This is a genomic window from Microvirga makkahensis, assembly GCF_009830105.1.
GTDB classification, from domain to species: domain Bacteria; phylum Pseudomonadota; class Alphaproteobacteria; order Rhizobiales; family Beijerinckiaceae; genus Microvirga; species Microvirga makkahensis.
In genome coordinates, this window is record NZ_WURB01000017.1 from 1 (window position 1) to 57,671 (window position 57,671).

At 60.9% G+C, this 57,671-nt stretch carries 48 protein-coding genes and 5 pseudogenes (1 of these 53 running past the window's edge); 23 read left to right on the top strand and 30 right to left on the bottom strand.

Features of this window, described 5'->3' with window-relative positions; all coding sequences use genetic code 11:
- Positions 1-2,190, bottom strand: a 2,190-nt coding sequence (locus GR328_RS18860) for an autotransporter-associated beta strand repeat-containing protein (protein WP_205790128.1), incomplete at its 3' end; no start/stop codon positions are given.
- Between the two features lie 135 nt (positions 2,191-2,325).
- Entirely contained in the window at positions 2,326-3,276 is a 951-nt protein-coding gene (locus GR328_RS18865) for a hypothetical protein (RefSeq protein ID WP_160886545.1), read from the bottom strand.
- A 1,230-nt stretch (positions 3,277-4,506) separates the two neighbouring features.
- On the opposite strand from GR328_RS18865, the gene GR328_RS18870 reads away from it, so the two are divergent.
- Together GR328_RS18870 and GR328_RS18875 are read left to right on the top strand one after the other, a co-directional pair.
- Positions 4,507-5,067, top strand: coding sequence for a transglutaminase-like cysteine peptidase (locus tag GR328_RS18870; RefSeq protein WP_160886547.1), 561 nt, complete (start codon positions 4,507-4,509; stop codon positions 5,065-5,067).
- 458 nt (positions 5,068-5,525) lie between these two features.
- A pseudogene (locus tag GR328_RS18875) lies at positions 5,526-6,659 on the top strand (IS3 family transposase).
- 292 nt (positions 6,660-6,951) lie between these two features.
- Here the strand turns inward: GR328_RS18875 and GR328_RS18880 are convergent.
- On the bottom strand, positions 6,952-7,575 hold the full coding sequence (locus tag GR328_RS18880; protein ID WP_160886549.1) for a hypothetical protein: 624 nt from the start codon (positions 7,573-7,575) through the stop codon (positions 6,952-6,954).
- Between the two features lie 214 nt (positions 7,576-7,789).
- Here GR328_RS18880 and GR328_RS18885 point away from each other — a divergent pair, with 214 nt between their 5' ends.
- Both GR328_RS18885 and GR328_RS18890 read left to right on the top strand, forming a co-directional pair.
- Positions 7,790-8,491: a Crp/Fnr family transcriptional regulator gene (locus GR328_RS18885; protein ID WP_160886551.1), complete on the top strand. Its 702-nt coding sequence runs from the start codon at positions 7,790-7,792 to the stop codon at positions 8,489-8,491.
- A 70-nt stretch (positions 8,492-8,561) separates the two neighbouring features.
- A complete protein-coding gene (locus GR328_RS18890; protein ID WP_160886553.1) occupies positions 8,562-9,125 on the top strand; it encodes a Spy/CpxP family protein refolding chaperone in 564 nt (187 codons plus the stop codon).
- A gap of 120 nt (positions 9,126-9,245) precedes the next feature.
- Here the strand turns inward: GR328_RS18890 and GR328_RS18895 are convergent, their stop codons facing one another.
- Positions 9,246-9,761 (bottom strand): tetratricopeptide repeat protein, encoded by a 516-nt coding sequence (locus GR328_RS18895; RefSeq protein ID WP_160886555.1) that lies wholly within the window; start codon positions 9,759-9,761, stop codon positions 9,246-9,248.
- Between the two features lie 180 nt (positions 9,762-9,941).
- Between GR328_RS18895 and GR328_RS18900 the strand changes: the two genes are divergently transcribed.
- A complete protein-coding gene (locus GR328_RS18900) occupies positions 9,942-11,588 on the top strand; it encodes a tetratricopeptide repeat protein (protein WP_205790130.1) in 1,647 nt (548 codons plus the stop codon).
- A 228-nt stretch (positions 11,589-11,816) separates the two neighbouring features.
- Here GR328_RS18900 and GR328_RS26910 read toward each other — a convergent pair whose 3' ends face one another.
- Positions 11,817-12,209, bottom strand: a complete 393-nt coding sequence (locus tag GR328_RS26910) for a DUF5681 domain-containing protein (RefSeq protein ID WP_205790132.1) — start codon at positions 12,207-12,209, stop codon at positions 11,817-11,819.
- Between the two features lie 366 nt (positions 12,210-12,575).
- Between GR328_RS26910 and GR328_RS18910 the strand changes: the two genes are divergently transcribed.
- The gene (locus GR328_RS18910; RefSeq protein WP_160886557.1) at positions 12,576-13,178 is read left to right on the top strand and encodes a DUF2231 domain-containing protein; all 603 of its coding nucleotides are present in this window, start codon (positions 12,576-12,578) and stop codon (positions 13,176-13,178) included.
- Between the two features lie 422 nt (positions 13,179-13,600).
- Here the strand turns inward: GR328_RS18910 and ispH are convergent, their stop codons facing one another.
- The gene (gene ispH / locus GR328_RS18915) at positions 13,601-14,353 is read right to left on the bottom strand and encodes a 4-hydroxy-3-methylbut-2-enyl diphosphate reductase (RefSeq protein WP_343039429.1); all 753 of its coding nucleotides are present in this window, start codon (positions 14,351-14,353) and stop codon (positions 13,601-13,603) included.
- Here ispH and GR328_RS28320 point away from each other — a divergent pair.
- The gene (locus GR328_RS28320; RefSeq protein WP_343039430.1) at positions 14,285-14,431 is read left to right on the top strand and encodes a hypothetical protein; all 147 of its coding nucleotides are present in this window, start codon (positions 14,285-14,287) and stop codon (positions 14,429-14,431) included. The two genes, ispH and GR328_RS28320, sit on opposite strands and share 69 nt — an antisense overlap.
- Positions 14,432-14,932: 501 nt before the next feature.
- A complete protein-coding gene (locus GR328_RS18920; RefSeq protein ID WP_160886559.1) occupies positions 14,933-16,216 on the top strand; it encodes an SDR family oxidoreductase in 1,284 nt (427 codons plus the stop codon).
- 455 nt (positions 16,217-16,671) lie between these two features.
- On the opposite strand, the gene GR328_RS18925 is transcribed toward GR328_RS18920, so the two are convergent.
- The 3 genes from GR328_RS18925 to GR328_RS18940 all read right to left on the bottom strand — a co-directional run bounded on the left by GR328_RS18925 (position 16,672) and on the right by GR328_RS18940 (position 20,172).
- Positions 16,672-17,319, bottom strand: coding sequence for a DUF4142 domain-containing protein (locus GR328_RS18925; protein ID WP_160886561.1), 648 nt, complete (start codon positions 17,317-17,319; stop codon positions 16,672-16,674).
- Between the two features lie 1,171 nt (positions 17,320-18,490).
- On the bottom strand, positions 18,491-19,000 hold the full coding sequence (locus tag GR328_RS18935; RefSeq protein WP_160886565.1) for a DUF892 family protein: 510 nt from the start codon (positions 18,998-19,000) through the stop codon (positions 18,491-18,493).
- A gap of 68 nt (positions 19,001-19,068) precedes the next feature.
- Entirely contained in the window at positions 19,069-20,172 is a 1,104-nt protein-coding gene (locus GR328_RS18940; RefSeq protein ID WP_160886567.1) for a spore photoproduct lyase family protein, read from the bottom strand.
- Positions 20,173-20,431: 259 nt separating this feature from the next.
- Here GR328_RS18940 and GR328_RS28060 point away from each other — a divergent pair, with 259 nt between their 5' ends.
- From GR328_RS28060 to GR328_RS27535, 3 genes are read left to right on the top strand one after another with little or no spacing between them, the layout of a single operon-like run.
- Positions 20,432-20,794, top strand: a complete 363-nt coding sequence (locus tag GR328_RS28060; RefSeq protein ID WP_281352011.1) for an SDR family NAD(P)-dependent oxidoreductase — start codon at positions 20,432-20,434, stop codon at positions 20,792-20,794.
- 7 nt (positions 20,795-20,801) lie between these two features.
- Positions 20,802-21,140, top strand: a complete 339-nt coding sequence (locus GR328_RS27530) for an SDR family NAD(P)-dependent oxidoreductase (RefSeq protein WP_343039427.1) — start codon at positions 20,802-20,804, stop codon at positions 21,138-21,140.
- A 25-nt stretch (positions 21,141-21,165) separates the two neighbouring features.
- Positions 21,166-21,444: an SDR family oxidoreductase gene (locus GR328_RS27535; protein ID WP_246215969.1), complete on the top strand. Its 279-nt coding sequence runs from the start codon at positions 21,166-21,168 to the stop codon at positions 21,442-21,444.
- A gap of 22 nt (positions 21,445-21,466) precedes the next feature.
- Here GR328_RS27535 and GR328_RS27540 read toward each other — a convergent pair.
- A pseudogene (locus GR328_RS27540) lies at positions 21,467-22,123 on the bottom strand (deoxynucleoside kinase).
- A gap of 288 nt (positions 22,124-22,411) precedes the next feature.
- Between GR328_RS27540 and GR328_RS18960 the strand changes: the two are divergent.
- The 3 genes from GR328_RS18960 (at position 22,412) to GR328_RS18970 (ending at position 25,716) form a co-directional block, all read left to right on the top strand.
- Positions 22,412-23,425, top strand: coding sequence for a DHH family phosphoesterase (locus GR328_RS18960; protein ID WP_160886573.1), 1,014 nt, complete (start codon positions 22,412-22,414; stop codon positions 23,423-23,425).
- Positions 23,422-24,468: a UV DNA damage repair endonuclease UvsE gene (gene uvsE, locus GR328_RS18965; protein ID WP_160886575.1), complete on the top strand. Its 1,047-nt coding sequence runs from the start codon at positions 23,422-23,424 to the stop codon at positions 24,466-24,468. The genes GR328_RS18960 and uvsE overlap by 4 nt, the downstream gene beginning before the upstream one ends.
- Positions 24,469-24,648: 180 nt before the next feature.
- On the top strand, positions 24,649-25,716 hold the full coding sequence (locus tag GR328_RS18970) for a spore photoproduct lyase family protein (protein ID WP_160886577.1): 1,068 nt from the start codon (positions 24,649-24,651) through the stop codon (positions 25,714-25,716).
- Positions 25,717-25,995: 279 nt separating this feature from the next.
- On the opposite strand, the gene tnpC is transcribed toward GR328_RS18970, so the two are convergent.
- On the bottom strand, positions 25,996-27,477 hold the full coding sequence (tnpC, locus tag GR328_RS18975) for an IS66 family transposase (RefSeq protein ID WP_160886659.1): 1,482 nt from the start codon (positions 27,475-27,477) through the stop codon (positions 25,996-25,998).
- A 64-nt stretch (positions 27,478-27,541) separates the two neighbouring features.
- Positions 27,542-27,943, bottom strand: coding sequence for an IS66 family insertion sequence element accessory protein TnpB (gene tnpB, locus GR328_RS18980; protein WP_160886579.1), 402 nt, complete (start codon positions 27,941-27,943; stop codon positions 27,542-27,544).
- 1,940 nt (positions 27,944-29,883) lie between these two features.
- Between tnpB and GR328_RS18985 the strand changes: the two genes are divergently transcribed.
- Entirely contained in the window at positions 29,884-30,396 is a 513-nt protein-coding gene (locus GR328_RS18985; RefSeq protein WP_160886581.1) for a hypothetical protein, read from the top strand.
- A 400-nt stretch (positions 30,397-30,796) separates the two neighbouring features.
- Here GR328_RS18985 and GR328_RS18990 read toward each other — a convergent pair whose 3' ends face one another.
- The 11 genes from GR328_RS18990 to GR328_RS19040 all read right to left on the bottom strand — a co-directional run bounded on the left by GR328_RS18990 (position 30,797) and on the right by GR328_RS19040 (position 41,452).
- Complete coding sequence (locus GR328_RS18990) at positions 30,797-31,969, bottom strand: MFS transporter (protein ID WP_160886583.1); 1,173 nt, start codon at positions 31,967-31,969, stop codon at positions 30,797-30,799.
- Positions 31,970-31,997: 28 nt separating this feature from the next.
- Positions 31,998-32,942, bottom strand: a complete 945-nt coding sequence (gene lhpI, locus GR328_RS18995; protein WP_160886585.1) for a bifunctional Delta(1)-pyrroline-2-carboxylate/Delta(1)-piperideine-2-carboxylate reductase — start codon at positions 32,940-32,942, stop codon at positions 31,998-32,000.
- 30 nt (positions 32,943-32,972) lie between these two features.
- A complete protein-coding gene (locus GR328_RS19000; protein WP_160886587.1) occupies positions 32,973-33,386 on the bottom strand; it encodes a Zn-ribbon domain-containing OB-fold protein in 414 nt (137 codons plus the stop codon).
- Entirely contained in the window at positions 33,383-34,534 is a 1,152-nt protein-coding gene (locus GR328_RS19005) for a thiolase family protein (protein ID WP_160886589.1), read from the bottom strand. Before GR328_RS19005 ends, GR328_RS19000 begins: the two co-directional genes overlap by 4 nt.
- A gap of 7 nt (positions 34,535-34,541) precedes the next feature.
- Positions 34,542-35,762: a CaiB/BaiF CoA transferase family protein gene (locus GR328_RS19010; RefSeq protein ID WP_160886591.1), complete on the bottom strand. Its 1,221-nt coding sequence runs from the start codon at positions 35,760-35,762 to the stop codon at positions 34,542-34,544.
- A gap of 62 nt (positions 35,763-35,824) precedes the next feature.
- Positions 35,825-36,634 (bottom strand): ABC transporter permease, encoded by an 810-nt coding sequence (locus GR328_RS19015; protein ID WP_160886592.1) that lies wholly within the window; start codon positions 36,632-36,634, stop codon positions 35,825-35,827.
- Positions 36,631-37,485, bottom strand: a complete 855-nt coding sequence (locus GR328_RS19020) for an ABC transporter permease (RefSeq protein ID WP_160886594.1) — start codon at positions 37,483-37,485, stop codon at positions 36,631-36,633. The genes GR328_RS19015 and GR328_RS19020 overlap by 4 nt, the downstream gene beginning before the upstream one ends.
- Positions 37,486-37,576: 91 nt before the next feature.
- Positions 37,577-38,650 carry an ABC transporter ATP-binding protein gene (locus GR328_RS19025; RefSeq protein ID WP_160886596.1) on the bottom strand — a complete coding sequence of 358 codons (1,074 nt, stop codon included), beginning with the start codon at positions 38,648-38,650 and terminating at the stop codon, positions 37,577-37,579.
- Between the two features lie 32 nt (positions 38,651-38,682).
- Positions 38,683-39,006 carry a DUF4387 domain-containing protein gene (locus tag GR328_RS19030; RefSeq protein ID WP_160886598.1) on the bottom strand — a complete coding sequence of 108 codons (324 nt, stop codon included), beginning with the start codon at positions 39,004-39,006 and terminating at the stop codon, positions 38,683-38,685.
- 1 nt (position 39,007) lies between these two features.
- Positions 39,008-40,351 carry an acyclic terpene utilization AtuA family protein gene (locus GR328_RS19035; protein WP_160886600.1) on the bottom strand — a complete coding sequence of 448 codons (1,344 nt, stop codon included), beginning with the start codon at positions 40,349-40,351 and terminating at the stop codon, positions 39,008-39,010.
- Between the two features lie 135 nt (positions 40,352-40,486).
- A complete protein-coding gene (locus GR328_RS19040; RefSeq protein ID WP_160886602.1) occupies positions 40,487-41,452 on the bottom strand; it encodes a LysR substrate-binding domain-containing protein in 966 nt (321 codons plus the stop codon).
- 107 nt (positions 41,453-41,559) lie between these two features.
- Between GR328_RS19040 and GR328_RS19045 the strand changes: the two genes are divergently transcribed.
- The 5 genes from GR328_RS19045 (at position 41,560) to GR328_RS19065 (ending at position 46,852) form a co-directional block, all read left to right on the top strand.
- Complete coding sequence (locus GR328_RS19045) at positions 41,560-42,609, top strand: ABC transporter substrate-binding protein (RefSeq protein ID WP_160886604.1); 1,050 nt, start codon at positions 41,560-41,562, stop codon at positions 42,607-42,609.
- A gap of 159 nt (positions 42,610-42,768) precedes the next feature.
- On the top strand, positions 42,769-43,086 hold the full coding sequence (locus GR328_RS19050) for a tyrosine-type recombinase/integrase (RefSeq protein ID WP_160886606.1): 318 nt from the start codon (positions 42,769-42,771) through the stop codon (positions 43,084-43,086).
- A 515-nt stretch (positions 43,087-43,601) separates the two neighbouring features.
- On the top strand, positions 43,602-44,939 hold the full coding sequence (locus GR328_RS19055) for an ArgE/DapE family deacylase (RefSeq protein WP_343039428.1): 1,338 nt from the start codon (positions 43,602-43,604) through the stop codon (positions 44,937-44,939).
- A gap of 441 nt (positions 44,940-45,380) precedes the next feature.
- Positions 45,381-46,025, top strand: coding sequence for a DUF1326 domain-containing protein (locus tag GR328_RS19060; protein WP_160886610.1), 645 nt, complete (start codon positions 45,381-45,383; stop codon positions 46,023-46,025).
- The gene (locus GR328_RS19065; protein WP_160886612.1) at positions 46,022-46,852 is read left to right on the top strand and encodes a DUF2182 domain-containing protein; all 831 of its coding nucleotides are present in this window, start codon (positions 46,022-46,024) and stop codon (positions 46,850-46,852) included. The genes GR328_RS19060 and GR328_RS19065 overlap by 4 nt, the downstream gene beginning before the upstream one ends.
- A 132-nt stretch (positions 46,853-46,984) precedes the next feature.
- On the opposite strand, the gene GR328_RS19070 is transcribed toward GR328_RS19065, so the two are convergent.
- The 4 genes and pseudogenes from GR328_RS19070 to GR328_RS19085 form a co-directional block, all read right to left on the bottom strand.
- Complete coding sequence (locus tag GR328_RS19070) at positions 46,985-47,959, bottom strand: quinone oxidoreductase family protein (protein WP_160886614.1); 975 nt, start codon at positions 47,957-47,959, stop codon at positions 46,985-46,987.
- Between the two features lie 184 nt (positions 47,960-48,143).
- Positions 48,144-49,052, bottom strand: coding sequence for a dihydrodipicolinate synthase family protein (locus GR328_RS19075; protein WP_160886660.1), 909 nt, complete (start codon positions 49,050-49,052; stop codon positions 48,144-48,146).
- 17 nt (positions 49,053-49,069) lie between these two features.
- Positions 49,070-49,702, bottom strand: coding sequence for a LysE family transporter (locus GR328_RS19080; protein ID WP_160886616.1), 633 nt, complete (start codon positions 49,700-49,702; stop codon positions 49,070-49,072).
- Positions 49,703-49,739: 37 nt separating this feature from the next.
- Positions 49,740-50,389: pseudogene (locus GR328_RS19085) on the bottom strand (LysE family translocator).
- A gap of 155 nt (positions 50,390-50,544) precedes the next feature.
- Between GR328_RS19085 and GR328_RS19090 the strand changes: the two are divergent.
- Positions 50,545-51,465 (top strand): annotated as a pseudogene (locus GR328_RS19090) (LysR family transcriptional regulator ArgP).
- A gap of 178 nt (positions 51,466-51,643) precedes the next feature.
- On the opposite strand, the gene GR328_RS19100 reads toward GR328_RS19090, so the two are convergent.
- Positions 51,644-51,988 carry a hypothetical protein gene (locus GR328_RS19100; RefSeq protein WP_160886622.1) on the bottom strand — a complete coding sequence of 115 codons (345 nt, stop codon included), beginning with the start codon at positions 51,986-51,988 and terminating at the stop codon, positions 51,644-51,646.
- 47 nt (positions 51,989-52,035) lie between these two features.
- Positions 52,036-53,703 carry an IS630 family transposase gene (locus GR328_RS27545; protein WP_246215970.1) on the bottom strand — a complete coding sequence of 556 codons (1,668 nt, stop codon included), beginning with the start codon at positions 53,701-53,703 and terminating at the stop codon, positions 52,036-52,038.
- Between the two features lie 358 nt (positions 53,704-54,061).
- On the opposite strand from GR328_RS27545, the gene GR328_RS19110 reads away from it, so the two are divergent.
- Entirely contained in the window at positions 54,062-55,078 is a 1,017-nt protein-coding gene (locus GR328_RS19110; RefSeq protein WP_160886624.1) for an LLM class flavin-dependent oxidoreductase, read from the top strand.
- A gap of 355 nt (positions 55,079-55,433) precedes the next feature.
- Positions 55,434-55,930 (top strand): annotated as a pseudogene (locus GR328_RS19115) (tyrosine-type recombinase/integrase).
- A gap of 168 nt (positions 55,931-56,098) precedes the next feature.
- Here GR328_RS19115 and GR328_RS19120 read toward each other — a convergent pair.
- On the bottom strand, positions 56,099-57,671 hold the 3' portion of the coding sequence (locus GR328_RS19120) for a bifunctional diguanylate cyclase/phosphodiesterase (protein WP_160886626.1). The gene runs 1,052 nt beyond the window's last position; 1,573 of the gene's 2,625 nt are visible here — the last part of the coding sequence; the start codon falls outside the window, past its right edge — the gene reads right to left on this strand; it ends in the stop codon at positions 56,099-56,101.

The window sequence follows — 57,671 nt, forward strand, 5'->3', positions numbered from 1 at the left end:
GGCGGCGCTGGCGTGAACCTCGCCGGAGAGCGCGTCGAAGGCCTGGCGCGCCCCGTCGACGCTCTGGCCGATCACGGCGTCGAACACGCGGTGGCCGTTGCCAAGGGCTTCAACGGCATCGGCCGTGTTGAACTGGTTCCTGGTCTGAGCGGCGGACGAGAGCCGCACCGGCTTGGGCTTATCTCCACCTTCGTCATCACCATCCTCCTCGACCTTGCGGGTCAGGCTGAGAACCACCGCGTTGGGATCGTAATCGAGCGATGGTGTCAGGAAGGCAAGGTTGGAGGTCACGTGTGAGAACTTGCCCGAAACGCCACCGCCGGCCGTCACGATCTTATAGCTCGTCGTGGGCTTATAGCTGCCCTTCTCGGCCAGCACCTGCACGGTGCCGCCAGCAATCGTAGCCCGCCCTGTAGTCTCGATCCGGTCAGAGTTGCCTGCGGCATCAACCTCGACTTCATAGACCGAGCCCGCCCCGAAGCTGACCGGACCGTTGACGTGCAGCGTGCCGATCGAGTTGCCCGGCGCGATCATGCTACCAAACTGAGCCTCCAGCCCGCCGATCTGACCTGAGCCGCCGAGGATACCTCCAGATGCGACCGTGACAGACGAGACCAGCGAGCCGTTGGCTTTCAGGCGACCTGCCTGCACGAGCGTACCGCCCATATAGGTGCTGGTCCCCGTGAGGTTCAGGACCCCTATCCCAGTCTTGTGGAGCCTGCCACGCCCGGAGATGCTGGCCTCGAGGGTTGCGTCAGTACCCTGCCGAACTTCCAGGGTTCCGTCATTTTCGATATCACCAGGGCCGAGGCTCGACACGGAGCCGACGAGCGTCCCGGCCTCGATCCGGGTCCCGCCGGAATAGGAGTTGCTGCCGGAAAGAACCAGCGTGCCCGCACCGCTCTTGGCGAGCTTGCCGGATCCCGTGACGGCAAGGTCGAGTGTGGCCGTGGCGCCATCGCTCACGTTGATGCCGCCCTCGGCTCCAGCCATGGCGAGTTCCCCATTCGAACCGGACTGGAGCACGTAGCCGTTGCTCTCGAAGCGCAGGTTCGAGAACGTCTGCGTTCCCTGCACGTCGATAGGGCCGGATGATCCACCGAAGATCGCCGTGTTGCCGCTCCAGCCGACCACGAGGCTGCTGTTCGGGTTCAGCCAGGCCGCTCCTGCGGACCACGTACCGGCCCCGCCCTTCCAGTGCTGATCGCCCGCGACAGGGCCGACGACGAGATTGATCTTGCCGGCTTCCGTTTTGAGGGAGAAGCTCCCCGGCTGGTATCCGGCGGGAGTGTTGGCAAGGACCATTCTGTTGTTGGTGAGCGTTCCGCTGGTGTCGAAGAGGGTGAAGGTGCCGTAGGAGAGTGTCGAGGCTGGGTTGATCCTCAGCTCACCGCCGGCGGTCAGGTTTCCAGCTACGGAAAAGACCGGAACCCCTGCACTCCTGAACGTTGCGTCCACAACAGAGGCAGCATCGAGAGTGAGGGAATTCATCCTCAGGCTTGTGCTGCCCAAGCCCGCGAGAGTGGCTCCTGCGTCAACAGCGACGTGTCCATTGATGGTGCTGGCGCCGCTCAGGGTTGCTCCGGGCCGAACCTGGAGGTTGCCGGTCGTGGGTCCCAGAAGGGAGAGCGTGCCGGCCTCTACGACGGCTCCGCCCCGGATGATACTGGTACCCGAAAGGGTGAGAACTCCGTCTCCGGCCTTTATGAGACGACTGTCACTGTTGTAGTTGCCCCCGAAGCTACCTTCGCCAATGGTGAGGTCGTTCTGGCCGGTCAGGACCGTGCCCGTTCCCCAGAGGCTCTTGATGGAGCGAGCACCGTCAGCAAAATCGGTCGTAAAATTCCCCAGACCCCAAACATGGATGCCGGAAGAGCTGATGGAGCCAGACCCCATCAGTTCAATTGACCCCTCCTGGATGATTGTGTCCCCGGTATAGGTGTTAACCCCATACACGCCGAGCCCCGTGGTGCCTCGTTTGACGAGCGTGCCTGTGCCCTGGATGCTCGCAACCCGTAGACTATCATTGAAGACCTGCTCGAACGTCAGTGTGCCATTGTTGATGACAGGTCCCGTGCCAAGTCCAACGGAGTATGTCGTGATCCCTCCACCCTCGCCGATGAACGTGCCGCCAGAATAGGTGTTGTTGCCTCTAAGCGTGATAGTTCCGGCCCCCTCTTTGCGCACCATCCCTGTCCCAGAGATGTCTGGAAAGTAGACAAAATTCGCATCGCGGAATGTCAGCGTTCCGTTGTTGGCGACAGGTCCGGATCCCAGGCCTCCCATGGTGACCAGGGTGCCACCCCTGATCGTGGTCGTTCCGGATTAAGTGGTGGGCCCGGTCAGTTGCAGAATACCAGCACCGTCCTTGATGAGGTTTCCAGAGCCTGAGATCGCGCCACTCTGCGTGGCGCTTCCGGACGCGACCTCGAAGGTGGTCGAACCGGACGTGAGAGCAACGGAGTTGGCCAGATTTACACCGGCCGAATAGGCGAGCGTTCCGCCCATGCCGGACACGGAGGCAGAGCCGATTGCGGCGCTGGAAGCGAGGCTCAACTTGCCGCCTCTCAGCTCGACGGAACCGGAGAGCCCGGAGTTGTCACCGGTCAGCGTTGTCGTGCCGTTTCGGACCACGATCGTGCCCAAGCCTGAGATCGTCGGGGCAAACGTGTAGAAGCCGCTGGTGTGGGAAAAGAGTATCCGTCCGGAACCCTGGCCAAACACAATGCCGGCTGCATCGAGGGTGCCAGGCGCCATATGCTCCTGTTCATCGGAGAGGTAGGAACTACCGCCGATCCCGATGGCGAGGGTACCGGTTGAACCCGGCTGGTTCGCAATGGTTACGGTCCCGAGGCCGTCATCCTGGCGGACAATACCCTCGCCGCTGATCGCTAGGACACCGTTGCCAGTCTCGCCGACAACCAAAGGACCAGTGTTCAGCCAGGTGCCCAGAATACGGACATAGGCGTTGACATCCGAAGACGACGGATCGTGCGCGATGGAGGCTCCGCCGGTCGAGATAAACTCATTGTGGTAGCTAAGGAAGCGGGCCCAGGAATAGGGGCGGGACCCTGTTCCAACAAGAAGTCTACCAGTGATAGTTACCGGAACATTATAGCTCGTAGGGCTACTCGTAGAGTCGGAAGGGTATCTTATAGAGACATCGCCTTCGATAACCCATTGCGCGTGAGCAGCGGGCACGCCGACCAGGGCCGTGCTGGTCAGGAGGGCGAACCGCAGGAGGGCGTTCAGGCGGGCATGGGGGGAGGAATTCAAGCGGGCCTCCTGGAGGATGCGGTGAGGTGCCGGTGGCCCGTCGCTGGACAGCAGGGTGGCAGAATGGTGAGACAAGATGCCTACTACAGGCTGGAGACAATATGAGCAATTGCCATCTGCCCACCTCAGAAAGGGGCTGGCGCACTGTTGTATATTGCATTCAGAGGAGCCTTCATCTCAGCAGAGGGGCAGCTGTAGAATTTTGGGCCAACGTTCCGTCACGATAAGAGTAGGTGCCTTAGCCGCAGAAATCTGTATGACGCTCCTTATCGGATCGGATGTTATCACCGTACCGGTCTGCTATTTGAGCGGATGTGGACTGAATGGCCGGCGGCAGCCTCATTCAAAGACTGCGGCAGAGCTACTAAATAAGAAGGCGATATGATGAGGTGTCCTCAATGTCCACCAGGGATGACCAACCCGGATCGGATTGGGGTGACGAGCTTGGCATGGGAAAGCGCATCAACTTCCGTGATTATCCCAGTACAGGCTGGGTCGTGCTCGCGGCCCTTGTCTCAAGGCTGAGCTGGCTGGTCTACAAGCGGTCGAGAGATAAGCACAGGAGGCAGTCAACTGCCCCAGCAAATCGCAACAAGCGACCGGATTTGCCCTGAATCCATCGCTCCTGCTGATGAAGACGCCTCAGCAGTACCAAAGACGAACATGCCGCGAGATATGACGGCATGGGACCGCCTCGCGCGTCGAAGCCCACAACGAATAGCAGAAGTATCCATCGAGCGCCCGCCGATCGAAGCGAATGCGGCCCTTTTGATTAGCTCAAGGCGATCGTTCCGTACGACCCTACAATGGTCCGCTCGCCAGGCTCGGGAAGAACCTGCGCCTGTTCACTGACAAGCCTGAGGTGATTGGTGGGCTCGATATTGCGTTACCGCTGTCCACGGCTCAGCGGCGAAAGGATCGGCGCGGGCACTGTCAGGGAAGACAAGAACGAGAGAGATGCAGCCGCCTAGAACGCCTTTGGTTATGTGCCCGGGAATGACTGCTCCAACCCTGTCACGCTACCCTCACTGGCGGCGTACTTAGACTGCGGCGGATGATCCATTCGGCGACAGTAGAATCATGTGGGATTCTGGATGAGCGACACCTCAGGCGGGTGGCTTAAGACATCAGGCTAGGTTTCAGGCGCGCCGCCGGGCCAATATACAGAGCACACCGCTGGACCGGTTGTCGGACACCGGCCAGGCATCACGCTTCACTGGGACATCTGTCATGACTTTCATCTCGCGTAGCTTGGCGGGCGGCCTTCTGCTGACCGTCTTGGCCGGCTTTCACGTGGCTCCGGCCTCGGCCAAATCTTCGGCACTCATGGCTTTGACACCCTCGAGGATGGCTCAACTCCAGCAGGTCAACAATCACGTCAACCGCACCATCACGGACGTCTCCGATCTGGAGCAGTACGGCCGCGAGGATGTCTGGACTCTTCCCGTCAGCGGCAAGGGGGATTGCGAGGATTTCGCGCTCCTGAAACGCAAGCTGCTCATCCAGCGTGGCTGGCCAGCCTCGGCGCTGTCGATTGCGGTCGGTGCCACATCCTGGGGCGAGGCCCATGCAGTGCTCATGGTTGCCACCGCGAATGGCGAGTACGTGCTCGACAATCTGACAGCGTCGATTCTGCCGTCGGCCCAGACCGGCCATGTCTTCTATTCGCGCCAGTCCAGCCGCGGCTGGGTCTCGGCGTCGGGGGAGACAACGAGTGAGCCGACCGCAGATTTTGCTGTCGCCGGCCGTGGCTCACCCAGCTTGGTAGGATCGCGCAAGCAGCGGGACTGAGGAATTGCGGTGCTCGACGAGCTTCATGGCGTCGAGAGCCCGCATGTCTTCCACGTACGAGGAAATTAGGAGCTGAGTCATGACAGGCGACAAGGATCATAGCTCGCTTTGGGCCAACATCACTGGAGCGATCTTGGTCGCCTCAGTCATCGTGCCTCTCTACCTGCCGATCGTGCTCCAATGACGGAGCGACACGTTCTGGCTCTGTTAGGCCGGCGCGACTATCCGGCAACTCTCTTCATATTCTGCGTGCCATGTCCTCGAAGAGAACTGAAGAGCCCTGCCCGCAGTGGGCAGGGCTCTTCGGAGAAGCCAATCGCGTTGGTGGATTCCGAGGCAACCAGCTTTGATTAGCGGCCCCTGCCGCCGCCGTTGCCGCCACGATTCCCGTTGCTGGTCTGCCTCCTGAAAAGTGATTTTCCCAGAAGTATGGCTATTGAGCCGAAGGAGGACTGAAGATGGGCAAGAAGAGGCATACGGCTGAAGAGATCGTCGCGAAGCTGCGGCAGGTAGGCGTGCTGACGGCACAAGGTCGGCCTGTGGCAGAGGCCATCCGGCAGATTGGCGTGACGGAGGTCACGTACTACAGGTGGCGTAACGAGTACGGCGGGTTGAAGTCCGATCAGGTCAAGCGGCTCAAAGAGCTCGAGATGGAGAACGCCAGATTGCGCCGGGCGGTCTCGGATCTCACTTTGGAGAAGCTGATCCTCAAGGAAGCTGCCTCGGGAAGCTTCTAAGCCCCGCCCGCCATCGCGCCTGTGTGGATCACGTGATTGCCAAGTACGGCGTCTCGGAACGGCTGGCCTGCCGGGTTCTGGGCCAGCACCGCTCCGCCCAGCGCAAGATCTCCAAAGAGCCGGAAGATGAAGCGGCTTTGACGGCGGACATCGTCGCCGTGACCACCCAGTACGGCCGCTACGGCTATCGCCGGATCACGGCCTTGCTGCGAGACGCCGGCTGGCTCGTGAACAAGAAGCGGGTCGAGCGGATCTGGCGGCGGAGGGGCTGGAAGTGCCACAGAAACAACTGAAGAAGGGGCGGATCTGGCTCAGCGAGGGCTCGTGCATCCGGCTGCGGTCAGAATACCCCAACCACGTCTGGTCCTACGACTTCGTCGAGGATCGCACCCATGACGGCCGCAAGTTCCGCATGCTCAACGTCATCGACGAGTTCACGCGCGAATGCCTGGCCATCCGCGTGAACCGGAAACTCAAGGCCGTGGACATGATCGATGTGCTCCCGGACCTGTTCATCCTGCGTGGTACTCCAGGTCACATTCGTCCCGACAACGGACCCGAATTCGTAGCTAAAGCTGTCCACGAGTGGATTACGGCTGTGGGAGCCAAGACCGCTTACATCGAGCCGGGCAGTCCATGGGAGAATAGCTACTGCGAGAGCTTCAACTCCAGGCTTCGAGATGAACTGCTGAAAGGAGAGGTCTTCTACACCCTGCGGAGGCGCAGGTGATCATCGAGAGCTGGCGCCGGCATTACAACACGGTGCGCCTGCACTCATCCATGGGCTAACGGCCACCTGCACCAGAGGTCTTGGTCTCGGCTTCCAAGCTGACGCCGCGGCCAACGCTGAATTAACATCACACACGGATCACCCGCATGGGGCAGGCCACCCTCGATTGCAAGATTTGTGCAAAATCTGGCTCATCGAATGGGACATTAGCACTTAGCATAGTTCCGAACTTAACAACGCGACTTCGCCACACGGCCATTCGACGCCCTGGGGAATAGGCTCCATGAGTATCGATCTTTTATTCAGCCCCAGGAACGATCTATCCAGTCAACGAAGCAAGAAGACAGATCGATGCCTTAGAGCCTGCTGCCCCTGAATGCCGCTCAAAGTAACCAATTTCGCTATCTGCATTGGGAATCAGGACAGAACCGCATCCTGCAAAGCGATGTAACCGTAAATTGGCTCACGGTCTTGGGAAACCAATGCCTCGACCTTGATCCAATCCTCCCCCTTCATGTTGCATTCTGCGATGGCCTTTAGGCTACGGGATGCGATGCAGCCAACCGAGGCAGAAGCATCGTCTGGCAGGGCATGGACAGCCGTCCTCCGACGCAAGCTAGCCATTCGACCTGGAGCAATTTGCCTTTCTTCTGCTAAGATCTTCTCAAGGTCGTTACTAAGATCCTTCCCCGGGCCTTTCATTGGCTGCATCGATTTGGCGAAATCAGTCAATGGGATGTATCCTGTAATACTTGCGGTACCATCTAGTTTTTCATAGATCGCACTTGGGGACACCAAGCCCTTGTCTGTAGTAAAGCGAACCTTGAATCCCTGTTGCGCTATGAAATTGGCATCATGAGTGAGCTTCTGCATCGCCGGAGACACAGTAGGCACCTTGTCAGCCTTAACAAATGTGCGCTTTATGCCATCCAGCTTGTTCACCACAATATCAGCGAGCTGCTCACGATGTTTGCGCTGAATTGCGTCGATAGGGATGAAACGCAGCTCGAAGCTATGACGCCCATCGAAATACTCATTCACGAGCTTTCGACAGAATGGGCACCATGGGGCACTAATCAGATAGAGTATTTTTCCCTGCGACGAGGCTCCAGAAGTACCCCATAGCGAGTGTTTAATGTCCCAGACCAGTGTCTTTTCCCATACCTCGCAAAGACTTTGACCAAGGGCAACGGTCGGCAATAGTGGGCTCGCCGCTGAAGCTAGCATGCCAGTGAGCAGGTTTCGTCGTGTCTGCATGTTATATTTCTCCGCATTGCACGTCGCCACGCACTATCTTCGTATCGGTCTCTTTTACAGAACGATACAAATCCCACTCTTCATGACGAGCATAAATCCCGATCCTAAGGCTGCGCTGATGCCTTTGAGCCAACTCTCCTCTAAAACTTACTCCCTACAGAAGGGCGAAGCCCTGTTCCGGCAGGGAGACATGGCAGCAGCTATTTTTTGGGTGGAGAAGGGTTGCATTCGCCTGGAGAGGCGCACTTTTGATGGTCGCCTCGTTCTCATTCATACTGCCTTGGCTGGGGAGTTCCTAGCAGAAGCATCACTCTTCTCGGACACTTACCACTGTGATGCCGTTGCAGCTGAGCCATCCCTCCTTTGGGCATACTCCCGCGCAGCGGTTCTGCAGATGCTCCAGTTAGAGCCAGCTACTGCTACATCATTTCTCGCCACGGTTGCCCGCCAGCTGCAACGGACAAGGCAGCGTCTTGAGCTGAGGAATGTCCGCTCAGCAAAGGAACGCCTGATCCTCTATCTCCAGTTACAGGCTGACGAGGGCGGACAGGTTACATTGAAAGGCGAGCTTCAGGATCTGGCTGCGGAGCTGGGACTGAGTCGCGAGGCTCTCTACCGCACCTTGGCCGACCTCGAAAAGACCGGACATATTTGGCGCTCTGGCGGCACTATTCTGATCAGGAAATCCCTCGACGTATGATTCCAATCATGCGGCAGCTCGTAGCGAGAGGGTAAACCAAGCCCAGAATAACACCTGAAAGGATAAGATTATGCTCGTCCGCGTTGCTCTCGCTGCCGCTCTCCTGTTACCGGCCTCGGCATTCGCCGAGCTGTCGCCCTATGCCGGGCAGCAGGCCCGTGCGATCAAAGCACTCTCCGATGCTGATATCGAGGGCCTACTCCAAGGCAGAGGAATGGAGTTAGCCAAGCCAGCCGAACTCAACGGCTATCCCGGCCCGTCCCACAGTTTAGACCTCGCGCAGGATCTCGGGCTAACCCCAGAACAGATCGCCGCCCTTAAGCCGATCCAGCAGCGCATGGCAATAGACGCCAAAGCGCTAGGCGCTCAGGTCGTTGAGAAGGAGCGCGCTCTCGATCGCTTGTTCGCTGATCGCTCGATCAATGTGCAGAAGCTGCAATCACTAAATCTGGAAATCGGAGAGTTGCGTGGACGTCTTCGGACCGTCCACTTGGTGGCGCACATTGAGACTGTAAGCATTCTCACGCCGGATCAGATCAAGCGGTATGATGTGCTGCGAGGGTATGCCGAACCCTCTGCCGCCACGCATGAGGCTCGGCCTGCTTCTGCAGGTCGTGGGCACGGCAAGCACTGAGCGATGGTGCATGCATAAAGATGAGCAACGGCGTCTTAAGAGGGCTGTTTTCATTAGCTGGAAAATTGTGCAACAATCCTGATTTATGCACATGCCCGCCCTTAAAGGGGATAGTGACAGCTACGGCAAACTGCCTTGCGCTTCAGGGGGCTGATTACGCTTACTCTCTGAGATCGCGCGAGCAAGGTCATCCCGAGCCTCACAGCCGAGGGGGCACAGCACCATCAAACGTGATAGCTGCTCCTCGGCCTTGTCGCGTTGCCCAAGCTGCAGGTACAGCTCCCCAAGATACTCACGCGCACCCATGTGATCTGGATCAAGATCAAGCGCGCGTATGTAGTTCGCAAGCGCCTCCTCAAAACGCCCAAGCTTGCGCTGGCTGAAGGCGAGATAGTTGTAGGCATCCGCATTGCTTGGATCTCTCGCAAGCACCCGTTGCAGGAGGGGTAAGGCTTCCTCAAACCGCTGCTCTTTCACGAGCTGTTCGGCTGCGAGGAACTCCGCATCACCTACAAACTCAGAGGTGGGATCATCGATCATGACCGCATAGGAGGTTACTGTCATCGCTACAGCGGCGATGGCAGCATAACCCGCGATCAGACCACATCCAAAGAGCCGCCAATCACGCCGTGCCATTGCGAGCACCTCCTGCCAGACAACAGGCTCGACTATAACTGCAATGTAATCTATATTGACGGTTACTGCAAAATACGTGCCCTCGCGTTCGCCGAGTACTCATCATGAGCTTACCGGCGCTTTGAGCGACTTCGTCCGACTTTTTAGGACATTGTCCCACTCAGCTTGGGGGATGCTATGATGTTATGCGAGCACGCCCGCCGCGTTGCCTATGCGGCTTTGACCTCCGTTTCCCTTACCGCGTTAGCGACCCAGGCCCTGGCTCACGATGGTGGGCTCACCGGCAAGATCGGCGAAGCCCGTTTTGAGGTAACCTGTACTCCCGAGGCGCAGGCCACCTTCAACCATGCTGTAGCTCTACTCCACTCGTTCTGGTTTACGCCAGCCCGCAAAGCCTTCGAGGATGTTGCGAAGCAGGACCCTAGCTGTGCGATGGCGCATTGGGGCGTCGCCATGGTGGCCCGCGCCAACCCGCTAGCTTCGGCCCCCACAGCAAAAGCCATGGCCGAGGGGCTTGCCGCCATTGAGCGTGCTCAGAGCATTGGCGGCAAGTCCCAGCGTGAACGGGACTACATCGAAGCTCTGGCCCAGTTTTATCGTGACTATGACAAGAAGGATCATAGAACCCGTGTCGTGGCCCATGAGGAGGCTATGGAGAAACTGGCCATTACTTATCCGGATGACCGGGAGGCAACCATCTTCTATGCCCTAGCCTTGAACATTTCAGCCTCGCCGGCCGACAAGACCTACAGCAACCAACTCAAGGCTGGGAAGCTCTTGGAGAAGGTGTTCGCGGAGCAGCCACAGCACCCTGGTGTGGCGCACTATCTCATTCACACCTACGACCACCCGCCTATTGCTAAGCAAGGACTCGATGCCGCCAAGCGGTATGCGAGTATCGCTCCTGACTCCCCCCACGCACTCCATATGCCCTCGCATGTGTTCACCAGGCTTGGGTATTGGGAGGAGTCGGTCTCATCAAACCGGACCTCAGCCGAGGTAGTCAAGAAAGAGCTGGCTTCCTCCAATCCGATGTTGATGGGACCTGAAGCGCTGCATGCACAGGACTACATGGTTTATGCGCATCTGCAGTTGGGACAAGACGCCGAGGCCCAGCGCGTGCTCGACGAGATCAGAGCTAAAGACAACGTTGATGCGGGCAACCACTTGGCCGCAAGCTACGCGCTCGCTGCCATGCCGGCTCGTTATGCGCTGGAGCGGCACCGCTGGGATGAGGCAGCTCGCCTCGAGGCGCCGAAGGTCGCCGGCTTCTCCTGGAGCGCCTTCCCGCAGTCTGAGGCGGTTGTGTACTTTGCAAAGGGGCTAGGAGCGGCCCGCACGGGCGATGTGGCTGCGGCAAAGGCCTCAGGTGAGCGCCTGAAGCAGCTACACGATGCTCTCGTCACCATGAAGCAAGGCTACTGGGCCGGACAGGTGGGCATACAAGCCAAGGCGGTCGCGGCGTGGACGGCACTCGCGGAGGGTCGCAAGGATGAAGCAGTCGCTTTAATGCGGGAGGCTGCTGATCTGGAGAGCGCAACCGATAAGCACATTGTCACCCCGGGGCATATTGTACCGGCTCGGGAGCTTCTCGGTTTCATGCTCCTCGAGACAGGCCAGCCGGCTCTGGCATTGGTCGAGTTCGAGAAGAGCCAGGTCGTTGAGCCTAACCGCTTCCACGGCTTTGCAGGCGCGGCACGCGCCGCTGAGCTAGCCGGGGTGCGGGAGAAGGCGAAGGCCCACTATGCTAAGCTGCTGGAGTTAAGCGCCAAGGCCGATGCTGAGCGACCTGAGGTCAAAGCAGCGCGCGTAGCTCTGAGCCAATAGGAGGTCAGGTCTGCGATCCAGCCAGCGGGGTCATATACCTCCGCCGACGGAAAGCCGTCGTCCCTGCTTGGAGAAGGTAGGGGCATGCGCTTGGCCGATATGTGCTGCTAGTAATCTTCGGTGCAGAAACCGGATTTCTGCACAAGTTCCATCCGACGCTCGAGAATGCCACAAGAGGGGCTCAGAGTGGCATCCTGTCGGCAGCCGTGGTGCTTTGGCACGAGAAAGTCAGTCGCAATCCACTTCAACGGATCCTTCGACTAGGGCGAGCCGCTCCTCTTCCTCTTCTAGCTTTGCAAGTCGCTCCTCTTCCTCGAGCATCGCCAGTTCGGCCTCAATCTCTTCCAACGTCATCCGGTTCACCGGCTTTGGTGGAGCAGGCGCAAGGGCGAGCGATCCGTCGATGGCCTGCCGGGGCAATCCCCATCCTCGGTTCAGGAGAGCGTTAGCGGCTGCCATCCGCACACTGTCAGACGCGCCGTTCCGCATCAGGTCCGCCAGCGTCTCGAGTGCTTCAACCGTGTATGTGCGCGCGAGGGTCTCCACCTCGCCCTTGATCGAGGGGCGACCTTTGGGATTACCGCTCTGTCCTGGCTTCCAAACACCCTTACGCGTGGACACCTGATACGCTCCTGTTAGCAGGACTGTCTCAGGTCAACGCAAAGGCCTGGTAGGAGATTCACCCGCACTCCGAACGTCCGCTTATCTTGCCATTGCTGAAGCTTGCTGAACTTCCAAGAAGTGCCAGAAGCGGCCCTTCTTCACCTCACGATCCTGAGCGATTGTGATCACATCCCGTTAAGCATCCGACGCACCTTGGTGGCTAGCTCGGAACCTCTGCCGCGGCCGGAAATTGAGACTGAGGCAGCCACCCGACAGCCCCGACCGAGCAGGTTGTGCTCGGCTCGGTAAACCGTCTGGTTGGAGGCGAGACACGGATCGTCATCCTCCTGCGAGAGGGCGATCCCTTTGACCGGGAGGTTTGCGATGCCGATGTGTGTTCAGGAAGTCCATCCCGCGATTGCCCACTTCCCGGTGGCCCTGCTGCCCACCGCCGTGGCGGCCGATCTGATCGGGCGGCTGACCGACAACAACGCGCTGATGGAGGTGGGACGCCAGCTGATGCCGGTTGCGGCCGCCAGTGTCGCCGCAACGGGGATTGCAGGCTTTGCCGCGCAGGAGGCCGTCAGGACCCGCGATGTGTCCCATGACCTCCTTGTCACTCACCGCACGCTCAACATCGGCCTGCTGGCGCTGTCGGTGGGTTTAGCAGCAGTCCGGGCCCGGAGCCGGCGGCCCAGCGCCGGCTACCTGCTGGCAGGTTTGGCGGGAGCCGCCCTTGTGACGTACTCAGGCTATCTTGGCGGCCGAATGGTTTATGCGCACGGCGTCGGCGTGGATCCGGCCGATGGCGTCGAGCACGAGCGCGCGCCCGAAATGCCTCGCAACGGGTTCAGGAGAGCCGCACGAACAGCGGCGGACAACGTTGGCCAGGCGCTCCGACATACCGCCCACGACACGGCGGAAGGGAAGATCACCCCACGGTTTCAGGAGCGCGCATCCACTCGCAGCGAACCGGCTGCAGGATAGATCCGGGCCCAACGAGCTAGCGGGAGGAAAGCGGACCAGGAGCAGGGCATGAAGGTCTCGCCGGGGGGATCCTCTCGGCAGCGGAGCTGCAAAATGCGTTGCGCGACGCTCTGACGGCCAGCGCAGCAGTGATCCTGTGTTCCGGCAGCAGCCTAAAGAGGTCAAGGAAACCTACGCTGGGATTCAATGGCGGTTGGGATTACGGAAGCCCTGATCAAGGTTAGGGCGAAAGCCATCACCGCAGAGCAGGTCAAGAGCAGGCTCAAGGCTGCAACAGACCCGGAAGAAACTATACCTCAGCGGCGTCCAGTGCACTGAGATCCGCGGCGGGAAATGTCACATTCTCCCGAGCGACTGTGACCTCCTCTACCGAAACGGTTCGCCAGTGCGCGACGTGCGCAATCGCCTCCTGCACAACGCTTTCAGGCGTTGATGCCCCTGCTTGTTATGCCCAAGACTCGGATGCCCTCGATGAAGCTTCGTGGCAACTCATTCGCCTCTTCCACTAGGAGAGTGGGCCGGCCCTGAGCCTCCCCTAGTTCGCGCAGGCGATTGGTGTTCGAGCTGTTGCCCGAGCCGCATACCACGATCCGCTCCGCTCTTGCCGCGATCATCCGCAGAGCGGCCTGTCGATTTTGGGTGGCATAGCAGATCGTCCTAATGTCCGGCCCGACAATGTCGGGAAAACGAGCTTTAAGGGCTGCGATGATCTCCCGCGTGTCACTCACGGACAAGGTCGTCTGAGTGACGTAGGCGACCCGACCTGGATCCGGAACAGTCAACATGGCGACCTCCGCGACAGCTCCCACCACCACAACAGCGCTGTCAACTTGGCCTTGGATCCCCTTCACCTCCGCATGACCCGCGTGACCGATGATGATGACCGTGCGGTTGGCACGTGCATGGCGGCATACCTCCATGTGCACGCGCTGGACGAGGGGGCATGTGGCGTCGACCACCGGCAGCTGGCGCTGGCGCGCCTCCTCGTAAATCCGACGTGCGACCCCATGGGCGCTGAGCACGGTCACGGCTCCATCCGGGATCTCGGAGAGATCCTCGACAAAGGTGACTCCAGCTTGCTCCAAGCTCTCAATGACTTGGCAGTTATGAACGATCTGGTGCCGAACAAAGACGGCTCCGGCAAACCGGGCGCGCACTTGTTCGACAGCGTGAATTGCCCGTCCTACGCCGGCGCAAAAGCTGCGTGGGGACGCAAGCAGAACAGTGAGCGGCTCCATGCACAAGCTCCTTGAGTTCCAGCTGCTGCCTTCCGACACGTCCGCGCATCGGTTGCGGACTGAAACCGTCTGTTGTGCCCGCCGAGTTCGGGAACTTCGTCAGGCTGCGGCCCACCAACGCCCTTCCCAACAATTCAAAGTTTCGGCCAAGCTGAAAGCTGGTGAGACAGGTGCAACATCGATAGGCTGACGGGTGCCTCCACTTGGACGCCCCGAGCAACTTCGTTGTCACCCCGCTCTGGCTGATTCACGCAGTCTAAACGGAAGTAGAGGCGATTTGTGCGGCGTCGATAAGGCATGCCTTGTTTTCCGGCAGGCACGAAGTATTCGGTCTCAGCGCGTGTTCGTGCGAATCGGGAAACGGTCCGCAGGGGATCATACTGGAAAGTTTTCTGTCCTACAGGAATGTCTGCTTGAGCAGGGTCGCGCTGTCCCCAAAGATTGGCGGCAGCGCGTGATCGAAGGAACCGGTGTCTTCCTATGACGTTGACCGCACCTTACACCCAGGGAGCCGTCATGACGGTTCGTCTCAGGCTCGTCGAAAAGCAGGTCGTGGTGTTGACGGGCGCGTCCAGCGGCATCGGGCTGGCGACGGCCCGCGCCCTGGCCGACCGTGGCGCACGGCTCGTTCTCGTCGCGCGCAACAAAAGTGCCCTGCAGGACCTCGCCCGTGAATGCTCTGCCAAGGGCGCAAGAGCCATCGCGGTGGCTGGCGATGTTGGACGGTTTGAGGACATGGAGCGGGTCGCCGAGGCGACCATTCGGGAGTTCGGCGGCTTCGACACCTGGATCAACAATGCCGGCGTGGCGATCTTCGGGACTGTCGAGCAGGTCCCCATCGAAGACCACCGGCGGCTGTTCGACACCAACTATTTCGGCGTCCTGTATGGATGCCTGATTGCCGCGAAGCATCTTCGTCAGCGCGGCGGCAAGATCATCAATATCGGCAGCGTGCTGAGCGACCGGGCCGACATCCTGCAAGGCCCCTATTCCGCCTCCAAGCACGCGGTGAAGGGTTTGACGGACGCGCTGCGCATGGAGCTGGAAGAGGACGGGGCTCCGATCTCGGTCACGCTCATCAAGCCTTCCGCCATCGATACGCCCTACATGGAGCATGCGCGCTCCTACATGACCTCGCCTGGCACCAAGAACCCGCCTCCGTCCTACGATCCCGAGGTGGCTGCCCGGGCCATCGTGTTTGCCTGCGAGAACGACAGGCGCGACATTGTCGTAGGCTTCGGCGGATGGGCGCTCGCAGCCATGGGGTCGATTGCACCCCGGCTGACGGATTACGCCATGGAAGTGGGCGGACGCATCCTGCAGGAGAGCACAGATCCTGGGCGCCCGGAACGACGGGACAACCTCCACGAGCCCCGGGAGGATGGGGCCGAGCGCTCCTCTCTTCCCGGTGGGTCGCGCAAGACCAGCCTGTTCCTCGAAGCGCAGCTCAATCCTGTGAGCGCGGTACCAGGTATGGTCCTCTCCACTCTTGCGGGCGCAGGACTTGCTGCCCTGCGGAAGCTACGCCCGGTGGATTCTACCTTTACCTCAACACCATTTCAGGAAATCAATAATCCCGTGCACGAAGGGCGGGAGGATGGCGGCGAGCAGTCATCCCTGGCTCGGGGAGCGCTCGCGAGCCGACAGTCCCTGCAAGGGGAGCTCAACGCCAAGAGCGCTGTACCAGGTGTGGCCCTCGCTGCACTCGCGGGCGCCGGTCTTATTGCAATGCAGATGCTCCGCACCAGGGGCTCAACCTCCTCTTCACCTCAACACAAACCTACGCCTCGGCGACGGTGATCGGCCGGGTCGCAACTCAGAGCCGTAACGAAGGGATCACTGAGATTCGCTCCCTAGCTTTAAGATGGTGGCGGCAAGTTAATCATCACTCTTCAATGCGAAGCCTCAATAGGGAAGCGGTTGTGCAGGCGAGCAGGTTATGTGTCGAGCCCGCCAGCTGATGTAGGATTGCGGAGCTTTACGCAGGCGCTCGCTGATTGACGGAGCGCTCCGCGATCTAGGTTAGGAGTTCGTCGGTGCGCTTCCGCTGCAGTGTAAGCGCCACTGCTACCGTCCGCTGAGCCAAACCAGGAAAGCCCTGCCCTTTGGGAACGCCCAACTTTTCGCATGGCACTGACAATCGGCTTACGAAAGCTCCGCGCCAGGTGTCAGACCGACAGGGCCATACTCGCCCGGCGCCGGCAGCCAGAAGTGGTCTGACTATGCAGTCTCAATGTCATACCTGCGTTGGCCCGTCAGCGAACGACGTTCTGAATGTTGGTAAGAAGCGCAATATGCTCTTTGATCTGTCCGCGTGCGAGCTTCACTACATTCACGTGATTGATGTTCTGCGGGTTCGATGACAGATACTGCTCCTGGACCTGCAGTAAGTCGCGGTGTCCCTCGATCTGCCCTGACAAGTAGATTTTATCGAACTCAGCTTCCGATGCCTGCTGTAACTTCTGGATCATCTCCCGACCCTTGGTATCGAGCACTGAGTCCGGCGCCCGAGCCGCAGAACTTGCTGCGGTCGTTGGCGTCGAGGAGGCGGAGGAGCCTGTCTGCGCTGGTTGCCTCTGGGCTGTGGCACCAGTCGCTGCTGGCGCTGTCGGGTCCATCATGGTGTGCAGGACTTGAGCAAGCGTTGTTTGTTCGTCAGTCTCGAACTGAGCAAACTGCTTCAGGTTGTCGTTGCGAGCTTTCTGAAGAGCAATGCGCGATGTTTCCAGGGCCACTATGCCGAGCTGAAGCGTCTGTTGGATGTGCTGCATCTCGTCTGGTCCGAGCAGTCCACTGCGCGCTGTGGTGTTGGGTGGCGTTCCAGTACTCTGGTTACTCTGCTGTGCGAAGACCGGGGCAGCGACTGCCGCTGTCAGGCTGACTAGAACGAGACGACGATCCATAGGACACTCCTGCTTGTTGGGAGCGGTTTGTTCAAGCTGTCAAACCGCCCAGCCGCCACTCCGGACGAACGTGGAGGAGACCAGCCTTGTTTCAGCGTGACGGCAAAATTGATGGTCGACCCGAGAAGGCGAGCGCCTCAGCGGCTGCCTAGCGATACTGGGCGAGGCCGGCTTTCTGTGCCTGAGCCCATCGGATTCAGCGTCCGCCTTGGGTCAAACCAGCCGCCCAATCCTTCAAGAATAAACGTTGTTCCCAGCTTAAGCGGACATTCCATCTACTTGAGCTGTCACATTAGGGGGAATTTCGGCACAAAATCCCACACGGCGAATCCTCCACAGTTCTGTCGGTAAGCTTCGCGGGAAGCCATTTCTGGAAACTAGCTGAGCCTAAGGAACCAGCTCTTCCGGTCTGAGTTCAGCACCCTAACATTCGGTTAGGAGAGTACCATGGGTCCTCGCAGATGGACAGCACTGGCACTGATTGCCCTTGCTGTTGTCGCTCTTTTCTTCGCCCTCCGAGGAACGCACTCCGATAGAGAGAATGCGCCGGGACGGGCCGCGAGCCAGGCAACCATCAAGCCCATTCCGTCCAATCCGGATCTCGTGACGCCACCCTGATCTTCCTCCACCGCAGGGCGCACCTGCCATGTCACCGCAATCTCCTAACGGTGATGGCAGTGGCTGGCTGCTGTTGTGGCTTGTGATCCCCCTTGTTGTGGTCGCAGCCGGCGTTTACTTCTTCATCAAGAATAGTCGCTCGACGGCAAGACACTGATCCGTACAAGGTTGCTCCCTTAGGGTCTTCATTTCCTGGACAGGAGGGCACGTCCAGGCTCAGTGCGCGGACCGCTTTTGCTGGATGCCGTTCGCCGGGGGCAGTCGGCACCTTCATGCTCGGGTCCCGCGGCCTCGCTGACAGCTTCTTCCGTACATTATCCCGACAAGCTGACCGTGTGGCAGACGGCCGCCGCGCCCATGTCGCCGATAATCATGTTTGTGGGCGCGCTGGTGCTCCCCATCACCGTTGCCTGCTCGGCTTTCGCTTACCGGAACTTCTCGGGCGAAGTGACGGATCTGCGCTACGCCTGAGGCTCGTCGAGCCAAAAAGGGTGTCGCCACTCCTTTTAGCAGCGACACGCCCACCGCCAAACGCCAAGTAACGGCAGTTCGTTTATCGGTCTGCCTTGTCGCCGCTCGTGGTGAGTTCGACATAGCGGCGGGTCACCGGCTCGATCAGACCCGCCACTTCCTGGGCTGCCTGCTCCTCCTCCTGCACCGACTGCCGGAAAGCTGCGACATGGGCCGTCTCGCCGGCAGTTTCCGCAATGGCGATCAGGGACCGATATGCCCCGATCTGCTCATACTGGTAAGCGTAGCCGGCATAAAGGTTCTTGAGCGTCTCGTCCTGGAACATCCCGTGCACCGTCGCGCCGACAGTGCCGGCCGCGGCCGTCACGGCTTCCTTCACGGTGGGGGCGCTTTCGCCTGCCGCCTGCAGGGACTGCTCAAGCCGTTGCAGCTGCTGGCGCGTGGTCTCGATGTGCCGGTTCAGCAGCGCCGCATAATCGGGGTATCTCTCCAGCCGAGAGACCTGTATCTCCATCTGCTGCAATCCCTGCTGTTCCATCGCATGAGTGTTGCGCAGTGCCGTGACATAGATCGCGCGGGCGTCTGTAGCCATGAGCGTGCTCCTCCGCGGGTGAGTGCAACGACAACAGATGGCTCCCCGTGAGGTTCCTGCCCCGCGGATCAGGTCCAGTAAAGGATCCGGGCTCCAGGAAGGTGCTCGCTGACAGCCTTGTCAAAGAAGGCACGCATCTCTCGCATGACGTCCGGCATGTACACGTACTTGACCGAGTTGAACTTGGTCATCTTGCGCGCGCGTGTTTCCTCGTTCATCTCCAGGTCGGAGCCCGGATACCATTCGTTCAGAACGCTCTTCGAGCCCGGCGTGAAGCGATGGGTGATCAGTTCCACCGTCAGGTCGAGATCCGGAACGTCGGACAACTGCTGCGCCACTTCGTGCAAGAGGGCGCTGTAAGCGTCCCGCCAGCCTTCCACCGGCATAATGGGCGCAACCGTCAGACCGACCCGGTAGCCTGCCAGAGCCACTTGGCGCATGGCACGCAACCGGGCTGCAACCGGTGCCGTGCCACCTTCGAAGCGCGCCACCGGCTGGGCATTGACCGAGAAGCGGATCCGGGTGTGCCGCTGGTGGGAAAGGTTGAGCAGAGGCTGGACGGCATCATACTTGGTCGTAAAGCGCAGCTGCACGGGCGCCTGCCAGGACCCGAAGTGCGCAATCGTTTCCGCTAGGGAGCCTGTCAGGTGCTCGATCCCAAGCGGATCCGTGTAGCAGGACGCCTCGAAGGTTGTCCCCTCATGCGCCCTCTCCTCGGAAACGGAGGTCACTCCACCCTTTCCTACGTAGTCCGACAGGCTGCCGAGGATTTCCGGCAGGTTGGCATAGACCCTGGTAATGGGCGGCCCTGAGAGGGAGCCGGCCAGGTAGCAGTACTGACAATGGGCCGGGCATCCCTCCGCAAGATCCACGCGCCAGTCCGCGCTGGGCGGGATCGGCTGCAGGCGGCGCTTGCTGGGAGGCGCGACCACAACGGCAAGGGTTGTCTTGGCGTTCACGTAGGTTTGCCGGGCATTCTCGCCCGTAAGGCCGGTCAGGCGATTGCTCTTGAGCTCCACGATCTCAGACCCAAGCGCAGCAGCCCGCTCCAGAATGGCTCGGCCATACTTCCACTCCATGGCAGCCGGCGTCACGAGCACACGTTTCGGCCGCCAGAGCCTGGGTGACGATGGACGGGTCTGTGGTCGCGGATTGAGTGTGGAAGCACTCACGGGATCATGCAACACGGCACATGCCTCTGGTTGGGATATTTCGGCCGGCAGCTCGGGTGCTGTGGGGTCAATGGAATTGGCCCCAACAAGACGGGCCTAGGGCGGCTTGGCGCGCCAGCCTCATTGCTTCCTCTCATATGGGTGTTGGAGCGGCCGATTGTAAGCAGAGCCGGGAGGCACAACCGATGTGTCACATGCTGAACTGAAGTAATCGCGGTGCGTTGGTGCGTTGTTTCTATGTACCCCGGCGATCCATCCAATGAGCAATCCTGATCTGAGACTCCTCCACCAGCAGGGAATCGTGATCACTGGCGCATCGAGCGGCATCGGCTTGGTCACGGCGCGGATGGCTGCGAGAGCGGGAGCCGGCGTCCTCCTTGTCGCCCGCAACGAGGAGGCCTTGCGACAGATTACGGCGGAGCTGCGGGCGGACGGAGCCCGGGTCCACTATGTAGCGGCGGATGTCAGCCGGCGGGAGGACCACGAACGGATCGCCCGAACCGCGATGGGGCGCTTCGGCGGCTTCGACAGCTGGGTGAACAATGCCTCGGTGGGAACAGGGGGCGAGCTGGACAAAGTCACCATCGAGGATCACCGCCGGGTCCTCGACGTCAACTACTGAGGGTGTGGTGTATGGCTCCCTTGAGGCCGCCAAGCATCTGCGTCGGCGGGGCGGAGCTATTATCAACATCGGCAGTGTGCTGGGCGATCGCACTGTTGTCCTTCAGGGCCCGTACTGCGCGGCCAAGCACGCGGTTCGAGCCTTCACGACCGGCCTTCGGATGGAGCTTGAGCGGGAGGGTGCCCCGATCTCCGTCACCCACATCAAGCCGAGTTCCATCGACACGCCCTTTCCGGAGCATGCCCGCAACTATCTCAGGACAGGCATCCAGGTTCCGCCACCGGTCTACTCCCCCTACCCTCGTTGCGAAAGCGATCCTCTTTGCCTGCGAACACCCTCGGCGTGAGCTCACCGTCGGCTTTGGCGGCAAGATGGCTCCGCTGATGGGCAGGCTGTTCCCGCGCCTGACCGACCGGCTAATGGAGGCTGTCGGGTACTGGGCCCAGAAGACCAGCACCCCGGGCATTCCCGCCCGCCGGGACAATCTTTATAGCCCCCGCGAGGATGGAGCCGAGCGCAGCAGCCTGGGGTACCCGGTCGTTCTCAAGAACAGTCCTTACCTGCAAGCTCAGATGCATCCAGTCCCAACTGCAGCAATCCTCGGCGGTCTGGCGCTTGGGCTTGTCGCCGCAAGCAGAGCACGCCGGTAACGCAGGTACTCGGCGGAGATGCTTAAGCTTGGTTTTCGGCTGCGCCGGCAGGGACGTGGAGCACCTCGGTCGGCAACTTCATGGAGGAGGTAAGTTCGCTCGCGATGGCTTGGGCTGACGCAGGATTTGTGGCGTAGTCCACCTCATCGGTGTCAACTTCGATCACGGCTAGGCCAGGAGACTCTGATTGCAGCTGCTCCAGCCGCCGGTCGATGGCTGCGCATAGCTCCACCAGGTAGGCGCGCTCGATGCCTGCCTCCTGGCTCCTGCCGCGGAGCGCAATACGCCGCAACTGGGTATCGGGCGTGCATCGCAGGTGCACCACAAGCGAGGGATGCCCGATGCGGTCGATCAAGCGGTGGTAGATCCCCTCCACAGCCCTCGCATCAGCCGAGGAGCAGCTGACGTCCGTGTATGATAGATCCTAGAACAGGGCGAAGTCACAAACGGCAACGCCGCCGTTGCTTCTCATTGAGTCCCGAATGAGATCGACATGGGAGAGGAGAAAGCTGATGTTCTTCTCAAGTCCGTAGGTCTGCGGAGCCGCATAGAACTTGCTGAAGAAGGGCACGTCGGGAACGTTTTCGTGCACCAGGCCCGAGCCCCAGGAGTCGGCAAGAACACGGGCGAGCGTCGTCTTCCCGGCCCCGATTCCGCCGGCGATCTCCAATCGCACCATGATACGACCCAACTCTCCAGAATTCGCCACTCTACCAATCTGGATCAGAGCCGGATGTTCCTGGCCTCTTTCGACATTCGGAATGGCTTGAATGGCGAACGTCTGCGCCGCCCCGATGCTGGCAATGCTAAATGCGTGGGCGTTCTATCCATATCTGTGTTCTGGCAGACGCTTCCCAGAGCAGCTGAACTCTCGCTCGTACCGGCCGTTGGAGTGCTGGTGCCCTCTCGCGTGTGAGATGTTATGCCAGCTGAAAGCCCGAGCTCTGCTGTTCAGCAGACCTTCCGCATGGCCTTGAACAGGTTCAGGACCGATGCTCCCGTGCTGATCCTTGGGCACAGCGATGCAGACGGTCTCTCGGCCATGGCCCTGCTGGCTCGGGCGCTCCGTCGGTCGGGTCGTACGCTTCATACCCGGATTGTGGGACGGGGTGAGAGTCCCTGGTCGGAGGCGATGCGCACCGAACTGTCCAATGCTCCGGTCGGCGGCCTGATCGTCGCTGATCTGGGGGTGCGCGAAGGCGATATCCTGAGAGAGTTGAAGACGGTGATAATCGACCACCACGTGCCTGCCGGAACTCCAGGCTCGGCAACCGTGATCTCGGGCTTTCCCATGAACCCGGTGCCCACATCCAGTCTGCTGGCCTACTGGTGCGCCGCGGCCATCGCCGAGGTTGAGGATCTGCTCTGGATCGCGGCGCTTGGCATCATCGGTGACATGGCCGAGAAGTCAGGTTTTCAGGAAATGGAGGATGCGCGCAGACTGTATGGGATCACGGCGCTGCGGGAGGCAACCTCGCTCCTCAACGCCCTGCGCCGGAGCTCCAGCGGAGACGCAATGCCCGCTCTTGACCTCCTCATAAAGGCTAATGGACCCAAGGAGATCCTTTCTGGCGAGCACCCGGAGACCGGCCTCCTCCAAGCCGCTCGTGAGGAGGTCAAGCGGGAACTGGAGGCCGCCAAGCGCGTCCCCCCAAAGGTCAAAGGCAACGTAGCACTGATCGGCTTCAACTCGCCGTGCCAGATCCATCCGCTGGTGGCGCAAGCCTGGCGCGGCCGCCTCAAGAACAATATCGTTCTTGCGGCGAACACCGGCTACCGGCCAGGCTGGATCCACTTTACCGTCCGCACAGCTCTTGATCTGGATCTGATTGCCTTCCTCAGGGAGAACGCTCCTCCAGGGGCTGACGAGAACTACGGCAGCGGTCACAGGCAGGCGACAGGCGGCGCGCTGCGCCCCGAAGCGTGGAACCTGTTTGTTGCCAAGCTTGGCTTCGGGCCTGACGTGATGGTGCAGCTATGAGCCCTCAGCCTGCTCGTCTCGGCTTTCCGGTCAAGATCATGGGACAGCCGGACCTCAAGAGCAACGATGCCCGGCGCTCCGGCAGCAATCCGCATCTGAAGGTCTCGCTCGAATACCTCGACACAATCCTCGACTACTTGGACCACCACCGAATCCGGATGTACCGGATGTCGTCGGATATCGCGCCTTACGCCACGCACCCGGACATGCCGCAGTTCCACAGCATGGTGCGGGACAGCGCCGCCGAGCTGCAAGCTTTTGGGGCAAAAGCCAAGCGCCTGGACATCCGCCTCTCCTTCCATCCCTCGCAATTTGTGGTGCTCAACAGCCCTGACCCGAAGCTGGTGGGAAAGAGCATCTGGGATCTATCCTCCCAGGCCGAGATGCTCGACCTGATGGACCTTGGACCGGAAGCGGTGCTGGTGATCCATGTGGGTGGGATATACGGCGACCGCCAGGCCAGTGCCGCACGTTGGGTGGAGACTTGGAAAATCCTCCCGGAGCCGGTCCGCCGGCGACTTGTACTGGAGCATGACGATATCCGCTTCAGCGCGGCCGACATCCTCTGGATCCATGAGCATACGGGGGTGAGGCTGGTCTTCGACCATCAGCACTTTTGGTGCCTGAACCCGGAAGGGCTGGAGTTGCGGCCGACGGTCGAGGCCATCCTCAGAACCTGGCCAGCGGGTGAGCAACCCAAGGTTCACTTCTCCTCACCCCGCACCGAACTCCGCCAGGTCAAGCGCACGGACCGCAAGACCCGCAAGAGCACGATAGTGAACGTCGCGCCCGTATGGACGGGCCATGCGGACTTCTGCAATCCGTTCGAGTTCATCACGTTTATGCGCACTGTGGACGGTCTTGCGTTCGACGTGATGCTTGAGGCCAAGGTAAAGGATCTCGCGCTCATTCGGCTGCGGCCGGACCTGCTGCGCTACGCTCCCGATGTAGCGGCGCGGTTTGGCCTGAGCGCATCCGAAGCGCCGCTTCTGGAGCAGGAGGAGGCCGCCCTGCTGGATACCGAGCCCGATGCCGGTGCCTGATTCTCCATTGTCAGGCCCTTGAACATTGCGCTTCTTTTTGCTCCCCGTCGCGTGCGATTCACGATTGCAAGACGCTGAAATTCCGGATGCAAGTGACCATATTGGATCCTGAACCTGCCTGAATGACTCCGCATCTACTGGTGCTCAGCGCATCGGTATTGCAGGCTGTTGGAATCCTGTATGGCCCTCCCGAAGCAACTGATCGATATCGAGCGGATCTATCTTGAGCCGGCCGTGGAAAGCTATGCTCGCGGCCAGGAAATCCTGGCCAAGTACCCCCATGCCGAACGCACCTACGTTGAGTCGCATTGGAAGATCCCGTCCCTGCACGGCAATGAGGGCAATGCTGAGGACTGGCTGAGGATCAAGCGCAGCAGTTTGGTGCTGGGCGTGAAGAAAGGCCTCACCATGCGTCCGAACGGCCGCAGTGCCCACTTCATTGCCCCCTCGACGTCAAACGGCTGCGCCATGGCCTGCGCCTACTGCTATGTCCCGCGCCGTAAGGGTTATGCCAACCCGATCTCGATCTTCGTCAACATCGAGGAGGCCTGCGCGGCCATTGCACGGCATGTGACACGGCAAGGCACCCTGCCCTCTCCGGACCAGGTCGACCCCCTGCACTGGGTCTACGACATCGGCGAGAACGGCGATCTGTCGGTGGACGCATCGATCTGTGACAATGTCCGTGATCTGGTCGGCCTATTCCGGCGTCTGCCGAATGCCAAGGGGTCGTTTGCGACCAAGTTCGTGAACCGTGACCTGCTCTCCTATGATCCACAGGGCAGGACGCGCATCCGCTTTTCGCTTATGGCGGAGAAGATCGCCAAGGTTGTTGATGTGCGCACCTCGCCTATCGCGGAGCGCATCGAGGCGATCAACGACTTCGTGCGGGCTGGCTACGAGGTTCACCTGAACTTCTCGCCGGTCATTGTCTACGAGGGCTGGGAGCAGGATTATCAGCCGCTGTTCGAGCAGATCAACGACACCCTCTCGCCTGAGGCCAAGGAGCAGTTACGCGCCGAGATCATCTTCCTGACCCATAACGAACCGCTGCACGAGGTGAACCTGCGCTGGCATCCGAAGGCTGAGGAGTACCTGTGGCGCCCCGACCTGCAGGAGGTGAAGCGGTCTGAGGGTGGCATGCTGAACCTGCGCTACAAGGCGGCCTGGAAGCAGCAGTGGCTCACCCGTTTTCAGAACCTACTGGCGGACAAGCTTCCCTACTGTACGGTGCGTTACGCGTTCTAGAGGTGAAATGTAACGAAACGGCCCAGAGCAGGACGCCGCAGGATCGAGGCAAGATCCCTTCAAAGCAGCCCTGGGCCTCGGTGCATCTTTTCGCCGGAGACAGGTGCGCTAACTTCTCAGTTAGGGTGGGCACCTGCTTGCTCTGAGGACACGTGCAACCAGCCCAATGAGCCCTCATGCCCATCCCTGGTCTTCCCGGTGATCTCCCTGATGCAGCCCGGCGCTACGCCGAGGCTCTCCCCAAGGGGCGGTATACCGCCTTTCCCGTAAGCGATGTTCTCAGGCCACGGTCTTGAGATCTTGCGCGGCGGAATAGGACCACGGCAGCAGCTCATCGAGGAGGCTGTTGGGATGTCCCTGGACAATGCGGGTGATCACATCCACCAGGTAGCCATAGGGTTCGACCCCGATCAGCTTGCAGGTCTCAATCAGCGACGCAACCATCGCCCAGTGCTCCGCGCCGCCATCGGATCCGGCAAACAAAGCATTCTTGCGATTGAGAGCGAGCGGCCGGATCGAGCGCTCGACCACATTGGAGTCGATCTCAACCCGTCCGTCATCGACAAACCGCGTCAGGCCTTCCCAACGCGAGAGCGCATAGCGGATCGCCTCGGCCAGCTTCGATTTCTGGCTGATGATCGCAAGCTTGGAGCGTAGCCACGGCTCGAGTTCATCCAGCACCGGTCGGCTGCACTCCTGCCGGGCTGTGCGACGCTCCTCGGGCGAGCATCCGCGGATCTCGCTCTCAATCCTGTACAACTCGGCGATGCGCGTGAGCGCCTCACTCGCAATCGGTGCCGGACCGGCCGCAGCCAGCTCGTAAAAGCGGCGCCGCACGTGTGACCAGCAAAACGCAAGCGTCACCTGATTGCGCCCGGCCAGCACCTTGTAGCCGCCATAGCCATCGACCTGCAGCACGCCGATAAAGCCCGCCAGATGCGCGATCGGCCGTTCGGCCTTGCGATCCGGCGCATACACATAGACGACCCCGGGCGGATCCGTACCGCCCCAGGGCCGATCATCCCGCGCATAAGCAAACAACTGACCCGTTTTGGTTCGTCCGCGGCCGGGATCCAGCACGGGCGCGGTGGTCTCATCAGCAAAGAGCTTGCCGGAAGCCTTGAGCTTCTCGAACAATCGCTCATGCACGGGCCGCAGCAGAAAGGCGGCGCGGCCCACCCAATCCGCCAGGGTCGAGCGATCCAAGCTGACACCCTGCCGGGCGTAGATCTGAGCCTGCCGGTAGAGCGGCAGATGATCGGCATACTTCGCCACAAGCACATGCGCCACGGTCGCTTCCGTGGGCAACCCGCCTTCGATCAGGCGTGCCGGGGCTGGAGCCTGCACCACCATGCCCTCACAGCGGCGGCAGGCGTATTTGGGCCGACGCGTCACCAGCACCCGGAATTGCGCCGGCACGATGTCGAGCCGCTCGGAGATATCCTCGCCAATCCGGTGCAGTGGGTTTGCACAGCAGGGGCAGGATCGGCTGTCGATATCCACGACGTTCTCGATGCGCGGCAGGTGTGCCGGCAGAGAGCCGCGGTTACGGTGCCGATGCGCCGCGCGGGCCGCACGCCGGTCCGGCTGTTCCATCTCGCTCTGCGCATTGCCGGCGGCTTCGACCTGCTCGACCTCCTCGAGAGCAAGCAGCAGCTGATCTTCCGGCAGGGTCTCGGCGCGGCGACCGAAGCGGTAACGCTGCAACTCCTTGATGATCTGGCGCAGCCGCTCGCTCTCGGCCTGCTCGGCCAGGAGCATGGCTTTGAGCAGGACGGGATCGTCGGGCAAAGCGGGGGATGCGGTGGTCACGAAGCGCAGTGAATCATGCTTCGCGCCGTGATGCGAGGGATTTGATGCTGCCTCCGCTCCAACTCGCCGCTGACGGCGCTGTGGTCTGACGTGCCTCATGCACGCGACGCCAATCCAAGCCTTCGAGCAGAGCGGAGAGCTGCGCCGCCGACAGATGAAGGGCGCCATCCTGGATCTTGGGCCAGCGGAACTCGCCGTCCTCCAATCGCTTGGCCACGAGAACGACGCCGCTGCCGTCCCAGAACACCAGCTTGATGCGATCCGTGCGCTTGGCGCGGAACACGTAAACAGCCCCCGAGAACGGATCCGCCCCCATGGTCTCACGCACGAGTGCGGCGAGACCCTCGGCTCCTTTGCGGATATCCACGGGCTTGGTCGCCACCAGAACGCGGACAGTGCCGGTTGGGCCGATCATCGCAGGCTCTTGAGCGCTTGCAGGATGGTGGTCAACGTCGATCCGTCGACGCCCTGCGGTATGCGAATGACGGCGCCCTCCACGGCAATCTCGATCACCGCCGCACGACAGGGTGCCGGTGCGGGCTGGGATGGATCAGGAGCGACAACAACCGGGGTAAAGGCCCTGGGGCTTTTGTGATGGGCTGGGGATCTGAGGACCTGTTTGGGCTCCACCCAGTGGCGCCAGCTCCTCGCTATGACAGCATCGGACTCGCGTTCGTGATGAGGGAGACGGACTGCATTGTCTCATTGAATGACGAGCGGGCCATTATTCGATCGGTGAGTGGTACGCTGACCTCGTATTGGTTGGGGCGCCGTTCGCGCGAGAGCCGGCCCGCGTGGGAGCTGTTGGAGGTGAGCTGACCGAAGTTAGAGAAAATGTAGGGTTAGCCAAGAAATTTAGGATTGGGAGCGAAGGAATGGCCAGGTGTGGCGGCGGACGGCCGACGGTTGAAAACAGCATCACGCTTGATATTCGCAGCCTCATGAGTGCCAACCTTGCTGGTGGCACCTCCCAATCCGGCACCTTGCAATGGGCATGGGCCGATGGCCGCTCGAAATGCCGAGCTGCGTTCAACACCTGTTTGGATGAGGATACTGGCCTCCTTCATCTGAGCCGCATTACGTACTTCGACCTGTTCGGGAGGCCTGTCCACCTGTGTGACCAAACCATTCGCCTTGTCGCCAGTACGCCACCCTTCGGGGGTCGCCGGTGGTGGTTCGTGTGCCCTCGGGTCGGCCGACGGGTGATGAAGCTCCACCTTCCTCCGAAGGCTAGTGTGTTCGCATCCCAGCAGACACATCAATTGGGCTACGCCGTGCAGCGGGAGAGTGCAGATGAGCAGGCTCGTCGGCGAGCGCGCAAGGCACGGGCTCGTATCGGTGGGAGCCCAAACCTGCTGCAGAAGCTGCCTCTGAAGCCGAAATGGATGCGCTGGGCGATCTATTGGCGGCATGTTGAGGCCTGCCATAAGGCCGACCGGCAAACCCTCGCATTTATGGTTTCCAGCACCGAGAGGACTCTGGGCAGGTCGATCGCATAGGGTGAACGACTGGGCGCTGTTCCTTTCTAACGAGGTTCACTCAGTGGCTCGTCGCAACCGACGGCTCTGATTGGTGCTTTGATCCAGCACCTCGGAAGTGATACACCATCCGCTCCTAGCCCATTCGGGCGCATTTATCCGGCCATCTGGAGAGCCACCTTGCCCCTGTCTGGGCGTATCATGTTCTTGCCGTGGGTCACCCTTCCCCATCCGATCACGGTTGGGGGAATCCAGTTCATGCCCATCGACACAAACGAGCCGGCCCAGGTGGTCGACTCGGATATTACCGATGCCGTCAAACAGGCTTTCCAGCACTATGTCGATCTCAGTGGCAACCCAATCCAAAGCTGTACGATGCTCCTGAGGCCACGACATCAGCGGAGATGGGACAACCCAGACCGCCTGTGGAGCCAAGCTCGCCGGGCAACCGAAATGCTTGCGTTGTCCTGCATGGCGGAGCAGCGCTTTCTTGAGGGGCATTTCAGCCCTCACCTGAACGCCTCGATGTTCCAGTTGGTAGGGCACGGCATCAAGGCGGGCTCCAACAGATTTTCCCTACACTTCCCTCGACGAGGTAACGATCTTCGGCTCCATACAACAAGGGACAATGTGAAGTTCCAGCAGCCTCGGCAGGTTCAGGGAACCAGATGCGAGATCATCGGAACCCGGCTGGCTGACGCTCTGACCGATGCATATCGGACTGGGAATCCGACTTGGGAACCCATTTCATCCTCTCTTCAGTTCTTCTTCCTCGGCCACTCTGAGACGCAAGAGCTTAGTTTGGACAGCTGTCTCATGCTCTCCGCGATGGCGTTTGAGCGACTGCTCGAACCTAAGCCACTCCAGAAGGAGCGAGTTGCGCAAGCAATGGGCAGAACGTTCGCCCCCCCTTTGGGTACCCTATGAGGTTAGGGCGATCTCTCAATCCAAACGGATCAAACCCGATCCGAAGTATGCGGCTGATCAAAAGACCTGGCCTTTGCGCTGGAAATGGATGAAGGAGCTTTACGAGCTGCGCAACGCGACGGCTCATCGAGGCCCAAAATCCGATCTCAGCCGAAACTGGGAAGATTGGCAGCACATCATCATCGCTGGCTTCGTGTATCCCTTTGCTGTGAAGCTCAAACTGGCTGAGGCGGGTCTCTATCAGTTTACTGCAAGAGAGATCGGTGCTCGTGAGGCGCTTGATAGGTTACTCGACAGCAATTGGAGGAAGGGTAAGGAGAAACAGCCAGAATGGCCTGAGATGCTGTCACTATCGGAAGCAGCAGCCGTACTGGAAAAGCCTACTCACCAAGATCGATCTAAGACAGCTTCGAAGCAGCATTCCCGGATGACCAAAGCCTTCAAGCGTACCGGCTACGACTGATATCTTCGTTCGAGCTGAACCATCATACGTCGGCATGATTCAACCAGAATGTTGAGGATTCGGGCCTAATCGATTTCCTCATCACCATTTGTCTGATCGCGGTGGGACTTAAAATCGCCGAACGAACGTCCGCTTAGTGGCCGAACACGGAAGTCGGGAGAAGGTCCGCCTCGTGCCAGGAACGGACCTTAGAGTGCTTATGCCATCTCGGGAGATGGCGTCTCTCGAACCTGGATAACAACAGGCTCGATAACCGTCACAAAGGTCTTGAGCGCGCGAGTAAGTCATAATCTTTAAGACACTTGTCTGTTGGAGCCGAACTTTGGCCCACGTGGGGGATCCGACCTCATGCTTCGGCCCAAGCTACTTCTCGCCGATCAAGGCATGCCTGCCCATCGCCTCAGAGGCGGCGAGGTAGATATCGACAAAAACCTGAGGCAAGGACCATCAGCGCTCCCGTCATAATGAAGACCGAAGGCAATGGAAGGGCCATCAGCAGGATTGCGAAGAGGCCCGCTGGAGCCACCTGCGCCACATCACGGTAGGTATTGTAGATGGGTGTCAACGCCATTCGCTGGTGCGGACGGACGGCTCGGAGAAACGGCACGTTTCCAATCGCATCGATGGCGCTCATGGCAAAAGCAGAGAACAGCAGCATCGCTACGCTTGCCCAAACCGAAACTTCGGAGAGGAAGCCGGTCGCGAGCGTTCCAACACCGCTTACTGCGTAGGCACCGAGCAGCAGCCTGCGCATTCCCGTCATTTCGACGACACGTCTCCAGAATGGTGCCAGCATGAGCAATGCTGACCCAATCGAGATCATGAGACCGCCAACCGAGGCTCCCAGGCCTTGGCTAACCGCCAAAATCGGCGTGTAGACGATATACATGCACCACCACGACGCCCGCATCGTGGCGAGAAGCCAGGCCAAGCGCAGCCGAGGCTGCGACAGGAACAGCCTGACATCGGAGTGCCCCACGCCCTTCGATGGCGCGGGCATTCGGGGTTCGGAAATCGGCTTGAGCAGAATGATCGACAGCGGCACTACGATGGCGCATGCAGCACTCAACGTCAGTGGGCTCCAGGCACCGACATTCTCGGTCAGCCAGGCCCCTAGCCATGGTCCCAGACCGTAGGCAACACCGGCGAGCAGGACGCGGCGCGGCTCGAAAGCGGAAAGGCTCCGACGAGGAACGTATTGCAGGACATAAAGGCTCATCACGTTCTCAAACACGAGGACCATGAGAACATGGAGAACCAATCCCGCTGCGAGCCCAGGCAGTGTCCCGCTGGCGAGTGTCGCGGCAGAACCTATCCCACCTGCCGCGGCGGAAATGAAAACGGGCCAGCGCCCCAATCGCAGCAGAAGGTTCGGCAGGCACAGACTTACTGCGATCCCTATCAGGCTTGCAGCGAAGTAGAGTTCACTGACATGCTGCGCCGTTCCGAGAATGTGATAGGCCATAACCGGGATGAGTGCCATCACGGTCGTGCGGGCCATGATGGAAACGGCGTAAACGCCAGCCAGTCCCCATTCAGGTGAGGCCGCAGCGGACTTCTGCCGCCCAGACATTGTCGGCCTGTGCCTCCCGGAGCGATCGTCAGCGTCCGGCACAGCGGACAAAGCACAATTCGGCTGCGACAAGATCCTCGAGCGAGCACCCGACAGACTTGAAAAGCGTGATCTCATCCGGCCCTGACCGCCCTTGGGCATCGCCCCGCGCTAGGTCGAATAGATCACCCTGAATGTCCTCCCCTTGCAGGGCACCGCTGGCCATGGCCTGAACGATCTCCCCTGCCTCGGTCATCGCACCCTCCTGGGTATCGAGGAAGACCCGTGCCCGACGGAGTGCCTCATCGTCAGCCTCCCGCATTGTCGGTGTGAATGCCCCGACAAGATCGAGGTGGATACCTGGCCGTAACCAAGCCCCACGCACGAGGGGCTCGGTTGAGAGAGTGGCGCATGAAACGATATCTGCCCTCCGCACCTCCTGCTCGAGATTGTCCGCGATGGCCGCTTTGATCCCCTGCTCGGCCAGTTGGCCGACCACTGCCTCCGCCTTGCTCCGGTCGCGTCCCCAGATGGCAATTTCCTCAATCGGTCTCACGGCTGCGTGAGCCGCAGCGAGGTTCGGACTGAGTTTGCCGGTGCCGATGATGAGGAGCCGGGACGAATCCGGCCTCGAGAGATAACTGGAGGCGAGGGCGGAGGCGGCAGCGGTGCGGCGGGCCGTCAATTCGCCTCCGTCAAGGGTTGCGACCAACCGCCCGTCCTTGGCGCTCATGAGCATGTAGTAGGACGTCACGGTCGGGAGGCCGAGGCGCCCGTTGTCCGGGAAGACCGTTGCCGTCTTAAGGCCGATATAGCGGCCTTCGCTCCAAGCAGGCATCAGCAACAGGGTCGCATCGCGGGCGTCCGGCACCGAGACGGTGTAGTGGGGCCGCGGAGGACTGTGAGCTCCGCGGCGGAATCCCTCCCGGAGGGCCTCGACCAGCGGCTGCCAGTCAAGACTCGCGATGATCTCGCTATTGGTGAAGTGGCGCATGGCTCGGCTCTCTCAGGACCAGAAGGATTCTTAGGCTGCCAGCCGGAATGTCGGCAGCGGGTATCGCGCAGCTTCGGGCCTCGGCATGAGTTCGACGGCGGTGCCGCTCGTTACGGCGCTTGCGTCACTCGTGATGACGCGGGCCAGCAGGCTAGCCCCTTCCTCGAGCGCAATCTCAGCCAGGATGATGGGCACCTCGTCGTTGAACGAGGGATGGTTCGGGCGCATGACGATCGAGAAGGATACGATACGGCCGCGTCCCGATGCCTCCTTCCAGACGAGGTCGGTCGAGCCAGTATAGGGACAAATGGGGCGAGGATAGAAGAACGGAGGGCCACCAGACCGGCTCTGCTGGAGCATCAGCCTGCCCTCACGCCATGCCTCAAGGAAGGGACGGTTGTCCTCGTCCTCGTGGGGGCGCGGATAGTCTAGGATTTCACTCATTGCACTGCCTCAAGGATGATGCTGCTTGCAGAAAGACCATGGCCGTAACCCACCATTCCATAGCCTGCGACGACGCCCCGCCGCGCATTTGCGACCTGCCTGTCTCCGCCTTCGCCACGTAACTGGCGCACGGCCTCGGTTACGCTCAGGAGCCCACCGGCGATGCCGGCCTGACCGCACGAGAGCTGTCCGCCACCTGTGTTGAGCGGCAGCGTTCCGTCCCAGGCGAAGGTGTTCCGGGCCAGGAACTCGCTCACCTCGCCCTTCTTGCAGAACCCGAGATCCTCGAGCTGAATGGCGACCATAATCGGGTAATCGTCATAGGCCTGGACGAAATCCATGTCTTCCGGCCCGTACCCGGCCTTCGCAAAGAGCTTGTCGGCGAACGTCTCCCACCCACCCCGCAGCGGAGCGATCTCCATTGGAGGATGATTGTGCCTCTCGAAGCCCGACAGGATCCGCACGCCCTTGCCCGGCTGTGCGCGATCCAAGGTCGTCACCACGACCGCCTCCGCCCCGGCACAGGGAAGCACGCAGTCAAAGAGACGGATCGGATCTGCGATGATGCGGGCATTCAGGTAATCCTCGATCGTCAATGGCCCACGCAGGAGTGCATGGTCGTTGCGCTGTGCGCTTCGCCGCTGGTCGACCGAGATGCGCCCAAGGTCCTCTCGACGGGTGCCGTAGGTTTCCATGTGCTTGCGCTGGATGATCCCGAACAGCCCATTCGCGCCACCGAACCCCAAGGGCGTGCCATAGTTCCGGAGACCACGGTTGAAGTTGTCCATGAGCTTGAAGTGGCCCCCGACGTCATAGTTGTCGCCTGCGATGCACAACACGGTTGTGGCCTGGCCCGTCTCGATGGCGTGCACGGCGTTGATCACGCTCGCCACCGGACCGGCGCTGCCCGCTGTCCCGAGGTAGGCCCAGGACACGGACAGTCCGAGCTGCTCGGCTGCCGTCACCGCGTTGTCGGGGTGCAACTCAAAGGAACAGATAGCGAGGCCATCAACGTCCTTGAAGGTAAGCCCGGCGGAGTCGAGCGCGTTCTTCCCGGCCTCTGACAGGAACGAGAACAACGTCCGGGTCGTCCGCTTCTCGTAGGCCGTCTGGCCGTATCCTGTAATTCCGATACTGCTGGTCTTCATGTTAGCCTCAGATAATACTGGCGCGCCGCAGCGCATCGATCTCGTTCCGGGACAGGCCAAGCCAATTCCCGAACACCTCTTCGTTCGCCGCACCGGGGTCGCGGCCGGTCCAGCGAATGGCTCCAGGCGTGTCGCTAAGCTTCGGCACGGGGGATGGCATGCGGATCGGGCCGAGGTGCTCGTCGACGACGGTGCGGATGGCCTCCCGCGCCGCGATATGTGCATCCTCCAGGACGTCCGCGATGTCGTTAATGCGTCCGGCAACGACCTTGTGCTTCAGAAGCTTCCCCAACGCCTCGTCCGTCTTCTGCGTGGCCAGCCACGCGGCAACCTCCGAGTCAATCGCATCGCGGTTGGCGACCCGGTCCGCCATGGTTCCGAAGCGCGGATCGGTTTTGAGGTCGGGCCGTCCCATGGCGTCCACGAGACCTTCGTAGATGCGTTGCGATCCGCAACTTATTGCAATGCTCCCGCCATCGGCAGTCGGATAGACGTTCCGCGGAACGTCTTCCTCCATCTGATTTCCGAGCAATGGTTTCTTCTGGCCTGTCTGGTCATATCGCACGACGACCGACTCGATGATCCTCAGGAGCGGCTCGTAGAGCGCAACGTCAACGATCTGTCCGACACCCGTACGCTCGCGGCGGTGAATGGCGGCAAGAGCGCCGAACGCGCCGAAGACGCCAGCCATGTAGTCGCCCATCGGGAATGCCGACACCATCGGCCCCTTGTCCGGATGGCCCGTAAATGAGGCGAGGCCGGAGAAGGCTTCGGCGATCGTCGCGTAGCCCCCTTGCCCCTTGTTGGGCCCGGTCTGTCCCCAGCCGCTCACCCGCACCCACACGATGCGAGGGAAACGCTCGCGCAGCTCGTCCGGTGACAGTCCCCAACGCTCAAGCGTCCCGGGGCGGAAATTCTCAATGACGATGTCGCTCTCGCCGATCAGCTTCAAGGCAAGGTCACGAGCCTCGGACCGCGAAATGTCGAGCGTGATGACATGCTTGTTGCGTGCCATCGTCTTCCACCAGAGAGCGACGCCGTCCTTGTGAGGAGGCCACTCGCGGAGGGCATCGGGTTTGCCGGGCTTCTCGACCTTAACGACGCGCGCGCCAAAGTCGGCCAGCATTGAGCCGACGAAAGGACCCGCCAGCATCGAGCCAAGCTCGAGCACCTTCAGATCGGCGAGCGCTCCTTCAGGAGCAGGTTCCGGGATTGTATTCGCTGTCATGATTGGCCTGCTGGATGCGGTGCGGGCACTATCATCCCGCACCCGGACGGAGAGAACTTCGGCTATTTCTGGGTGGCCGCTACCCGGTCGATGCCGACGAAGATGTCGAGGACGACCACAGCCACGATCGCGACGTAGATGGTTGCGGCCGAAATGGCGGCCATCATCGGATCGACGGCATACTGGACGTAGTTGAACAGCTTGACAGGGAGCGGCATGAGGCTCGCGGTCGAGTTGAAGATGCTGAGCTCTACATTGATCCAGGAGATGATCAGGGCGAAGAGCGCGCCAGCGACGATTCCAGGCTTGATGATCGGGAGTGTCACAAGGAAGAAGGTCGTGACGCCATTGGCGCCGAGATCCTGACCCGCCTCCTCCAGCGACTGGTCGAACCGCTCCAAGGACGCGAGAACGGTCCTCAGGATGTATGGGACGATGATCACCACGTGCCCGGCGAGCAATGCGAGATAGCTCCGTGCGAAGCCAAGAGCGCTAGCGTATTGCAGGAGGGCCGCCCCGACGACGATGGTCGGCAGGATCAGGGGAGAGAGGAAGATGGTACTCACCAGCTTCCGTCCGGGCAGGGTGCTCCGCGCGATGACCAAAGCGGTCGGCACACCGATGAGGGTTGCGATGGCGGTCGAGGCAACGGCGATGGAAGCGCTCAGGCCGATGGACTCCAGATAGGAAGTGTCCGCGAGGAACTGTTCGTACCAGCGCAGGGTAAACCCGACGGGCGGGAAGCTCAGATACTCGGTCTCAGTGAACGAGACCGCCACGATGATGATGAGCGGCAGCGTAAGGAATACGAAACCTGCCCAGACAACTGCGGTGAGGAGAAAGCGACCGATGCGTTCCGGAAAGGTTGTCATGACTTAACTGCCTTTCTGGTTGCGGACTGCCGTTCAATGAAGAATAGGTAAAGTGCGATCAGAATGAGCGTGACCACCAGAAGTCCGACTGCAAGGGCGGCGCCGAAATTGAAGTCGAAAAGGGCGCCGTACTGCTCAAAAATCGACATCGCCATGACCACCGTCCGGCCGCCGCTCATGATGCTCGGCACCACATACGCACTGACCGCGAGGGTGAACACGATGAGCGATCCTGCGACCACACCGGGCAGGCTGAGCGGGAAAGTCACCCTCAGGAAAGTCCCGAGCCGGCTGGTCCCAAGGTCGAGGGCCGCCTCAACCAGTGACTTGTCAATGGTTTGCAGAACGCTCGCCACAGTCAGGACCATGAATGGAACGAGAATGTAGGTCAGGCCGATGACGATGCTCAACTCGGTGAAGAGAAGTGGAATTGGGCGGTCTGTGAGGCCAAGCGTCACCAGGGTGGAGTTCACGAGGCCCTGTCGGCCCAACAGGATGATCCAGCCGAACGAGCGCACGATGTTGCTCGTGAAGAGCGGCATGATCACAAGAATGTAGCAGATCCGGCGACCCATCCGGCTGCGCACGACATTCACGATATAGTAGGCGATCGGATAGCCGATAAGGAATGACGCGGCGGTCGACAGCAGCGAGAGCTTGAAGGTCGTGTAGAGTACGCTCGGATAATAGGTATCGGCGAAGATGCGGCCGTAGTTCGAGAGGCTCCAGGCTCCCTCCTTGTCCTGGAAGCTGGCGACGACGACGACCAGAAACGGCACGATGAAGAAGGCCGCCATGAAGGCGACAGGCACGCCGAGCAGGATGGCCGCCCAGAAGTTCTTGATCCTCATAGCCGCTCCTCTGCCAGTCGTGGGCTCCGTACGATTGGGAGCCTGGAGGAGATCCTTGCCTTCGGCTGCATGCCCATCACGGTCGTGGCTCTCATCGGGTCAGAACCTGGCCACTGTCACGGCGCCAAGACAGGGTAACCGTCTCTCCCCGGCTGTACTCGGGGTCTCCGACGAGCGCCGGCTGCTGGGCAACGAAGACCTGACCGCCTTCGGCCTCGGCATAGATTCGGGTCGCATTGCCCACGAAGACAACATCCCGAACCTTGGCGCGGGCGGTGGCCAACCCCTCCGCGGCTGGAGTTGGGCCGTGGGCCACCCCAATGGCCTCCGGCCTCAGCAGGTAAGTGACATCGGCCCCAACGGGAGCCGAGTGGGATACATCGAACTCCAGCCCGCCCATTTCGCTGACAAGCGTCCGCGCGCTCGAGACCTTACAGGTGATCAGGTTGGCATCGCCGATGAAATCGGCCACGTACCGCTCGGTCGGCGCGTGATAGATCTCCCGACCGCGACCGATCTGGGCGATGCGCCCGGAATTCATGACGGCAATCCGGTCCGCCATGACCAAGGCCTCTTCCTGGTCGTGGGTTACGAATATGAATGTCATGCCAAGCTTCTGCTGGAGCGCCTTCAGTTCGATCTGCATCTGTTTACGCAGCTTCAGATCGAGGGCGCCGAGCGGCTCGTCTAGTAGAAGGACCTTGGGCTTGTTGGCGATTGCCCGTGCTAGTGCGACACGCTGCTGTTGCCCTCCCGACAGTTGAGATGGGAAGCGATCGGCATAGCCAGCCATGCCAACCGTCGCGAGGGCCTCGTCTACGATTTCCGCGACTGCTTTGCGGTCGACGCCGGCCCGGCGCGGGCCGAAGGCGACGTTCTGGGCAACCGTCAGATGGGGGAACAATGCATAGTTCTGGAAGACCGTGTTCACGGGGCGTCGGTTCGGCGGGAGCTTCTTCATCGAACGCCCGTCGATGGAAACGTCCCCCTCCTCGATATCGATGAACCCGGCGATGGAACGCAGAAGGGTTGTCTTCCCGCATCCGCTCGGGCCGAGCAACGCAACAAACTCGCCCTTAGCGATCTCGATCGAGACATTGTTCAGCACGACCAAATCACCGTAGCGCTTGGTGAGGTGCTCCACCCTGATGAAGGCGTCCGACATCCGCTCTTTCCTCTGCATTGGCCCTCAAGGATCTACGAGACCGGGATCTGGAGGTTCATCAACGGCACATGATGCTGGCAGCCATACATGTCTCCGTCACCCGCCGACCCCTGGGCTCGCGGGCGGATGATAGTTATCTTCATTGCGTTGGCCATCTCGATCTCGAAGAAGGACGAGATCTGGGAGACATCAATCCCATATGCGGCGGCAACACTCTGCGGGTTGATCGCTCCAGTGGAGCGAACGGCCTCATACCGATCCTTGTCCCGGAACAGAACATCGAACGTAATGCGGTATGGGCCAGCGTTCTTGCTGCGCACGATATCGGCGAGATCCTTCAGAGGGCGGGAATTCATGTCAGAGATCCTCGAAATGCACGGGGAATAGCTCAGTCGGCGATTTGACCTTCATCAGGTGATAGGCGCTGAATTCGTAGACGGGGCCGATATCCAAATCCGATGGTGAGTACGGAAAGGCAAGGTTGCCGGAGGTGTTCTTCACGCTGGGATAATGATAGTGCAGCATTGCGCCACTGATCTGGTGGCATGCCGCGTGGGCCAATGCTTGGTCCTTTGCAACGACGTCGATCACGAGCCCGACCTCACGGGCCGGAGTGGATTCCCGCTCCAGCTCCTTCATCACGCCGTCGCGTCCATAGACATGGAAGGTAATCGTCAGTCCTTCCGGAGCGAAGTAGGCATGCGCCTTGGCCTTCACGTCTTCCAGGATGCTGTCGAGCGCACCCACGGTCGTTGGACAGCGAATCCCGGCAATGCAGATCGAACGATACCCAGCAAGACGTGCGCCTTCGAGCTTTACGTAGTAGTCCTCCGTCTCGGTCAGCCTTGCGCCGCGCACGCGGACCTGACGGTCGCCGAGCTGTTCGAAGGAGCAGTCCTTGAGAGAGATTTCGTGGCCGGGACCACCCTGCGTGAAAGGATTCTCACGCTCGTAGAGGGAATGCGCTGCGACCGATTTCACCGATGCCCGCCTCTTCAGGCTGCCCGGCTCGAGCACGAAATGGTCGTCGTAGATCGTGCCGAGCATCACGTCCATCGCAAACGGCTCCGCTGAGAAAGCCCCGCACTCGAGAATCTTCCCCATGTGGATAGCCAACGCGGGATCACTGCCGCGCCAGATCGGATATGAGGCGATGACCGAGTCATCGCAGGCTCGTCCGGCGATGATCACGTCCGCGCCGCCATCAAGGGCTGCACAGATCGGCTCGTGTCCCATCTGGGCAACGAGACTGACCGTCTCGTCGAGCATCTGCTCAGTTAGCGGCATACCGGCCTCGAAATCCTTGACCTCACCCGTGTTGACCGCCTTCTTCGCTCGCTCAATGGGGATGTCGGAATAGATCCAGGCCAGCTTGAAGTTCAGGCCGAGATCTCTCGCGATGCTGCGGACGATCGCGACCGTTCGGTCGACTTGGACACCCGATCCAGCGCCGCCGGCGCTGCCAACGATGACAGGAATTTTGGCCTCACGACCTGCCTGAATAAGCGCCGTCAGCTCGCGCTTGATGCTTACATCTGACACCAGAGGCTTGCCGGAGCCAAGATAGTGCGGTCCGGGATCCGTCGATCCGGCATCAACCGCGATCACCGCTGGCCCGAGCGACATCCCGCGTGACAGCGCATCGTCACCAAAGCCATACCCCAACGTTCCCGTTGGGGTGAGAACCGTAATGGCACCCATAATTCACCTCAAGGCAGACTGCCGATCAACTGAATGGCTCCCGTCAAATACTTTGCTTTTGCATTTGCTTGGTGCGGGAGATTTCGTCTGCATTGAGATCTGACGAAGGTAATCCGTCAAATTGCTTGTTTGGGCTCAGCCATAACCAGGGGATATGGCTGAGCCCAAACGCCCACTATCGTTTTCTGGCGCGCGAATGGACAAAGCCATCTCGGTCAGCTTCTCCGTCAGCCGCTTCTTGACGTGGGCAATGAGTGCCTTTGCTCCGAGGGACGTTTCCCGGAAGGACGGGGTGATAATCCAGATGTCCTGAACGACAGTAGGCAAGAAAGGCTTCACGACAAGTTCATCAGGCCCGAAACCAACTGTGCTGAGCGGATCCACAATGGCAACACCCACCCCGGCCGAGACAAAGGAGCAACAGGCCTCGGTCAGTTGTGCCTTCAGGATAATGTTCCGCTCGACGTCACGATCTGCAAACGCTTGGTCGATCTTGACCTGGGCACGGTCCTCCTCGACGAGGGATACAAATCGCTCGCCCTCCAAGTCACGTGCATCGACAGTCGCCCGTTCCGCCAGTCGATGGCCGGGCGGGAGCACGCAAACAGCCTCCATTGAACAGAGTTTCTCGAACTGCACTCCGGGACGATCCGAGACGGTCATCCCGAAGCCCAGATCGACACCCTGGGAGGCAACCCGATCCACGAGAAGCCAGGAATTGCGACTTGCTATCGTGACCCGGAGTGACGGCTTGGTCTCGATGAATTCGGCTAGAATCGGGGGAAGGACCCGGGTGCCGAGAGACGGAAAGGTGACAAGATTGATCTCACCATAGTCGAACTGTCGTATGGCTCGGGCCCGCGCTGCAACGGAATCGACCCCGAGGAATACACGCTCCACCTCGGAGTAGAGCATCTGGCCCTCGGCGGTGGGGATGACGCCGTTCTTCTGCCGGTGGAAGAGGGTAAAGCCGCAACTACGTTCCAGCAGGTAGATCAGCTTGCTGACTGCTGGCTGGGAAAGATGCAGCTTTTCCGCCGCTCGCGTGAAGCTTCCCAACTCCATGATCGCCTTGAAGGCTTCGAGTTGCCGGATATTCATAACTTCAGGTTATCTCAGCGGTTTGAATTTCGATTTGCCCTGTACCAAAAGACATTTCCTCATAGCGCGTCCAGAGGGCGCATGCCAACAAGAAGGAGGATCAAGAGATGATCACAAGCACACGTAGCGTATTCGCTGCCACGGTCCTGCTGACCGGCGTCGGCAGCGCACTGCCCGCCGCCGCGCAGGAATCTATTACGGTCGCGACCTATGGCGGCGAATGGGGTGCGGCCATGCAGGCCTGCATCATCGATCCGTTCACCCGCGACAGGGGGATCCGGGTCGTCCCCGAACCGGGCGTTTCCGGCGTGACCTTAAGCAAGCTCCGCCAGCAGAAGGACAGCCCCACGTTGGATGTGGTCTGGCTCGATGGCGGCGTATCCGAGATCGCCGCGGCTGACAAGCTCCTGGAGCCGATCGATTCCGCCAAGGTCCCTGCGGTCACCGGCCTCATCCCGGAGGGGGTTTACAAAGACGAGTCGGGAGCGGTCTTCGCGGTCAGCACCGGTTTCTACTCGGTAGGTCTGGCCTACAGCACCAGGGACATCAAGGAGGCACCCACCTCCTGGCTCGATCTTTGGAAGTCTGAGTTTGCCGGTGCGGTCACCTTCCCGAGTCCTGCGAACGCCATGGGCGTGCCGTTCATCGTCCATTTGGCCGGCTTGCTAGGCGGCAGCGTCGAAAACGTGACCCCCGCCTTCGACAAATTGAAGCAGTTGAAGGTTACAGCCTATTTCGACAGCGCGGGCGCGGGAACGAACCTGTTCCAGAGTGGAGAGGTGATCGTAGGAGCCCACTACGCCAACTCAGCATATGCCATGAGGGATCAGAAACTTCCGATTGAGTTCGTGGTCCCTAAGGAAGGCGCTATCGGCGGTGACATACGTCTTCATCTCGTAGCGAACAGCAAGAAGCGGGATGCGGCCGAGAAGTTTGTCAACTACGCGATCGGCAAGGACCCTGCAAAGTGCATGGCGGAGAGGATCTATGTCGGTCCGGCGACCTCGGATGTAGAACTGAGCGACAATGCCAAGCAACGCATGCCGTGGGGTCCTGAGGGTTCGATCAAGAGTCTGGCACTGCCCGATTGGAACAAGATCAATGCGAACCGCGCAGCGATTATCGAGGCGTTCAACCGGAATGTCGCATTGAAGTAACGACTCCTGAACTTGGAGAAGAGATGGCGTGCCATCGGCCCCCATTTTCCTCATCCAGAATGGCAGGCCGGATTATTGTCCGGCCTGTCTCCTCGCTTACTGAAGAAATGACAACTACAGAATGGCCGCTGCCGTTCGCTTGAGGCAACCCGCGGGACCATGGGGCGCTGGCTGGAGAACAAGGATCTGCACAAAGGCGAACCGCTGTTTTCAAGCAGAATCAATCGGCAAAGGCCCATGACGACGCGCCAGCACGCTCGCCTGCTGGGATCCTGGCTTGGCGCGATTGGCCTCGATCCCCTCGCCTACGGCACATATTCACTCCGGCATACCAAAGCTTCTATGATCTATCGGAGAGCCGGCAATCTCCGGGCGGTCCAGCTTCTGCTCGGCCGCACCAAGATCGAGAGCACTGCTCGGTATCTTGGGATTGACGTCGACGTTGCCCTTCTGATTGCGGAGCAGGTTGAGATCTAAAGGTCAGAGGCGGCTCGCCGACGAGCCGCCTTGAGCCCCGCGACGGAGCGAGGTCCGGATCTGAGGCTCAAGCAGCCCCAAGGCAAATGACCGGCGCGTGCCAGATTCAGACCTTCCCGAATAGCGCAGAGCAATCCGTACTGTTTGCGCTTGCGGAGACGTTAGGCGTGTCGATGTGTTGACCGTCCTGACCATGGTCACCGCAAGCCACTGCCGTTGCCGCCCCCATAAGGCAGGGACCCATCCAGCCCTATGCCGCCTTCAGGATACCCGTCTGCTGCGTGACATGGCATATACAACGGCCGCTGGATCGGAGCCGAGTCGGATGCCCGTTCGAGATCCGCCTTTCCTCTCTAAGCGCATCGTGAGGAAAGCCGGGCCAGCTTTCGGCACGATACGACAATTGACGCCGCTATCCGATGGAGTCACTGGATGCCCCAGTTGCTCATACCCCGGGTTCCCATACAAAGGCTCTCGCATTGACCACCCCAGTCCTAAACAACGATTTCTCACCGGTGAGCCCCCTTTCCGAGGCCGATCGGGAGCGCATCCTTGCTGCCGTCGACACGGCCTTCGACGCGCAGGTTCGCTTTCTCTCGGACCTGGTCCGTTGCGTCTCGCTGCGGGGACAGGAAGCCGAAGTCCAGGCCCTCGTCGAAGCAGCACTTCTGGAACGGGGGTATGACGTTGATCGTCAGATGATCGATACCGCGCTGATTGGCCAGCATCCTGCTTTTTCCCCTGCAACGGTCAGCTACGAGGATTCCTGGAATGTGATCGGGATCCACAGCCCAGCGGCCGTCCAAGGACGATCCCTCATCCTGAACGCTCATGTCGATATCGTTCCCGCGGGCGACCCGAAGCGTTGGCAGTATCCGCCCTTCCAGCCGACACGAGACGGCGAGTGGCTGTATGGCCGCGGTTCCGGAGACATGAAGGCAGGCCTGTCCGCGGCGATCTTTGCGCTCGATGCGATTAGGGCCGCGGGGCTCGAACTGACGGCCCCTGTCCAGATCCATTCGGTCGTGGAGGAGGAGATTACCGGAAACGGGGCCGCGATGGCGTTGGTCAGCAACAAGGTGGCCGACGCGGTGCTGATCCCGGAGCCGACCGACGAGAAGCTTGTTCGAGCCAATTCCGGCGTGATCAAGTTCGCGATCACGGTTCATGGCACTCCGGCCCACCCGCGTGAGGTCAGTGGGGGCGTGAGCGCGCTCGACGCGGCGGTGCGGCTCATCGACCGCTTGCGTCAGCTCGAGACTCGCTGGAACGAGGAACGAACGACAAAGCCGTTCTTCGACGACGTGGACAATCCCGCAGCCCTGACGATTGGGACGATCAACGGCGGTGAGTGGATCGCATCGGTTCCGTCATGCTGCCGGTTCGAAGGGCGTATCGGCTTCTATCCCGGTGATGACCCGCAGGAGCGCGTGAAGGAATTCGAGGCCTTTGTCGCCACGGCGGCAGCCGGTGACCCCTTGCTGCAACGCTGCCCGACACCCATCGTGGAGTGGGTCGGTGTCGTGCATGCTGGCTATACGCTTGCTCCTGGGTCTGAAGCCGAGGCCGTTCTTTCCAAGGCTCACGCAACCGCCAATTCACCCGATGCTCCGCCGTTGCAGGCCTATGTCATGGCGTGCTACCTGGATGCCGCCGTGTATTCGGTCCACGCGGGGATACCATCGCTGGTCTATGGTCCCATCGCGGAGAACATCCATGCCATCGATGAGCGGGTGTCCCTTCCCTCGTTGCGACGCGTGACGAAAGCGATCGCCCTGTTCGCAGCGTCGTGGTGCGGCGTTCGCACTGTGAGGGATGCTCTTCAAATCTCTGCCGCAGGTCTTGGAACCTGATTTCGGCCCGAGGCCTCGAACCGGGATCGAAGCACGGCATTTCGGAGACGCATCCCGGACCGGTTCACCGACTCAAGGTCCGCTCAGGGTCAGGCAACGAAATTCGTGAACGCGTAGGAAAGTCCGGTTACGCGAGGATTGCTGCCTTCGAGCCTAGGTCTCAGGCTTGCCAATCAGAGACATTCCGGTCTCACCATGCTGCTCGCAGGAAACTCTCCACGGGTCATTGGCATTTCCGCTCAAGGTCCCTTTTGTCGCCAAACGAGCGATACACAGGATCATTCCATGGCAGTTCTAGACGGCCTCACCCTGCGAGGTGATCCGCAGACTACTGTCCCGAGGAGGTAGAAGGCTGGTGCCTGATCGGCCTTGGGAGTATCCTGCTCATCGCTATCCCTGTTCCGCCGAAAGCGATCTGCGCCAGAGCCTAGGGAGGTGACAATGCCTGACGTCACATGGACGATCAAAGGGCGCGAGTTCATCCATTGTAATTGCGACTATGGCTGCCCCTGCCAGTTCAATGCCCGGCCATCCCACGGCCATTGCCACGCCGTTGCCGGAATCGAAATCGCGGAAGGCTACCACGGCAACACAAAGCTCGATGGCCTCAAGGTAGCCTGTGTCCTTGCCTGGCCGGGTGCGATTCACGAGGGGCGAGGCCACGCGACGCCCATTGTCGACGGACGGGCGACACCAGAGCAGCGCGAGGCACTCCTGCGCATCATGAGCGGCGAAGATACCGAGCCCGGAGCCACCTTCTTCCAGGTTTTTGCCTCAACCTACGAGAAGGTGAACGATCCGATCTTTGCCCGGATCGACCTCGAGATCGACGTCGATGGCCGCACGGCGCGCCTCCGGGTGCCGGGCGTGATCGACGCAAGGGGTGAGCCGATTCTCAATCCAGTCACGGGGCAGCCGCACCAGGCGCGGATCAATCTTCCCAATGGCTTCGAGTACACCGTGGCCGAGATTGGCCGAGGCTGGGGAACGGCAACAGGCGCCATCGAACTCAATCTGGAAGACTCCCACGCCCACTTCGCTCATCTTCACATGACAGGGTCTGGAGTGGTGCGGCCAACCCCATGACGGATGCGGCTCTCGAACTCGTACTGCGGCGGGACCGTGCGGTGGTCTTGGCCGCGCTCGGTGCCCTCGCAGCGCTCGCTTGGGCTTATATCCTGTGGCTTGCCGCTGCCATGGAGGCCGATCATGCGGCGAAGACCGACATGTCCGGGATGGGGATGGCGGGAATGGATATGGCTGAAATGGCCGGACCCAGCCTGCGCGCCTGGGGCGCCACCGAGTTCGGGTTCATGTTCGTCATGTGGGCCGTCATGATGGTCGGCATGATGCTGCCGTCTGCGGCTCCGATGGTCCTGATTTATGCCAGCGTGGCGCGTCAGGCTCAGGCTCGTCATAAGCCTTTTGCCGCCACGGCCTGGTTTGCAGGAGGCTATCTCCTCGCCTGGACTATCTTCGCTCTCGTTGCCACGCTGGTGCAGTGGTTGCTTGAGCACGCTCTCCTGCTGACCCCGATGATGGTCAGCGCGAGCACCGCGCTTGGTGGCGCGATCCTGATGGCTGCGGGCGTCTACCAGTGGACGCCGCTCAAGGACGCCTGCCTGTCGCAATGCCAGTCCCCGCTCCTCTTCATTCAGCGGCATGGCGGGTTCCGCAATGAGCCGTGGGCGGCGCTCAGGCTTGGAACGGGGCATGGTCTTTACTGCATTGGGTGCTGCTGGGCGCTGATGGCGCTGCTTTTCGTGGGTGGGGTGATGAATGTGCTGTGGATCACCGGCATCGCGATCCTTGTCCTCGTCGAGAAGATCACCCCAGCGGGATGGTGGATAGCGCGGATCACTGGGGCAGCCTTCATAGGGGCCGGCGCTTGGCTCCTCGCCCTTGCATTGTGACGGAAAGGCTCTTCAGGACCTTCCCTGGAGGAACTTCCGCTTTGGAGCCGCAAACTCACCTATGCGCAAAGCCTCCGATGTGTCACGACCGGACCTTAACGGCTGGGTTGATCTAGGCGGTGGGCCGAACTGCTACACGGTCAGGATTGTTGATCCAGTGGTCTTGCGAGCTTGCAGATCCTGATGGGCCTTGGCCGCTTCCCGTAACGGATAGGTTTGGTTGACCTCGATCTTAACCGTGCCAGAGAGCACGACATCGAACAAATCCTGGGCCATGGCCAGAAGATCGGCCCGCTTTGCAGCATAGGTTCCCAAGGTAGGGCGTGTCACATACAGCGAGCCCTTCTGTGCCAGGATGCCCAGATTGAGCGGTTCGACAGCCCCGGAGGACTGCCCGAAGAGCACCATGAGCCCTCGCGGGGCGAGACAATCCAAGGAGGCGGCAAAGGTATCCTTTCCAACCGAGTCGTACACGACCGGAACCATGCTGCCGTCGGTGATCTCCCTCACCCGCTCGACGAAGTCCTCGCGCGTGTAGACAATGGTATGGTCGCAGCCATGAGCCTTGGCGAGTTCCGCCTTCTTGTCACTCCCGACGGTGCCGATGATCGTGGCTCCCAGCGACTTGGCCCACTGGCAGGCAATGAGGCCGACGCCACCAGCCGCCGCATGGAACAGGATGGTGTCGCCTTCCTTGACCTTGTAGGTCTGCCGGATGAGGTACTGGGCCGTCATGCCTTTCAGCATCATCGCGGTCGCCTGCTGATCGGAGATACCGTCCGGCAGCACGACCAGGCGATCCGCCGGCATGACCCGCTCTTCGGAATAAGCGCCTTGGGGGCCGCCCGAATAGGCAACTCTGTCGCCGACCTTCACGTCCGTCACGCCCGGACCAACCGCCTCGACCACACCAGCGGCCTCCGTGCCGAGGCCGCTCGGCAGGGAGGCTGGATAGGCGCCAGAGCGCAAATAGGTATCGACGTAATTGAGACCGATAGCCGTGTGCCGGACACGAGCTTCACCTGGCCCGGGCTGGCCGACGTCAACTTCCTCCCAGACGAGAACCTCAGGTCCTCCGGTCTCATGGAAGCGCATTGCGTGGGTCATGATGTCGTTCCCTTAGGTGCCGATTTGCGGCTCCAGCTTAGGAGAAGGGCGAAGGTCTGCAAGGGGTCAGGAACCGAGATTCCATGCGTTTTCGGAACGTCCGGTTCGATGGGGATTGCTGCCTTCGGGTTAAGGTCTCAGACGTCCCAGAAGGCGACCTTCTGCGCTCACAAACGGAAGCCTTTTATGGAATGAAGCTGCCTGTACCCTTCAAGGTTTGCAAAGCCTCTTCCACGCGACTGCGGGCTTCCTGAGGCAACGGCAGGATCGGGCGCGGCGGCTCGATCCTGGCAAGACCGAGAAGGTCTGCCATCACGTACATCACGCGAAAGCTGCCGAACACCCTGAACAGATCCCACAGCGGCTGAAAGGCATCGTTGATGCGTGCGGCTTTCGAACCGTCGCCCGCTTGCGCCGCGCGTGTGAGTGCCAAAGCGGAAGCGGGTAGCAGGCCCGCGACCACGCTGTACCAGGCGTCACAGCCGGCCAGCAGGGCATCGGCGGCACCCCAGTCACCACTGTAGCCAATGGCAAACCCGTCAGGGGTGATCGCCCGCAGCCGCTTCATCTCGCCGCTGAAGTCGCCGTTCGCAGGCAGCGGCATCTTCACTGCCGCCACGTTCGGGAGCTTCGCCAGACGGGCAATCAAATCATCGCCAAAGGTGAATTTCGTGGTGCTCGGGTTGTTGTAGATGCACAGGGGCAGCCCGCCCGCTTCGGCCACGGCCGAGAAGTGCTGGAACACCTCCTCGTCGGTCAGGGGTGTGTAGGACATCGGAGCGAGCAGCAGGCCATCAGCCCCTGCCGCCTTGGCGTCCCGGGCGAGCGTCTCGGCCTCGTCGGTCCGGAGCGCGCCCACTCCGACGATGATTGGGATCTTGCCACCGCCGCACTCCACCGCCACCCGCACGGCGCGCTGGCGTGCCTCCCGGCTCAGGTAGGCATAGCCGCCGGTGCTGCCGAGCAGGCCGATGGAATCCGCCCCTGCCGCCTGGATGCGCTCGAGGAAACGGCCCAGCACGTCAGCTTGCAGATGCCCTGCGGCATCGGTCGGCGTCAGGGGAAAGGCCGAAAGGCCGCTGAACAGTCTCAGGGTCTCCTGTGTGGTCATCATGTGCGGGCCAGAAGCAGGCGCAGTCCTGCAAAACCGAAGACAATAGAGAGGGCGCCCTCGATCCAGCGGCGGGCGCGGCGATACAGGCGCACCATCGGCGTGGTCGAGAACAGGACGGCATAGCCGCAAAAGATCGTCACGCTCAGCACTGCGCATCCACCAAGGATCACGGCAACGCCCTGCCAGGATGCATCGGAGCCAAGACCAAGCGTTACTAAGGCGATCCAGGCCAGAACGGACTTCGGGTTGCCGAGGTGCATCAACAGCCCCTGCCTGTACAGCGCCGTCCTGGATGAAGCGGGCGTAAATGCTCCTGCCGTGGCTTGCTCTTCCGGGATCAAGGCGGCTCGTCCGGCCCTGAAGGCGAGAAACAAGAGGTAGAGGCCGCCGAAGATCTTGAGGGCGGTCAGCACCTCGGCATAGCGGGTGAGGAGAACGGAGATCCCCGTTGCCGCCATCATGCCCCAGAAGATGGAACCGGTGACGACCCCCGCGGCCAGCGTGAGTGCCGCCTGGCGGCCTTGCTGCATTGCCACGCCCATGATGCGCATGTTGCTGGGGCCAGGGCTGCCCGCCGCGATGACATACGTGGCGTAGACAAGTAGGAGGTGTTGAAGTTCGGTATTCACTGGTTCCCCATCTCCAGGTCCGGCACGATCATAGGTATCAGGTCGACGGGCGTCCGGCGAGGGCCAGGCCGATGCCGAGTGCGACCATGGCAGCTCCCGAGCCCTCCCGCAGGCGGCGGATCAAAGTGGGACGGGCCGTGGCCCCTGCCCGGATGCCGCCCGCCGCGAAGGCAACGACGACATCGGCGAGAGTGTTGAGGGCAACGGAGACAAAGCCGAGGACGGCGAATTGCAGGGCCACGTTGCCAGCGGCCGGATCCACGAACTGGGGCACGAAGGCCAGGAAGAAGGCGGCTGTCTTGGGGTTCAAGGCCTCCACCAGCACCCCTTCCCGGAAAGCCCGGCGCGCACCGACGGGCGGTGCCACCGTCCCGCCCGCCAAGGCCGCCAACCCGTCTCGGCGTGCGGCCTGGAAGGTCCGCCAGCCGATCAGACCAAGTAGGCGGCGCCCGCGAGCTTCAGGACCGTGAACAGCTCCGCACTCGCCAGCACGATGGCAGAGACACCCAGGCTGCCTGCGAGGACATGAACCATGCCGCCCAATCCAGTACCGAAGCTGGAGGCGATGCCTTCCGCCCGACCGCCTGCGAGGGTACGGACAGCAACGTAGAAGATGCCGGGTCCAGGCGTGATGGCGAGCACGAAGGCTGCGGCGAGGAACAGGGCGAGTTGGGTGATGTCCGGCATCGGCACTTTCCAGCATGTCTGAGGCTCAGCACCGACACGAAGCCCACGAGATGAAGGCTGATCATGGCGAACGCTGTTGGGATCGCCCTTCCTTAGGCGGCATGCCATGATTAGGACAGTTAAACTTCCTCAGCCCGCATTAGAGCCTCTAATCCATGCTCGACTACGCCCAACTCTCGGCCCTGTTCCTCGCCGCAGCCGTCGTCCGAGCCGGCAGCTTCGAGCGGGCTGCGCAACAGCTCAACGTCACGCCCTCTGCCATCTCGCAGAGGGTGAAGCTGCTCGAGGAACGCCTCGGGGTCGTACTTGTGGTCCGGGGTCAGCCCTGCACGGCAACCGACGTTTGCCAGCGCCTGTGCCAACATGTCGAGCAGGTTGCGCTGCTGGAGAACTCCTTGCAGGAAAGCTTGCCAAGCCTTCAGGCCAAAAGCCAGCCCGCGACCCTGCGGATTGCCGTGAATGCCGACAGTCTCGCGACCTGGTTCATCAAAGCCATGGCGAGGACCGAAGGATACCTGTTCGATCTGGTGCTGGACGATGAGGAACACAGCGCGGACTGGTTGCGGCGCGGCGAGGTGGTGGCGGCCGTGACGGGGCACAGCACGCCAATCCAAGGATGTGACTGCCATTCCCTGGGCGCCCAACGCTATGTTGCGACTACAAGCCCGGAGTATTGTGCCCGGTGGTTTACGGACGGATTCAACGAGGCCGCGGCGGTACGGGCTCCATGTCTGATCTTCAACCAGAAGGATCGGCTCCAGGCGGAGTGACTACGGCAGGTGCTGGGAGCCGATGTTCATCCCCCGCTGCACTGGCTGCCCTCCTCCCAGGCCTTTGTGGATGCGGCCCTGGCCGGGATCGGCTGGGGCATGAACCCGGAGCCGCTCGTGATCGACCACCTTCGCGCCGGCAGGCTGGTCGCGCTCAGGCCGGACCGGCCCCTGGATGTTCCGCTGTTCTGGCAGCAGAGCCGCATTGTGAGCCCTGTGCTCGGTAATGTGGCTCGTGCTGTCGTGCATGAGGCCAGGACGATGCTGGTGCAGACGTCATTCGAGCGGCGATCCAGGGCTCCGTGACTTGGACAGCGTTTGCGCCTCACCACGATACCAGCTTTGAATGTCTGAAACGGGTCAGGCAGTGAACTTCGCCACCTTCTCGGAATGTCTGGTGCTTCCCCTGTCAGCGGACATTTGGCTGCCACTCACAGATCGCAGGGTTCAAACATCAACAGCCCAACTGGCCTAGGATAAGCGGTCAACGAGTGCTCTTCACTAAGGCGAGGAGGCAGGTCGCTTCCACGTCGCCACTTCTTGAAGCGCGTTGGAGTAGTTGCTCGATGGTTTCGTCATCACCAGGCGAATGCCTGTCGCAGACGGCAAGGACCTGCTCGTACAGATCTCGACCCGCTGGCTCGATGCCCCACACCGAGGCGAACCCAGCCCTGACCTCCTCCAAGGAGGCGTCGGGTACGTCCGCTGCCACAAACGGGTAGGCAAGCTCAAACAAACCGCCGGCGCCCACCGTCGTGTGTTCTTCTGCAAGTGCCCCGATGGCCCGCTCGATCGCTTCCTGGATCAGCTGTTCACGCTCATGGGTCATGGGGGGCACCTCCACCGGCTGTAAACGTCAGAATACCCGAGCACCGGTCACCGGTATGCGGGATCTTTGCAGGTGTTGGCCTCCGAGAACACGGCCGGCTGTCGCTCGAGCCCCCACACCCACTCGCCCGCTCGCTCCGGGTGGGCTTGGAAGTGGGCATTGCGCTCGACAAAGTAACGGTCGATCGCCGCCTTGGCCTCCTCCGCAGACGGGTAGTTGCTGTTGTGGATGACGGCACGCGCCATGCCGCTGAAGACGGCTTCAATGACATTCAGAAACGGAGCACAGGATGGCAGCGGCACAGCCTTGATCTGCGGTCCGCCCCTAACCTGAGCGTCGGCATTGTGCTGCGCCAGCCAGTCCCTGAGCTGGTTCGACGTATGCCAGGAAGCCGCGTCCCAGGACAGGTAAAGCTGACGGCAGGCGGCATACTTCGTGACGAGGATCTCTGTCAGCCGGATCATCTCGGCCGTGTTCTTTCTTTCGCTGTAGACATAAGTGACCTGGTTCTTCGACAACTCCAGGGCCGCCGTGAGGATCAGCGTGCCGCGCGCCTTCTGCCGTGCGGGGACGGTTCGTACCGTACCAGGGGGTGTCAGGGCTCTGCCGCCCTGCCGCCGCACAATGAACGGCCCGAACTCATCGATCGAGAAGAAGGCTTCGTCAGCTTGCAGTGATGCGAGGGTTGAGCGCAGGGTCCGAACCTTCTCAGAGTAGTCCGGGTCTGTCGATGTGAGCACCTTACGAGCTTTGCGCCAGCGCCAGCCTGCCTGGTGTGTGATCTTGCGGATCGTATCCCGACACACAGGGCTCCCTTTCTCTGCGAGAGCGTGCTGCAACGTGCCCATGGTCCAGGCCGTCCGATTGATGCCGTAGTTGAGTGGCGGCTCATGGAGGATCGTGAAGATAAGACTCTTTAGTGACTCGCTATCAACCTTCCTGCGGGGTGGGGCCCGGGGTGCAAACAGGGCTGATGCGCCGCCCCGGCCATAAGCCTGACAGTAGCTGCGGTACGTCTTCTTCTCGATGCCGAGAAAGGCGCAGATCGCAGTCGACGGCCAGCCGCGTAAGCTGCCGAGGACCACCAGCGCCCGATTGCGTGTGTGGCGGTCCCCGTCATGAAGCCGGCCCAGCAGCACGTCGAGGTTCGGCACCTGGCCCAGTTCCCGCCGCAGGTCGGCTGCTGGCATCCTGTGTTGCAGAAGCTGACGCAACCACGTGAAGGCAGCCTGCCGCGTCACCTCCTTGTGCGTCTTGCGAACTCTGGACGATGCAAGGTTCTGCCGTTCGTTCGCTCGACACTGTCGGGCCACACGCATCAGAAGGTTGACGGCGGATTGTTTGTCCAAGCCTCGGATCTCATCATAGGCGGCTTCCCACAGCATGCGATCGGTCGGCTTGAGCGATCTGATGTAGTTTCGGACGGTGTCGTACCCTCCGTTGAAGCCCTGCTGGCGAATGTGCCTGTAGATCTCGCGGTAGGATGAACTTGGATGTTCCGCGCTCGACGCCATCTGCCGGATTGTCTGCAAGTATGGTCCCAGTTTGGGAAAGACCCGCTCTCGCGGGCCATAGGGCACCGGCTGCCGCTCGCGCAGCATCTTGCGCACCGTATTCATGCTGATGCCAGTCTCGCGCGCGACCTGGCTGCGCAAGGCCCCTTCGACCAGAACCCGGTATCGGATCCGCGCCCATTGCTCAGGGTCGCTGTACATGAGGTGACCTCACGCGCGATGGTGCTCGCTCACGGAGCAATTGTAACAGAATTCAGACAAGAAGTGAATTCTGCGCGGCCGGGCCGCCGCACGCATTCCGCTGCTAACAACCTCCCGTGGAATGGTCCGTGGTTTTGACCAGAGCTAGGAGGCCTGGCAGTGACTCTCGGGTCAAGCGCTGAGTTTCGCTCACTGGGAAACCCCTCGTCTTTTCAGAAGGTCCGATTTGAGTTGCTGAAGCGGACCTGCGGCCACATTGACCTGTCGGGGCGACAATCCTACGGAATCTTTGGTACGGGCAGCGAATCTGCCTGTTCTGGTACCGAACCGGCTGAACGCATTTGCAGAGGACCGCCTCATGAAGAAGATTGGCTTTCTCTCGTTCGGGCACTGGTCGCCCTCACCGCAGTCACAGACACGGTCAGCCCGTGATGCTCTCCTCCAGTCCATCGATCTTGCCGTGGCGGCCGAAGAGCTTGGCGCAGACGGCGCCTACTTCCGCGTCCACCACTTCGCGCGCCAGCTCGCTTCGCCCTTCCCGCTGCTGGCGGCCATCGGCGCGAGGACAAGCCGCATCGAGATCGGTACAGCCGTTATCGACATGCGCTACGAGAACCCTCTCTACATGGCTGAGGATGCCGGCGCGGCCGATCTGATCAGCGGCGGGCGCATTCAGCTCGGAATCAGCCGCGGTTCGCCTGAGCAGGTGATCGATGGCTGGCGCTATTTTGGCTACGCGCCCGAGGAGGGCAAAAGCGACGCCGACATGGCCCGCCATCATGCAGAGGTGTTTCTCAACGTCCTCGAGGGCGAGGGCTTTGCTGAGCCGAACCCACGCCCGATGTTTCCCAACCCGCCCGGCCTGCTGCGCCCCGAGCCGCATTCGGAAGGTCTTCGCGAGCGCATCTGGTGGGGGGCTGCCTCCAATGCGACTGCCGTATGGGCGGCGCAGCGGGGCATGAACCTCCAGAGTTCCACCCTGAAAGAAGACGAGACGGGCGAGCCTTTCCACATCCAGCAGGCAAAGCAGATCCGCCGCTATAGGGAAGCATGGAAAGAGGCGGGGCATGCCCGCGAGCCCCGCATCTCGGTTTCGCGCTCGATCTTCGCGCTCGTGAACGACCGCGACCGCGCTTATTTCGGGCACGGCAAGGACAGCGACCAGATCGGCGTCCTCGACAACATGCGCGCGATCTTCGGCCGTTCCTACGCTGGAGAGCCGGACCAGCTCGTGAACGAACTCAAGGCGGATGAGGCGGTTGCAGAGGCTGATACGCTGCTTCTGACCGTGCCGAACCAGCTCGGCGTCGCCTACAATGTCCATATCATCGAGACGATCCTGAAGCATGTGGCTCCCGCACTGGGATGGCGATGACGATCGGCCCGTGGTTCAGCCGCTCCAACAAATCGTCGTGATCTTGAGGCCAACCGCCCGGATGTCTCCATTTGGATCAGAGCAGGAGATTGGCGAAAGGAAAGGAACGTCTGGCCAACTCTGGTAAGCTAACGAAGATTCTAAGGGGCGCCGGATCTGATCTCCTGTTGGCTGGTACGGCCATGTTTCATGGCGGGGGCTTCTCTTCAGGAGAACTGCAATGCAAGACAGGATCGCGGAGCATCCTCTCCGCACCACAACACCTTGGAACCGCGGCAAGCTGATTGGACCCAAGCCGCCTCTGAAGGTCAAGGAGATCTGGTTCATTCGGGTCAGGCTCTAAGTCGCCAACTGCATCCGGTATTTGGCCCTGTTCAACCTCGCTCTCGACAGCAAGCTGCGCGTCTGTGACCTGGTCGCGATCCGGGTCGATATGTGGCGCCCAATGGGCGGGTGCGATCTCGAGCAACCATCATGTAGCGGAAGACGGGCCGTCTCGTTCAGTTCGAAATCACGGAGCATACCCGCGAAGCTGTCGGGCGCTGGCTCGAGAAGAAAGAGTTGCACAAGGGCGAGCCACTCTTTCCCAGCCGTGTCGATCGGCGAAGGTCTATGACAACACGCCAGTACGCCCGTCTACTTGGAGCCTAGCTTCGCTCAATCGAGCTCGATCCCTTAGCCTACGGCACCCATTCCCTGCGACGGACCAAGGCTTCGATGATCTATCGGAAAACCGGCAATCTCCGGGCCGTCCAGCTTCTGTTCGGCCACACCAAGATCGAGAGTACTGTTCGGCATCTCGGGATCGACGTCGACGACGCCCTTCTGATTGCAGACCAAGTTGAGATCTAAGTGCCTGAGGCGGCTCCCGACGAGCCGCCTCACAGCCTGCGCCTGCTACGAGACAAGGTCCGGATGTGAGACTCAAGCAGCCACAGGACAAACGACGGGCGCGTGCCAAAACTCGACCTTCATCAGGAGGCCTCAAAGGCCCGAGTCTTGAAATCGCTTGGCTTTATGTCACTTGCTATCAGATGACCACGTCTTTGCCCGCGCTGCGATGAACTGCGGCACATCTTGCGCAGGCATCGGGCGCCCTACGTGATATCCTTGTACCAAGGCGCAGCCCTGCTCCCGAAGAAGGGTCATCTGTGCGGCGGTCTCGACGCCTTCCGCAACCACCTTGATGCCAAGGCTTTGACCCAGGCCAAGAACAGCCCGGACAATCGCGGCATCTCCCGCGTCCGTTTCCAGTTTGCTCACGAATGAGCGGTCGATCTTGATCACGTCCACCGGGAACCGCTTCAGGTGTGCCAGCGACGCATAGCCAGTGCCAAAATCATCAAGGGCAATCGTCACCCCGGCCGCGCTCAAAGTGCGAAGCGCACGTTCGACCGTGTCGGCGCTGGAATCGAGGAGGACACTTTCCGTCACCTCAACCTCGAGGCAACTCGTCGGCACGCCGGCCCAGCCCAATTCCTCAAGCACCCGCTCGGCATAGTCACCGCGACGGAGCTCGACCGCCGCAGCGTTGATGGCAACCCGGCCGACGTCTAGCCCAGCTTCGAGCCAGCCGCCTATATCCCGGAACACCCGAATGCGCATGCGCTCGCCAATCGCAATGCCCAGACCTGGATCATCAAAGGCGGGCGCAATCGCCCCCGGAGATTGGATTCCACGCCTGGGGTGGCGCCAGCGCAGAAGAGCTTCGAAGCCGCCCAGCGCGCCCGAGGCCGGCGCCACCTTGGGCTGGTAGAAGGGTTCGATCCAGCCGAACGTCACCGCCTTGCCAGCGATTTCCAGGGCCGAGGCCGTCCGCTGCGCCGCCTCACGCATGGCCGGATTGAACATCGTGAACGTGCCGCGTCCGCGGACCTTGCCGTGGTAGAGGGCAAGGTCCGCCTGCTTCAGAAGTTGCTCCGCCGTCATGCCGGACCCGGCGGCACAAGTGGCACCAATGCTGATGCGGAACTCAAGCGTGCTGCCATGGTGCCTGAGAGGCTCCTGCATCTGGGCCATAACTGCCTTGGCCGTCGTGGCAACCTGAGTCTCGTCCGCTACCTCAGGAAGGAGGATGGCGAATTCATCCCCACCCAGACGAGCGACCGTATCGGTGGCCCCGACCGCGCTACGCAGCCGCATGCCGAGGGCCTGTAAGAGGGTATCCCCGACATCGTGTCCAAATCGGTCGTTTGTCTTCTTGAGATGATCCATGTCGATCAGCAACAGACCGACCATCCTATGGGAACGGGCGGCCTCGGCGACCGTCTGCCGAAGCCGTTCGTGAAAGAGCCGGCGATTGGGCAAGCCGGTTAGATCGTCGTGATAGGCGGCGTGGCGAAGGTGCTCCTTGGCGAGTTTCCTATCATGAATATCCTCGACAGTACCGTACCAGCGCAGAACGGCACCATCCTGATTCCGCCGGGCTGCGGCCCGTGCACGACACCAGCGGTAGCTCCCGTCCGCCAGGCGGATACGGTATTCCGTATCGAATGGCTCGCCACTCATGACAGAGTGCTGCCAGCACTCCTGCGCCGGTGCCACGTCGTCAGGGTGCAATGCGCTCTGCCACCCCGAACCCAGCGCCCGTTCG

Bases quoted from the DNA above. Each gene is read 5' to 3' on its own strand.
- GR328_RS18960 (WP_160886573.1), top strand. From the start codon at position 22,412: ATGGCCTTGAACAGGTTCAGGACCGATGCTCCCGTGCTGATCCTTGGG.
- GR328_RS19100 (WP_160886622.1), bottom strand. From the start codon at position 51,988: ATGACCCATGAGCGTGAACAGCTGATCCAGGAAGCGATCGAGCGGGCC.
- GR328_RS19020 (WP_160886594.1), bottom strand. From the start codon at position 37,485: ATGAGGATCAAGAACTTCTGGGCGGCCATCCTGCTCGGCGTGCCTGTC.
- GR328_RS19070 (WP_160886614.1), bottom strand. From the start codon at position 47,959: ATGACCCACGCAATGCGCTTCCATGAGACCGGAGGACCTGAGGTTCTC.
- GR328_RS18900 (WP_205790130.1), top strand. From the start codon at position 9,942: ATGTTATGCGAGCACGCCCGCCGCGTTGCCTATGCGGCTTTGACCTCC.
- GR328_RS19005 (WP_160886589.1), bottom strand. From the start codon at position 34,534: ATGAAGACCAGCAGTATCGGAATTACAGGATACGGCCAGACGGCCTAC.
- lhpI (WP_160886585.1), bottom strand. From the start codon at position 32,942: ATGCGCCACTTCACCAATAGCGAGATCATCGCGAGTCTTGACTGGCAG.
- GR328_RS18885 (WP_160886551.1), top strand. From the start codon at position 7,790: ATGTTATATTTCTCCGCATTGCACGTCGCCACGCACTATCTTCGTATC.
- GR328_RS28320 (WP_343039430.1), top strand. From the start codon at position 14,285: ATGAACGATCTGGTGCCGAACAAAGACGGCTCCGGCAAACCGGGCGCG.
- GR328_RS19065 (WP_160886612.1), top strand. From the start codon at position 46,022: ATGACGGATGCGGCTCTCGAACTCGTACTGCGGCGGGACCGTGCGGTG.
- GR328_RS27545 (WP_246215970.1), bottom strand. From the start codon at position 53,703: ATGTACAGCGACCCTGAGCAATGGGCGCGGATCCGATACCGGGTTCTG.
- GR328_RS18970 (WP_160886577.1), top strand. From the start codon at position 24,649: ATGGCCCTCCCGAAGCAACTGATCGATATCGAGCGGATCTATCTTGAG.
- GR328_RS18895 (WP_160886555.1), bottom strand. From the start codon at position 9,761: ATGGCACGGCGTGATTGGCGGCTCTTTGGATGTGGTCTGATCGCGGGT.
- GR328_RS18935 (WP_160886565.1), bottom strand. From the start codon at position 19,000: ATGGCTACAGACGCCCGCGCGATCTATGTCACGGCACTGCGCAACACT.
- GR328_RS19060 (WP_160886610.1), top strand. From the start codon at position 45,381: ATGCCTGACGTCACATGGACGATCAAAGGGCGCGAGTTCATCCATTGT.
- GR328_RS19030 (WP_160886598.1), bottom strand. From the start codon at position 39,006: ATGAATTCCCGCCCTCTGAAGGATCTCGCCGATATCGTGCGCAGCAAG.
- GR328_RS18870 (WP_160886547.1), top strand. From the start codon at position 4,507: ATGACTTTCATCTCGCGTAGCTTGGCGGGCGGCCTTCTGCTGACCGTC.
- GR328_RS19000 (WP_160886587.1), bottom strand. From the start codon at position 33,386: ATGAGTGAAATCCTAGACTATCCGCGCCCCCACGAGGACGAGGACAAC.
- GR328_RS19040 (WP_160886602.1), bottom strand. From the start codon at position 41,452: ATGAATATCCGGCAACTCGAAGCCTTCAAGGCGATCATGGAGTTGGGA.
- GR328_RS28060 (WP_281352011.1), top strand. From the start codon at position 20,432: ATGAGCAATCCTGATCTGAGACTCCTCCACCAGCAGGGAATCGTGATC.
- GR328_RS19025 (WP_160886596.1), bottom strand. From the start codon at position 38,650: ATGTCGGACGCCTTCATCAGGGTGGAGCACCTCACCAAGCGCTACGGT.
- GR328_RS19050 (WP_160886606.1), top strand. From the start codon at position 42,769: ATGGGGCGCTGGCTGGAGAACAAGGATCTGCACAAAGGCGAACCGCTG.
- GR328_RS18920 (WP_160886559.1), top strand. From the start codon at position 14,933: ATGACGGTTCGTCTCAGGCTCGTCGAAAAGCAGGTCGTGGTGTTGACG.
- GR328_RS18990 (WP_160886583.1), bottom strand. From the start codon at position 31,969: ATGTCTGGGCGGCAGAAGTCCGCTGCGGCCTCACCTGAATGGGGACTG.
- tnpB (WP_160886579.1), bottom strand. From the start codon at position 27,943: ATGATCGGCCCAACCGGCACTGTCCGCGTTCTGGTGGCGACCAAGCCC.
- GR328_RS18925 (WP_160886561.1), bottom strand. From the start codon at position 17,319: ATGGATCGTCGTCTCGTTCTAGTCAGCCTGACAGCGGCAGTCGCTGCC.
- GR328_RS19035 (WP_160886600.1), bottom strand. From the start codon at position 40,351: ATGGGTGCCATTACGGTTCTCACCCCAACGGGAACGTTGGGGTATGGC.
- GR328_RS19015 (WP_160886592.1), bottom strand. From the start codon at position 36,634: ATGACAACCTTTCCGGAACGCATCGGTCGCTTTCTCCTCACCGCAGTT.
- tnpC (WP_160886659.1), bottom strand. From the start codon at position 27,477: ATGCTCCTGGCCGAGCAGGCCGAGAGCGAGCGGCTGCGCCAGATCATC.
- uvsE (WP_160886575.1), top strand. From the start codon at position 23,422: ATGAGCCCTCAGCCTGCTCGTCTCGGCTTTCCGGTCAAGATCATGGGA.
- GR328_RS19045 (WP_160886604.1), top strand. From the start codon at position 41,560: ATGATCACAAGCACACGTAGCGTATTCGCTGCCACGGTCCTGCTGACC.
- GR328_RS18910 (WP_160886557.1), top strand. From the start codon at position 12,576: ATGCCGATGTGTGTTCAGGAAGTCCATCCCGCGATTGCCCACTTCCCG.
- GR328_RS19010 (WP_160886591.1), bottom strand. From the start codon at position 35,762: ATGACAGCGAATACAATCCCGGAACCTGCTCCTGAAGGAGCGCTCGCC.
- GR328_RS27535 (WP_246215969.1), top strand. From the start codon at position 21,166: ATGGCTCCGCTGATGGGCAGGCTGTTCCCGCGCCTGACCGACCGGCTA.
- GR328_RS18890 (WP_160886553.1), top strand. From the start codon at position 8,562: ATGCTCGTCCGCGTTGCTCTCGCTGCCGCTCTCCTGTTACCGGCCTCG.
- GR328_RS19110 (WP_160886624.1), top strand. From the start codon at position 54,062: ATGAAGAAGATTGGCTTTCTCTCGTTCGGGCACTGGTCGCCCTCACCG.